The following is a 41,480-nucleotide window of genomic DNA, read 5'->3' as shown; positions in this document are numbered from 1 at the left end:
TTCGATCTTGGTCAGTTCCTGGTTGAGCAGCTCGCGATTGAGCATCTGCCCGGTGTCGGGATCCTTGAAATCCTGATCCTCGATCCAGGCGTCGGCATAATCGACGTAACGGTCGAACAGGTTCTGGCCGTAATCCGAATAGGATTCCAGATACGCCTTCTGGATTTCGTTGCCGATGAATTCGGCGTAGCGCGGCACCAGCTCGGCCTTGATGAACTCCAGATAGCGCTTCTCGGTTTCCTCAGGCAGTTGCTCGCGGCGGATCGACTGCTCCAGCACATACATCAGGTGCACCGGATCGGCGCCGACTTCGGCGGTATCGTGGTTGAACGTCGACGCCAGCACCTTGAAGGCGAAGCGCGTGGAGACGCCGTCCATGCCCTCGTCGACGCCGGCCGCGTCCTTGTATTCCTGGACACTGCGCGCCTTGGGATCGCTCTCCTTCAGGCTTTCGCCGTCATAGACGCGCATCTTGGCGAACGTCGTCGAATTCTCGTGTTTGCGAAGCCGTGACATCACCGAGAAGCGCGCCAGGGTTTCCAGCGTCGCGGGAGCGCAGGGGGCGGCTGCGAGTTCGGAGCCCGAAATCAGCTTCTCGTAGATCTTCTGCTCTTCGGTGACGCGCAGGCAGTACGGCACCTTGATGACGCAGATGCGGTCGATGAAGGCTTCGTTGTTCTTGTTGCCCTTGAAGCTCTGCCATTCCGCTTCGTTGGAGTGCGCGAGGATGACGCCGGTGAACGGGATCGCGCCGATATTTTCGGTGCCGATATAGTTGCCTTCCTGCGTCGCGGTGAGCAGCGGATGCAGCATCTTGATCGGCGCCTTGAACATCTCGACGAATTCGAGAATACCCTGGTTGGCGCGGTTCAGCCCGCCCGAGTAGCTATACGCATCGGGATCGTTCTGCGCATAGGTCTCGAGCTTGCGGATGTCGACCTTGCCGACCAGCGAGGAGATGTCCTGGTTGTTCTCGTCGCCCGGCTCGGTCTTGGCGACCGCGATCTGGCGCAGGCGCGAAGGCTGGATCTTGGCGACGCGGAAGCGGGAGATGTCGCCGCCGAAAGCTTCCAGCCGCTTGTAGCACCACGGGCTCATCAGCCCGTTGAGACGCCGCCGCGGAATGCCGTACTTCTCTTCGATCATCGGCCCAAGCTGCTCGGGATCGAACAGGCCGAGCGGGGATTCGAAGACGGGCGAGAGTTCGTCGCCGGCCTTGAGCACGTAGATCGGATGGACTTCCATCAAGGACTTCAGCCGTTCGGCGAGCGAGGACTTGCCGCCGCCCACCGGGCCGAGCAGGTAAAGGATCTGCTTGCGCTCTTCGAGACCCTGGGCTGCATGGCGGAAGAAACCAACGATGCGCTCGATCGTTTCTTCCATTCCGTGGAATCCGGCGAACGCCGGATAGACGCGCATGGTCCGGTTCAAAAAAATACGGCCAAGGCGTGGGTCCTTGGCCGTGTCTATCATCTGAGGCTCACCGATCGCCGCTAGTAGTCGTTCGGCCGCGTTTGCATATCGCATCGGGTCGCCTCGACACGATTCTAGGTATTCCGCCATCGACATGTCGGTCTCGCTTCGCGCCTCGAACGATCGGGCGAAAGCGTTGAACAGAGAGTCGTTATACATTGATCCCGCTCCTCATCTGGTTTTCTGCATCGCTGGAACGCGCGTCATAACCACGTCGTCTAACGCTGCTTGTACCGGCCCCTTCGAATCAGTCCCTGCACTATCCTCCATTGGACACGCGACTGACTTGATGGGGCAATGCAATACTTGTGCAAGATGATCCGCTCTCGCCGAAATTAAGTTTATTCTTGCATGATGTAGCTATCCCGCAACATCCGGGCCACTACTGTCGCAGTGTGAATGCCCATTAATCTTTTGTTAAGATATGCTTCCCTGGGCGGCTTTGAAGTGCGTAGAATAGCGTAGAGGCCGGCGTAAGCGGGGCACGAACTGGCGTCGGCGCGGCTTTGGCTTCACAAGCTCGGGATCGACGCGGCGGAGTGACGCGGCGATTGGAACCATCGCGTTAGACGAGAGTCTAAAGCGCGCGTTTGGGCAGTGTGCTTCGCTTCTCGATCATCGGGGCTCGGCATCGCGCGCGCCGCGTCGCCGTCTCCCTCGAACCGACGTCGACTCTCGCGCTCTCGTCCGCCACGCGGCCGACTTGCCGGCAGCGACCTGGCCGCACGGCGCCGGCACGGCCACCGCCGTCGCCTGGCTATTTCTTGGGCCGCCGCTGCGCGCTATTCGGTCAGCCTCGACAACGGCTTTTTCGCAAGCCGAAAGCGGCCCTCGCCGGCCTGCCGCCAGTCCGGCGAATTCGCCTATTCGACCAGTGGATGAGAAAGGCCGCCGCCGGCGGCCCGCCATTTCGGGGTATACTGGCCAAGGTGGAGTGGATTTGACCGACGCTACCCGGTAGTAACGGCCCCATACGGCCGCCCCGTGATTTCAAGGGGGCGGGCCGGCGAGAAGGCGATAACCGGCAAATCATTGCGCAAGGAACGGCCATGACTTCCAGTGCAGACATGTCGACGATTCTCAATCGCATTCTCGACACCGCGGCGGACAATTTGCGGGTCGCCAAGATCTTGATCCAGCTCGGGCTCGATCCCAACAACATCACCTATGACGCGATCTTCAACCGCCTGCTCGATCTGTTTCTTGCCAATATCACCCTTGCCAACCTGTTCGCGCTGATCGGCGCGATCTTCTTTGTCGCCACTCTTCTCACCCAGACCATGGTGCCCCTGCGCGTCGCCAACATGTTCGGCTGCGCCTTCTTTGCCGGCTTCGGCGCCTTGTCCGCCAACATCTCGACCTTCCTGCTCTACTTCCTGATGGTGCCGATCAACGCCTGGCGGCTGCGCCAGATGCTCAACCTCGTGAAGATGGCGCGCAGCGCCACCGAGGGCGACGCCTCGATGGAATGGCTGAAGCCGTTCATGACCGAGCGCAAGTACCGCAAGGGCGACGTGCTGTTCAAAAAGGACGATGCCGCCCACGAGATGTTTCTGACGATGACCGGAAAGTTCCTGGTCAAGGAAATCAACGTCGAGCTGCCGCCGGGACGGCTGATGGGCGAACTCGGCTTCCTGTCGCCCGACAACAAGCGCACCGCGACGGTGACCTGCCTCGAAGACGGCCATGTGCTCACCATCACGTATGAGAAGCTTCTGGAGATCTACTTCCAGAACCCGCAGTTCGGCTATTACTTCCTGGTGCTGACCAGCCAGCGCCTCCTGGAAAACATCGCACGTCTCGAAGGCATCATCGCCCAGAACAAGATCGCGGCCCAAACGGCGGCGAATTGAACGGCGCGCTGGCGCGAACCCTGGAGCAGTCGTGAAAAACCCAGCGATCGCATGGCTTGCCTCCAGCGCGGCATTTTCGGCTGCCTTCGTCGGCTTCATGGTGTTCTGGACGTGGCTCGACGACCGAACCTTGCGATCCGGAAGCGCTATTCTTCGTCTTGGCCTGCTGACAATCAGTGCAGCACTTGTCGTGCAACTCCTGTATGGCGGGCTTGTCTACCTGGTGCTCAGCGGAGCTGGTCTGTGGAAATTCTGGTTGGTTGTTCTCGCCTACCTATTCCCCCTCTTCGTGTTCGGCTGGTTCGCGATTGACACCAGGCGGGAAGCATTTGGCATGATTGCATGGGTCGTCTTCTCCTTTATTGTTGCGTGGGTGTCCTGGTTTTTTGCTCCAGTTCAGACGCGGCGTACGACGGCCTAGCGCAACACTTGCCAGAGCTACAATATAGTTGGGAGGCAACATGAAAGGATGGCGCGCACGGATCGGATTCCTGGTGCCGCCCGGAAATCCGACCGTAGAACCGGAAATGATGCAGCTCGCGCCCGAGGGCGTGTCGCTGCACTTCACACGGATGCAGGCGGAAGGCCCGGCCGGTACCCATAGCGGCCAGGAAGAGCGCAACCGGAGCCAGGTCGAGAGCGTGCCCGGATGCGTCAAATTGCTGGCGATGGTATCGCCGAAAGTCATCGTGATGGCGCACACGGCGACGAGCTACACGCTGGGGCAAAGCGGCGAGGCCGATCTTGTCGCGCGGATGGAAAGCTTGAGCGGCGCGCGCTTCGTCACCGCCTTCGGCAGCGTGCTCGCCGCCTTTTCCCATCTTGGCGTCCGGCGCATTGCCTATGGCACCCCCTATTCCGCCGAGATGACCGCGCGCGGCAGGCAGCATCTGGAGACCTGCGGTCTCACGGTGGTCTCCTCCGGTCATCTTGCCAATGTGCGCAACATCTATGAGGAGACCAGCGAGCGCGCTTATGCGATTGGCCGGCAAGTCGACCACGCCAGCGCTGACGTGATCTTTCTCTCCGGCGTCGGTATGCCGACGCTCGATGCGTTGCAGGCACTGGAAGACGATTGCGGCAAGCCGGTGATCTCGGCGGCTTCCGCCATGATGTGGCACGCCTTGCACGTGGCAGGCGTCCGCGCCGGCATCCAGGGCTATGGCACGCTGCTCGAAGGCAGCTAGTGTCCCGATTCCGAAGTTCGTATCATTTTACGCATCTACACCGCCAGCCGCCGCCTGAATGCGCGCGGATCGCCGGCGTTCGCCGCATCCGATTACCAAAACAGAGCGTTTTGATTCAGATCAAGGTCTTGGCCGCTTGCCGTCCAAGAATTATTAGATGCAATGGAATCCGATCAATTCCGCACCATTCGACCGGGATCTTGAGGTGGCCGTCATCGACCACGACGGCACCCATGCGCTGGTCTTTCCGTGTCGCCGTGTCCTGTACGGCTGGATCAAAGCCCAGACCAGCGAGCCGATCGAAAACCTGCGGCCGACGCACTGGAGAGAGTGGCGCAAAACGACGTAGGTGATCAGGCCGCCATTTGTCCGTCTCGTTCAGACAGCGCTGCCGCCAGTCGACCTTGTGTCGGCGAGTTTCTGAAAAGCGACCCGATCGACGATCTTCAGATGGCGGCGATCGCGGGCGGCGACGATTTTGCTGGATGTCAGTCTATGAAACGCCCGGCTCAGCGCCGCGGGCGTGAGACCCAGATAGGCGGCCATGCTTGAACGACCCATCGGCAGGTGAACCTCGGAAGCCGGCTCGCCTCTTGCGGTCTGAAGACGTTCGAGCATTTCGATAAACATCGCCAGCCTTGTCGTGGCTCGCTTGCGGGCAAGCAGCAGTGCATGGCGTTGGGACTGGCGAAGTTCTTCACAGAGCTTGATGATGAGGTCGACGTCCAGATCGGCATGTTGATCGAGAATCCGGCGTAATGCCGACAAAGGAATTTTGTAGGCCACGACGGCCGTCGCAGCCTTTGCCGAGTTCGTGTAACGGCCCTCCTCTGAAAGGCCGAAAAGATCACCCTGAAAGACAAATGCCGTGACGATCTCCCCGTCGCCGAAAGTCCGGTAGGCCGTTACGACGCCGCCTACAATATTGAACGCCGCCTCGGCAGGATCGCCTTCGCCATAGATCACATCACCCTTCTTGAAGCGTACGATGGACGAAATTTTTGCCAGCAGCGCGCGTTCGTCGTCATTCAATAGCTGGTGACGGGCACTTGGATTGCCGCGGACCCAGGGGTCGACGGCGTAGATCGCTGGTCCGGCAGACATAGCGGGCATGGGTCATGATCCACTTCTCTCGACAGATTTCATATCGGATTGGTCCACCCGAAACTTGATCGTGATCAAATTTCGGTATCCCGGCGCTGTGGTGACGATCCGGCCCAGGCACCATACTGTCGGCACTCAACCAGGATGGCAGTCGATGGCAGATCGACATTCGACCCCGCGCGAAATCGCCGAATTGAACATCGAGCACTACAGCAGGCTTCTGCAGACAACGCCCGAAGGCCCGGCGCGAGCATCAGTCGAAAAGCTTCTTGCCGAGGAAAAGGCCAAGCTGGCGGCGCTCTCCCCGGATCGGCTAAGAAAGTAAGAGGTCGGGGCGCCAAGAAGGTTCAGGCCCCCAGGCCCTCACGTACAGCGGAGAAAGCATGCGGCACCGAGCGGCCGCATGTGACAGAAAATTTGCCGCGTTTCGGGCCTGTGAGTATTTCGGACAGGCGCGCGGCCCAGCTTGCCGCAATATCAAAAATTATCTCTAGTTTATTCTCTGATTCGAAACGGCCTCGCAGCAGGGTTGAACCTGCGGTCAAGCCGGCGCGGCCGCCAGAGCTTCGATTCCGAAGTTCGGAATCGCGATTGACGCAACCGACCTTTGATCCCTCACGGAGGGTAGGATGTATTTTGTAGCTGGAGCGCTCGCTGTGCTGTCCGCGCTGTTCTACGCGGCCGGCAAACACGAAATCGGCGATCTCGGTACCACCATGTGCCAATATGGCAGCACGTTCTGCGAAAGCCCGCATTACGTGCTGGTCGGGGCCATCCTCGCCGGCGTCTGGGCCAAGTTCGTCAGCATACGCTAGCGGCCGGATTTCACGCCGCTGGATTCACCTAGGATAATGCGGGAACCCTTTCGCCACGCGATAGTAGACGTGGGCCTGTAGGCTGAAACGGCCGTCAGTCTCGATCTCCTTTCGACCCCCAAAGCGGCCTCGGTATCGTCGGATACCGGGGCCGCTTCCCTTTCGGGCCTTGGCCCGCAGCGGTATCGCGTCTTGGGCGCTTTTGCCGCCGCTCCTTCGGACCACTGTGGCCATCTTCGCATAAATCGGCATCCACCTAACATTCGTTGGGTTCTCGTTCGCGCCCGCTTGCTAACCTTCCGGCAGGAGCGTTGAGCCAATGCAGGATATGAGAGCACATCTCGAGAAGCTGCGAACGGACGCAGCCGACTGTGCGCTGATCCGGGACCTCGCGACCGACCCGGTGAAGCGCGAACTATTCTCGCGGCTGGCCGCCCACCTCGGCGCCCTCGCCGGCGACATCGAGGCGGTGATGGCGAGCAAAGCCGGCGCCGGAAACGTCGATCGGCCAGGACCTGCGGACGCGCGACCGATGCGGTCCTGACATTTGTTTGGAACGCGCCCGGCCTGCCCTGGTTCTTAATCGCGTGGCGCTGCGGGGCGCCCGACGGTTGAGAGGTCAAAACCGGAGCTTGAGGTGTCCAGCGACGCTATCCGCGCAGCGTTGATCAGGCGGCTGCAGACGTCTTCCGGCATAACGGACGATGACGTCAGCGAAATCCTGGCTTTGCCGGTGACGGTGCGGCAGATCCCGGCGGAAAGCCCGGTGGTGCGCGATGGACAGAAATGCAAAGAATGCTGCCTGGTCGCCGAAGGTTTTTGCGTCCGCTCCAAGACCATCGCGGATGGCAGACGGCAGATTCTCTCGATTCATATCCCCGGGGAAATTCCCGATCTGATGAGCCTGTTCCTGCACGTGATGGATCACGACCTCACGACGCTGACGGCGTGCACGCTCGGCTTTATCAGTCACGAGGCGCTGCGACGGCTGCACCACCGCAAGCCAAATGTCGCCGAAGTCTTCTGGCGCGATACCTTGATCGACGCTGCGATGTTTCGCGAATGGATCGTCAATGTCGGCCAACGCCCCGCGCCGGCGCGCCTCGCCCATGTGCTGGCCGAACTGCGCGCGCGGCTGAATCTGATCGGACGCGTCGACGGCAACACGTTCGACATGCCGCTTACCCAGGAACAGGTCGGCGAAGCGCTGGGCATTACCGCGGTGCACGCCAACCGCGTGATCAGGCAGTTGCGGGACGAGGACGTGGTCGACTTCCACCGCGGGCGTGTCACCGTCCTCAACGAGATGAAATTCGAGGAACTTGCGGACTTCGACGGTCGTTACCTGCATCAGTCGCCAGAAACATGATCGCGTGCCGTGCCGCATTATCATTTTCATATCCAGGAAGACGGTTGCCTCATCCATGATGAGGAAGGGCAAGACTTCGCCGACGCCGCTTCCGCGCGCCGGGAAGCGGTCGCCACCGGCGCCGCGATCGCGCGCGATGCCTTCACGACCGGCAGCGCGGATCACGTCATCATCGACGTTCGCGAGGACGACACACCAGTGGTGAAAGTCTCGATCACGCTGGATGTGGAACAGAAGGTGAGGTAGCGCTGGCGCCTGATCCAGGGTGCATCGCGGCTTCGCAACAGGTATTGCGCACTGACCGAAACAACTTGGGACTGCCTTTCGCAAGGCTAAGCGCCAAGGCGCGATGAGATTTGGCTGGATCGTCATTGCGAGGAGCAAAGCGACGAGGCAATCCAGTGCCTTCCGGATGCGAGGCAAAGCTGAATTGCTTCGCTTCGCTCGCAATGACGGTGAAGCCGGGCCAGATCTCAAATCATCATGCGCTAGTGCACCAGGCCCGGCTCGGGATTGGGCGGTTCGGCCTGTTTCGGCATCTGCGGATCGGGCTCGATCGCGCTCTTTGGCGCGGTCGGCACCAGACGGGCACCTGCCGCGCGCACGGCCTCACCCGTTGTCTTGAAGTAGGCGATATGGGCCGGCTGCGGATGCGGGCGGGCCCAGGGGCCGTGATCGACGATCAACATCGCCAGGATACCGAAAATCGCTATGGCAAGCGCGACGTGAACCGGCTGCACGCGGTGCCACTTCGCCTGATCAAAGACCATTCGAAACACCTCGATTGACGTTTCCCTTGGAATGTCAATTCGTCCGCCGCGGCAAAAGTTCCGGCATCGGTGTTCCCTCAGATCGCGTTGGTCGGGGTCGGGCGATCGGTGATCTGCTGCCCGAACAGGCTTCCGATCAGTTCCACGACGCTGCGCGCGGTGCGCCCGCGCTCGTCGAGGAACGGATTGAGTTCGACGATATCGATCGAATGCACGATGCCGGAATCGTGCAATAGCTCCATGATCAGATGCGCCTCGCGATAGGTAGCGCCGCCCGGCACCGTGGTGCCGACGCCCGGCGCGACGTCGGGATCGAGGAAGTCGACGTCGAAACTCAGATGCAACGCACCGTCCACGGCCTTCACCTTGTCGATGACGCGGCGGATCAGGACGCCGACACCGAACTCGTCGATCTTGCGCATGTCCGCGATGCTGATGCGGCGAAGCTTCACCAGCTCCTTTTCGAGCTTGTCGATCGAGCGGGTGCCGAACAGCTCGAGCCGGCTTGGATCGATCGGCGCGCGCGGCTCGCTGCCGAGCAGGCCCTCGAGCCCCTCCTCGCCGCATAGGAAAGCCGCCGACATGCCATGCATGTTGCCGGTGATGGTGGTTGCCGGCGTGTTGTAATCGGCGTGCGCGTCGAGCCACATCACGAACAGCTCGCGTCCGCTTTCGCGGCAATGGCGCGCCACCCCGTTCACCGAACCCATCGACAGCGAATGGTCGCCGCCAAGAAAGATCGGGAGGGCGCCGGTTCGCGCCAGTTCATAGGCGCGCGCGCTGATGGCGCCGATCCAGCGCTGAATTTCCCGGTAGTGCCTGGCATTGCCCGGCGGAACGTCGCTGAGGGCGGCAACATCCTTTGCCGAAAGATTGCCGTGATCTTCGACCGCAAAGCCGAGGCTGTCGAGCAGCGTGAGAAGGCCGGCGGTACGAAGCGCATCCGGCCCCATCAGCGTTCCCATCTGCGAGGCCCCGATCTCGATCGGTGCACCCAGGATGGCGATTTTCTTCGCTGGCGTGGTACTGGTCATGTGCCGGTCACTCTCTGGTAGTGAATCTGACATTCGCATCCCTCGCAGCTGGCAACATTGCGGAATGGTTTTTGAGCTTAGCCCCGCGCCTTTGATTCTGATATTCCGGTAAATGTACGGAACGGACGGAGCCACCGGTTGCGCCGCTATCTGGCGTGCAAGGCGGCATTCAACAAGCCGCACGACAAATGATCTTTTCGGCTTGATATTTTGGAAGCGAACGCAGAAAAGTACCGGCGGGTGACAATCGTGGGTTGGAAGTCCAACCTCTTGAGGTCCGGGGAATGAGCGAGGAACACCGGGTAGCCGCGCGCCATCGCGTGCTCAAGGGCGCCAAGATCGAGTTTGGCGGCGGTGCCATCGATTGCACGATCAGAAATCTTTCCGACACCGGCGCGGCGCTTGACGTCACAAGCCCGGTCGGCATCCCGACCGAATTCACCCTGGTGGCCGAGGGCTTTCACAAACCGTGCCGGGTGGTCTGGCGCAAGGAAAAACGGATCGGCGTCACGTTCGACAATTCCTGATCGATCGATGGGACGATGCTGGACGGCCCGATAAAGCGCGCGCTGCTGACGATGCGAATCAGCCCATAATGCCGAAAATCGAATTCTAATCGCGCCCGCGCCACCGATGACCGCCAGCCCAAACGATGCCTCTCGCCGAGCCTGGGCGCCGCGCCTTGCGCAGGAAGCGCAGCTTGCGGCGCTGGAGCGCCAACTGGCTTCGTCTGACGAAGGCGAGCGGCGGATCCAGGCCGAGATCGAGCGCGCGGCGCTGCTCGCCGCGCTCGACCGGCGGGCGGAAGCACAGGCCGCCTTCATCGACATCCTGCGCCGGCATCCCACTCACTTCAGTGCGCTCAACGAATTCGGAACGCTGCTCGCGGCGCAAGGCGCGATCGACGCCGCATGCCGCGTCTATGCGGAAGCGATCCTGCATCATCCCGCCAATCCGATGGCGCACGTCAACCTCGGCAATCTCCTGCTCCGCGCCAACCGCCACGCGGAAGCCCGCGCGCATTACGAGGCGGCGCTGACGGCCGACCCCGATCACGCCGCAGCCCATCAGGGCATGGGCGCGGTGCTCTCGGACGAAGGGGACCGCGATGGCGCGCGCCAACATTTCAAAAAGGGTTTCCGCGGCCACGCCGTCTCGACACTGCCCTATCGCGGCGAAGGCCCGCCGATTGCGCTGCTGCAACTTGTCTCCTCGGGAGGCGGCAATATTCCGACCGCACCCTTTCTCGACGACTGCGTGTTCCTGACCACGGTCGTGGTCGCCGATCACCTCGATCCCGCCACGCCGCTGCCGCCACACCGGCTGATCTTCAATGCCATCGGCGATGCCGACCTGTGCCGGCCGGCGCTCGAGGCCGCGATCGGCCTGACCGCACGATCCGGCGCGCCTGTCGTCAACGATCCCCGTGCCGTGATGAAGACCGGACGCATCGACAATGCGGCCCTGCTTGCCGGCCTTCCCGGCGTGAGAACTGCAAGGACGCTTGCCGTCAGCCGGGCGGATCTGGTGCGCGACCAGGCGGCCGGCCTCGCCGTGCATGGCTTCACCTTTCCGCTGCTGTTGCGCTCGCCCGGCTATCATACCGGGCGCAATTTCGTGCTGGTGGAGACGGCGGCGAATCTCTCGGAGGCGATCGCCGGCCTGCCGGGCGAAGAACTTCTCGCCATCGAATATCTCGACGCGCGCGGCGTGGACGGCAATGTGCGCAAATATCGCGTGATGATGATCGGCGGCAAATTGTTTCCGCTGCACCTGGCGATCTCGAAAAACTGGAAGGTGCACTATTTCACGTCCGATATGGCTGATCAGGCCGGCCATCGCAGCGAGGAAATGGCCTTCCTTGAAGACATGGCCGGCGTCCTCGGCGAGAAGGCGTTTGCCGCGCTGCACACCATCGCCGAGGTGCTCGCGCTCGATTATGGCGGGATCGATTTCGGCCTGAACGCGGACGGCGATCTCCTGCTGTTCGAGGCCAACGCCACGATGGTGATTGCGGCGCCCGCCGATAACGATCCGCGCTGGGCCTATCGCCGCAGCGCCATCGCTGCCGCCCTCGAGGCGGTGGTGGCAATGATCAAGGAAAAAGCCGCCCTCGCCGGCCACAGCGCCGGCTAGCCTGTCCCACGCTCCGGATGCTGCAAAGCAAAAATCTGTTGCGCAGCAATAACTTTCGCAAAATTAATTCTCCTGAGGCTTCGGCTGAACTCGCTGTTTGCGCGTTCAATGACCACTTTCCAGTTCAGCGGAGGGATGAGGAAGATGAAACGGGCCTTGATCGTTTTGGCCTGCATCATTGCCGCGACGGGCGGCCTCTATGTCGCCGGCAGCAAATGGGCCATACGACACCAGACACTCGAACTGTTCGACGCGAGGCGGCAGCGACCGGTATCGGTCGATCTTGCGGTGCGGCGCGACGCCGAACGGCGTGCCGATGAAGGCCTGCGCAAATTGCCGGTTGCGATCATCAGCAACGGCAACACGGTCAAGAACACAGAATATTCGTTCCTCGAAAACGTGCTGGCCGCGCGCGGCTATCTCGTCGCCAGCATCCAGCAGGATCTGCCGAGCGATCCGCCGCTGATGACCATTGCCGGCCAGCCTTATGTCGGCCGCCTGGAGGTTTACAAGCGCAGCGAAGCCAACATTCTCTTCGTGCTTGGCGAACTGAAGAAGATGCAGCCCAATGCCGATTACGACCACCTGACGCTGGTCGGCCATTCCAACGGCGGCGATGTCGCGATGTTCTGCGCCAAGGAGCACCCCGAGCTGGTATCCAAGGTGATCACGCTCGATAACCTGCGCGTGCCCTTCGTCCTCAACGACAAGATGAAGATCCTGTCGTTCCGCTCGAGCGACCCGCACTTCAAGACCGATCCCGGCGTATTGCCGACGCCCGAACAGGCCAAGGCGGAAGGCATCGACATCGTCAGGACACCGTTCCAGCACACCTGGATGAGCGACCGCGGCCCGGACGAGGCGCGCGAGAAGATCCAGTCGACGCTTGATCAGTTCCTCGGCGCCGCGGCGGCGAGCGACTTGTCGCCGGTTCCGACCGACAGCCCGGTGATCGCGAAGGTCGGGCCCGGCCCCTATCCGTAGAGACAACGCGGCCGATCGCAGAGCTGCATCACCTCTCCCCAAGACGGGGGAGAGGCGATGATAAATCGGCCAGCAAGTATCGGTTGCCTCACGTCTTATTGGACTGCCAGCGTCCGGAATATTTGAACTCCGGCGCGGCCTTCAATTGATCGGCGGTCGCGTTCATCGAGGCATGCCATTTCTTGTCCTGATCGTTGTAGGTGATCTTCACCGCCTGTGGGCTCACCGCGACGTAGTGTTCGCCGATCCCGAGGAATCCGCCGACTGACACGATATAGGCCTGCGAACGGCCGTTCTGGTTGAGCGCAATATCCTTGATCTGGCCGATGTCCTTGTTGTCGTTGTTATAGATGTCGAGGCCGACCAGCTTTGAACTCAGTTCGTCGCTCTGCGGAATCGAAACGAAGGTGCCGGAACCCGCCGGCGCATTGTCGCTTGCCGTCCCGGTCGTCGCGTTTGCGTTCCTGCCGTTCGCGTTGCCGCCGCTCTTCGCGCCGGTGCTGTCGGTGTAGATGTCGGCGATCTCGCTGAAGGAGTCCGGGCTGATGGCCATCACCACCGGATTGCCGTCGCTGTCGCGCGCGTGCACCATGAAGGAAGTCGGCGCCACGCGAATGTCCTTGTAGCCGGCCTTTTCCAGCACGTTCTTCAGGTTCGCCCGCAGGTGCTGCTGACTGGCGCTGGCATTCGGGTTGTCGCTCTGGGTGACATTGGACTGCGGCTGGTTCGGCTGAGCCGAATTCGGATTCTGGGCCATGGTGGCCTGCGACAGCACCATCAGTGCAGCGCCGGTGAGAAGAAACGTGCGCATGTTGATCTCCTTCTTGGGTTTTTGAAGTTGAACTCCCCGCCGTCGGACCAACCCGGAAGGGACTGCAGCGTTTCATAAATTTTGGATCATCGTTCGCCGGCGGCAGCGGGCGGCACTATGGCGCCACCTTCGACGACAGGTCGAGGGGCAGCGCCGTCGCGCCGGCAGATGAGGACATGATTGCCGTCATGGAACTAGAATCTGCAGCAACGACCGTTTGCTCAAAAATCAGGCCGCCGCACTTTCAATTTACGGGCGAGTTCCAGGCTGTTGTCGCATTTCAAGTGTGTCAGGAATCGTACATACTGATGTCGGTTTTTGAGTCGGGCGTATGCCGTTGAGGAGATCAAGGAAACGAGGAAGCGAACAGAGGGTGCGATGCTGGGCATTCCAAAACCGACACCGACGTGCACGAGCTTTCGGACCACCACCGAAATGAGCTGCATCAAATGCAACGCGCGGATGAAGCTCATCCTGATCGAACCAAAGGACGAACGCTTCAATTTCGTGACCTACCGTTGCAACGGATGCTCGGCGGATGAGAGCTTTCTGAAAACGGTCTGATCGCTTTTCGAGCGCGAGTGAGACAAGCCAGTTAAACGGCTTGCAGCCTTCGAGAACTTAAGGGATCTCTTGCGCTAAAATTTCGGCTTCATCGTATCCTTGGCAGCCGACATCACCTCGCCCGTGATTTGCCGCATATGCTCGCCGGCATTGGTGAACTGACTGCGCAAGAACTCCGACTGGATATGCAGGGCTTCCTGGAGGTCGGTGGCATGCACGAGCTTGCGTGCATGTTCGAATGCGGCCCTCATATTCTGCTCGGTAAACGACAGCGCCTGCTTGGATATTTCCGTTCCCGGGTTTGGGATCGCCGCGACCGACTTGTTGGCAGCCTCGAAAAACATGCCGAACGCCCGCTCGGCCTGATCGATGGTTTTTTCGGCCAGATCACGCAGCTCGGCCGGCACTTCCAGTTTCGGTTCGGACATCGGCAGCATCCTTTGTCTAGATAGGCCTTAGCGGCTGGGCTTAGCACAAGTGGCCCGCCGAAGCGACCGGCGGATTCTTGCCCCCTTCTTCGGGTTGGTGGCATCGGTCGCAGCGCACAAAGCGCCATCGAAGCGGAGAGCATCGGCTGCCATCAACTCTGCGAAAAGCCCGCCATCCTGATCGGGCAAACGCCGTGCCCGCGCCGCTGGTTCGAAGGCTAAACCTCTGCGCGAAGAGGCCGCTGCAACGCGGCCTGTCCTCACAAAATCCAATTACGTGAAATTCAGCAGGAGCCTTGGAGCAACTCTCGAGGAGCGAGTGGTGCGAGGCGTGCGGCGAAACGCGACATGGCCGCTCGTCAACGCGGCGTGAAGCGCCCGTTGATGCCACCCGGAAGCGGCGCGGGGTCGGTCGCGAGTTGTTCGACCAATGCAAGCACCTCTGAACGCTGCGACGGCGAAAGCTTGATAAAAGCCTTCCAGAGCCGCAAACCCTGCACGGTCTCGCTTGAAGGAAAGCCGAGCGTGGCACTGACTTCCGAAGCAGATGTGCGATTTTTCATCCCGTGCCTTCTCGCAAGCATTCGATGCGCGCAACAAAACGAACCGAAGCGCGTCGTGAAAAGTATGCCAAGGAAGATCAGCGCGAGCAAGTTATGTCGTCAATCGCGCGCAAAGGAACTTTCGCAGAGGTAGAATTTACCGCCTGATACGCGCTCGTTCTCTTCGGATGAACGCGATGTGTAAGGATCGGAAAATTGTATCCGTCGATCAAATGACCTGGACCCAAAATAGACTCTCGAACTGGACCTACTGATAGCCAACTGTTGCGCGTCCGAAACAGGATTCGACCGCAAGTTGTTTCCGGTTGTGTCGCTTTGTTGTCACTACTTTCGCTCGGTTCACAAAAATGCCGGCCATCGCAGCGGCGCCGCGCGGCAATGTGCAGCGCCTGATTGACGCGCCTTGCGACCGATCGCGACGAAAAAACTCACTTTTAAGTGACCCTGTCGAGGCGGTCCGCAGCAAAGCTCGGCCGAAATAAACCTCCTCAGCCGCTGTTCCCACCTCATGGTCGAAAGTCCGCGTGGCCTCCTCCTGCGAGAAGCCATGATGCCGACTTCTAAACCGCCACACTGGTCCGGAAACGATACGGAAATTCCTGATGCACAAACCCGCTTTGCTCTCGCTCGCGACCGCGATCCCGCCGCATTGTTTCAAGCAGAAGGACGTGCTCGACGCGGCCTGGGACGTCTTCGGCAGCCGCTTTCCCGACTATGACCGCTTCGCCAGCATTTTCGCCAATACCGGAATCGTCAAACGCTATGGCGTCAAGCCGTTCGATTGGTATCTGGCGCAACGCGGCTGGCCCGAACGCACGGCCGCCTATCTTGAAGGCGCGGAAAGCCTGTTCGTCGAGGCTGCGAGCAAGGCCTTGCGCGATGCCGCGCTTGCCGCGGCCGACATCGACACCATCGTCACGGTGTCCTCGACCGGCATCGCAACCCCGAGCCTGGAGGCGCGCGTTGCACGGCGCCTCGGCTTCCGCTCCGATGTCTCGCGCGTGCCGGTGTTCGGGCTCGGTTGCGCCGGCGGCGTCTCGGGCCTGTCGATCGCATCGCGCCTCGCGCAGGCGCGGCCCGGCAGCAACGTGCTGATGGTCGCGGTCGAACTCTGCTCGCTGGCGCTGCGGCTGGACGAACTGACCAAGGCCAACATCGTTGCCACCAGCCTGTTCGCCGACGGCGCCGCCGCGCTCGTGGTGCGCGCAGGCGATGGCGGCCAGACACAGATCGAGGCAACCGGCGAACATTTGTGGCCGAACACGCTCGACGTGATGGGATGGAGCGTCGACCCGCTCGGCTTTGGCGTGATTCTTCGCCGCACCGTGCCCGAATTCGTCGCCACCGAGCTCAAGCCGGCTCTCACTCAAATACTTGCGCGCATGGATCTCGGGGTTGCCGATATCGACAAGTTCATCTGCCACCCCGGTGGCGCCAAGGTGATCGAGGCGATCGAAGGCGCCATGTCGCTCGATCAGGGCACGCTGGAGCACGAACGTGGCGTGATCGCCGACTACGGCAACATGTCCGCGCCGACCGTGCTCTTTATCCTTGAGCGCACCATGGCGCGAGGATTGCCGCAGCGCTCGCTCGTCACCGCGCTTGGTCCCGGCTTCACCGCCAGTTGCGTCTCGCTGCGGCACGCGGCGTGACGGCGGCGGAGATCATCCTTGCGCTCGTGACGCTCCAGCGTGGTCTCGAGCTGGTGCTGGCCCGGCGCAACACAAGAGCGCTGCTCGCCCGCGGCGCGGTCGAGATCGCACCCGCTCATTATCCGCTGCTCGTGGTGCTGCACGCCGCCTGGCTGATCGCGCTCTGGACCTTTGGGCACGACCAGCCTGTCGAGACAATCGCGCTTGCCTTATATCTTGTGCTTCAGGCGCTGCGCGTCTGGGTGATGGCCACCCTGGGCCGGCGCTGGACCACGCGCATCATCGTGGTGCCGAATGCGCCGCTCGTCACCTCGGGCCCCTACCGCTATCTTCGCCATCCCAATTACGCCGTCGTCGCCGGTGAGATCGCCCTGCTACCATTGACGCTGCACCTGCCAGGAATCGCCGTGCTGTTCTCGGTCCTCAACGCAGCCGTTCTGTTGATTCGCATTCGCGCCGAAGATCGCGGCCTTGCGCCATCGCGCGGCGCGCGCGAGCAAGGCGCGCCATGAGCCTCGCCCTCGACGCGTCGGCAAAACCGCAGGCAAGCCTGGCGACCTGGGCGGGCTTCCTCCTGATGTGCCTTGGCATGTTCATGGCAATCCTCGACATCCAGGTGGTCGCAACCTCGCTGCCGGCGATCCAGGCGGCGCTCGACATCTCGCGCGATGCGATGAGCTGGGTGCAGACGGCCTATCTGATCGCCGAGATCACCGCGATCCCGTTGACCGGCTGGCTGACCCGCACGCTGTCGCTGCGCTGGATGTTCGTCGCGGCGATCGCGCTGTTTACGCTGGCCTCGATCGGCTGCGCGGCGAGCGGGAGTTTCGCGACCCTGATCGTTTGCCGCATCTGCCAGGGTTTTGCCGGCGGCGCCCTGATCCCCGCGGTGTTCTCCGCCGTGTTCCTGTTGTTTCCGCTTCGCCAGCACCCGGCGGCCACCACGCTCGGTGGGATCGTCGCGGTGCTGGCTCCCACCGTCGGGCCGATCGTCGGCGGCTGGATCACCGAAACCTGGTCGTGGCATTGGCTGTTCCTGATCAATGTTCTGCCGGGCGTACTCGCCGCCACCCTCACGCCGCTATTGTTGCCGCAGGACGAGCCGGATTTCGGCGAGCTCAAGCGCCTCGATATCATCTCGCTTGTCCTGATGGCAGCGGCGCTTGCCGCGCTCGAACTCGCCCTCAAGCAGGCGCCGCTCGACGGCTGGCTCGCGCCGCGGCCGATGCTGCTGTTTGCCTGCGCGCTCGCCGGCGGCGTGATCTTTGCCAAACGAACCGTCAACGCCGCGCATCCCGTCGTCGAGCTGACCACGCTCGCGGCGCGCCCCTTCGCGGTCGGCTGTGCGCTGAGCTTCTGCCTCGGCGCCGGTCTGTTCGGCTCGGTCTATCTGATGCCGGTCTTTCTCGCCTATGTCCGCCGCCACGATGCGTTCGAGATCGGCAGCATCATGCTGGTGACCGGCATAGCGCAACTCGTCAGCGCGCCGATTGCCGGCTATCTCGAAAGCCGGATCGATCCGCGCAAATTGTCCGCCTTCGGCTTTGCGCTGTTTGCGATCGGCCTCGGCTTGAGCGCGTTCCAGAGCCGGCTTGCCGATTTCGACGAAATGTTATGGCCGCAAGCCGTGCGCGGCATCGCCATCATGTTCTGCCTGTTGCCGCCGACACAGCTCGCGCTCGGCGCGCTCACCCCGCCGCAGGTGCCGGATGCGAGCGGACTGTTCAACCTGACGCGCAATCTCGGCGGCGCCATCGGGATCGCGGCGATCGACACCCTGCTTTACGGCCGCACTGTCGGCCATGGCGAGGCCTTGCGCGATCGCCTGCTCGCCGGAGATGTCAGCGCGGCACAGGCCATCGGCCTCGACGTGCAGCTTTTCCTGCATCCGCCGGCCGACGCGACGCAGGCGACGGTCGAGGCCTATGTGCGCCCGATGGTGGAACGCGCGGCCTTCGCGATGTCGGTGAATGAGGCCTGGGCGCTACTCGCCGCGGTCGCGGTCGCCGGGCTCGCGCTGGTGTGGTTTGTGGGTAAACCTGCCACGGTGCGCCGTCCCGAGACCGGGCCGGCGCCTTCTCGTCTCAATCTTTGAAATTGCCTACTTCGCGAACGCCGGAAACTCCGGCAGCTTTCCGATATCGCGCGCATCGTGCTGGATGATGATCGTGCCTTTGAGATTGGCCAAAATCTTCTTCATGCGTTCGATCGAGGCGACGGTCTGGGCGCGATCGTAGTTGAAGGCCGGCACGCCGTCTGAATCGTAATTCTCGCGAAAGTGCACCGCATCGCCACTGAGAATGACCGGCCCCATCTGCTCGAGCTTGACCAGGAGGCTGGAATGGCCCGGCGTATGGCCGGGCGTGCGCAGCACGATCACGCTGCCGTCGCCGAACACGTCCTTGTCGAGCCCGAGCGGCAGCGGCTCGACCTTGCTGTCGCCCTTGATCCAGCTCTCGAACGGCTTGTAGTTGACGCCTTCGGCGGGCTTCGGGGCCGAGATCGCATCCCATTCGCGCGTGCCGATCAGAAGTGTCGCCTTCGGAAACGAGGAAATCTGCCCGGTGTGATCGGCGTGGTAATGGCTGATGCCGACATACTTGATCTGCTGCGGCGTGACATTGATCTTGGCGAGCTGATCGACCAGGCTCACCTTCGGCGCGACGTTGGGCATGGTCATGGCGTGGCCGGTATCCCACAGCATGTACTCGTCGCCATGCTTGATCACGTAGCAACTATAGACGAACTGAAGCTTGAGACCCGGGAAGGCGTAGGTATCCGAGAAGCGCTGATTGACGTCGATCGGCGCCTGCGGCGTGCCGCAGTCGGGAATGCGCGCCAGCGAGACGTCGGCCGCAAGCGTCGGCGCCGCAAAACCGGCAACGAGACCGGCGAGAACGATCGCGCCTGTCGCCAGATGGGTCAGTATTCTCATCTTTGTTCCTCCCGTTGATCGCCTCCAGATGCCGCGCAGGATACATGCAAGTGAAGGGCCGGGAAATCTCCGCCCCCTCACCCTTGGCAAAGGTTGCCTTTCGCCTCCGGTCCTCTGTTCAACATTGCGCCTATGGAATTATTCCGCCGCTTGGAGCGGATAGAGCCGACATACGCGACCGGCACCGTGGGTATTGCGGGCGTAACTGAAACGCCGCCGATAGCGGTGTGAAGCGAAACGGCAAAGAGGCTGATCGAACTCCCTTTCGCTCGATGTGCGACAGTAATGTGAACCCTCGTTGATCGACGATCGTGGCACTTCGCCGCTACATATTCCTGTTCGTCGATGGGCCGCTTCATCATCACGTCACCGATCTGTTGAAGACGGGTGTTAGCTGCCGAGACCGTCGCGGAATTCTCCGCGAGCAAGCCCAAGGTCGATTTCCATGAAGATAAATTTTGGCGCGGTCAGCACGCTCGCGCTGCTGCTCGCTGCGACTTCCGCGCAGGCGGACCCAGCGATCAGCTATGTCCCCAACAGCCTGAAGCAGTCCATTATCGATCGCGGACCGTGGACGCTCCATGAGTCCGGTGACAATTTCAGCCATGATGCGTCCGGGATCGTGCCATCGAAGGGCGCCACGCCGCCCTTCACCGCCTTTGGCACGCCCTACAAGAATTATTGCAACGCAACGGGAGAGATTCAGGTCAACCACACCAGGAGCCTGATGCAGCCCTTCTACTTCCCCCTGGTGCGGCAGCGCGGTGACGTTTTGGAGGGTTTCTTCGACTATCGCCCGCGCAATGAGGAGGAAGCGACCGTTTCGGCGTTTTCGACCGACTGGGGCGTGCACTGGACTTTCACCGGCAAAGCGCTCGCGCTGAACCCGTTCTGCCCGGCCGACCCGACCGATCCGGACAACAACAACGTGATCGTCAATGGCAAGGTGACGGCCTACGGCTCGGACGCCAACAGCGCCACAGACAACGGCCTTGGCCACTCCTTCATCCTCAGCGCGAAGGGCAAGAAGTTCATCTATCACCTCAACCGCGCCAACAACCACATCGATTCCGACCAGCTCGTGGTGCACCGGCTTGCCCGCGACTCCGACGAACCGCTGTTCGGGCTTCCCGAGTTCGGCTTCGTCAGCCCGCTTTCGGGCGGCGGATACCCGACCCTGGAGCCGACCGCGATGGCGACCAAGGGTCTGATCGATCCGGACGCAATTCTCGGCGCGGTGCATACACATGAGGACAAGACCGCCATCGTCTATGTCTCCAAGAGCCTGAGCTCGGCGCCCCCGGCCACGAGCTGCCCAAGCACGCCGGCCTTTGCGCTGACCAATCTCGTCAATGGCAAGCCGCGCAAGCCCAACACTGACGTCATCACCATCCGCGTCGCCACCACCATCGACGGCATCAACTTCACCGACGTGGGTTCGGCGGCCGGCTTGCAGGATCCGACGACGGTTGCGCTCAACGGCATCCGCTGGCTCGGCAGCGGCAGCATCCTGCGCCTTTCCGACGGCCGCTACGGCTTGTTCTTCGGCGCCGGAAGCTGCCTCGACAACGACTCCGACGGCTTCCACTTCATCGGCTATGCCGAAACCACCGCGCCGGTCCGAAACCCGAGCGACCTTCTTAGCTGGCACGTGGTGAAGGGATTCGACAATCCGATCCTCGCCACTGACACGGTGGTCGATCCCAACTCGCATCAATCCTATCCGGCGAACCCGCCGCTGGTGAACGTCCACGGCGCGGATGCTCTGAGCAGCACGCAGGTGGCTCCGTTCGTGCCGCCAGCGCCACCCGCGCCTTTCGTCATCCCTGCGGGCGGTTACAACTCCAACTTCTTCAGTGGCCGATCTTACGATCCGCAGGCCGTCTACACCGACGAGCGAACCGTGACGATCGTGTTTGCGGGTTACAACACGCCGCAGCCGAGCAACAATCTCGGCGACTATCGCACGATCGGCCGCTTCCAGCTCCACTTCCCGGCCGGCTACTTCTCGCCGCCCGGTTTTGATTTCGATCTGCCCGGTTTCGATCGGGATGACGATCGGCAATAAAATGAGTGGCTAATACTCGTGAAGACAGACCCGGCGAGAAACACTTCGCGCCGGGTCTGATGCAGTTCGTTCGGGGGATCGCCTTACTTCCCGGCGGCGTCCTGCTTGAGGATCGCCAGCGCCTCCTGCACGGTGGTCATGAACTGCGCCGGGAAGATGATAGTCGAGTTCTTCTCGATGGAGATTTCCGCCATGGTCTGCAGCGTGCGCAATTGAAGTGCGACCGGATGCTGCGTGATGATGTCGGCCGCTTCCCCCAGCCGCACCGCGGCCTGGTACTCACCTTCGGCCGCGACGATCTTGGCGCGGCGCTCGCGCTCGGCTTCGGCCTCGCGCGCCATCGCCCTCTGCATGTTGTCGGGCAGCATGATGTCCTTGATCTCGACCGCCGTCACCTGCGCGCCCCACGGTTCGGTGTGGGTATCGATCACGTTCTTGATCTGCTCGTTGATGGACGCCGTGTCGGACAGGAGCTGATCGAGGCTGAAGCGGCCGACCACGTTGCGCACCGTGGTCTGGCTGATCTGGTTGATGGCGTTGTAGACGTTCTCGATCGCGATCACGGCCTTTTCCGGATCGGTGATGTGATAGTAGGCAACGGCTGCGATATCGATCGAGACGTTGTCCTTGGTGATGATCTTTTGCGAGGGGATCTGCATCGTCACCGTGCGCAACGACACCCGTGTCATGGTCTGAAACGGCACGAAGATCAGCGTCAGGCCGGGACCGCGCACGCCTTCGAACTTGCCGAGAAAGAACACCACGCCGCGCTCGTACTGCTTGATCACGCGGATCGAGACGAAGGCGTAGAAAATCGCCAGAATGATCAGGACGGAAAAAGGACCCATGGCGTGCTCCCAAGGCTCAATCGTTTCAGCCGACGATACTCTATTTGAGGTCGATGAACCCAGCGCTACAAGGCTACCGCCGCCTCAAACCGCCTTGCCAAGCCGCCTTCCCCCGGGTCATTCTTGATCACCGGCTCCACGACCGGAAAACTTTTTGGGGAGGTCACCATGTCCAAGCTCTCACGCAGGGATTTTGCGGCTGTCGCATCCTGCGCGCTCTGTTCGCTCACCGGCTTCATCGCCTCAGACGCTTCCGCCCAGACGCCGCCCACTCCGGGCGCGACACCGGGCGTGACGCGAAAAATCCTGTCGCAGACCGACGGCCCGACGGCAGGTTATGTCACGCTGGTCGTCGATATCGAGATCGAGCCCGGCGTCATGATCGGCCGCCACACCCATCCCGGCATCGAGAGCGCCTATATGCTCGACGGCGGCTTCGACCTGCCGATCGAGGGACAGGGCGTGGTCTCGTTCAAGCCCGGCATGGGCGTCGTGGTCCCGGCGAATACGCCGCATGCCGGCGGCAAGAACGGCGACAAGAAGACCCACATCGTCTCGACCTATATCGTCGAAAAGGGCAAGCCGCTGGCCTCCCCGGCGTAGGGGTGCTGTCATTCCGGGGCGCGAGTGAAACGAGCGAGCCCGGAATCCATGGTTCGGATCGAATGCTCGCTGAAATGGATTCCGGGTTCGCGCTAACGCGCGCCCCGGAATGACAGCATGATTACTGCTGGTTCTTTTCCCAGAACGAGAGCAGGCCCTGCCCGGCCGAGCCGCCGATCACGCAGGGGATGCCGACCGCAACCGCCCCCAGCGCTGCCGCCGAAACGCAGCCGAGCGCCACCGCGCCGACGCCGACCTGGCCCCAGAAATCGAGATTGCGGCGGGAGTCCGAGCCCTTCGCCTTCAATTCCTCGACCGCGGCGAGCGCATCCTTGCGCACCGCGCCCAGCTGCACGGTATCGGCGGCCTCGACGACTTCGGTCAGCGGCACCTTCACGGGCTCAGGCTGCACCTTGAGCTCGCTACGCAGATATTCGCGCAAGGTGGTATCGCGCACGGCGTAGCTGGCGAGCGTATAGCGCGCCATGCTGCCGACGGTGAGCTTGTCGACGGTGTCGCGGCTCTTGCTCCACGGCAGCATCGCGATGATGCGCAGCACCGGACGGAACGAGCCGGTGGCGAAATAATAGCCCCACAGCGTATCGAGCAGATCCTGGTTGCCCGCGAAGGTCTGCTGCAGCTTGATCTTCTTGGCGTCCTTGTCCTTGGAGAACGGATTGGTCGTGAGCGTGTTCTTGATCTTTTCCATCGCGCCGGGCTGCTTCTCTTCCAGCGGAATCTCCGTCAGCGTCGGCAGTGATCCGGCCAGATAGGCGTCGATCATCACCTGCCGGCCCGGCATCTTCGGCGCGACCCTTCGCAGCAGATTGCGCCAGTCCGGCAGGCCGGAAAACGCAATCGCGCGCACGATCACCCATTCGTCTTCCGCCGGCACCGGGAAGAAGCTGTTGACGAGCGCTTCGGCCTTGGCCGGGTTCGATGCCAGCGCACCGGCGATAAAGCCGAGATAGATGCCGGCGTTCTCCGGCTCCTTGAAGCTCTGGGCATGAAACAGCACGCGCACCGCGGCCGGAATATGCGCGTAATCCGGCTTGGCGCGATAGTTGTAGATCCATTGCTGCACCACGCCGAGCGAGGCGCGCGGATCGATCTCCTGCGCGGGGGCCGCGGCCAGTACCGGCTCTGTGAAGAGAAGGATGGCAAGAACGAACGCTACGCAACGCATCTGATGCTCCGGGCCAAAGCCCATTCTTTAGAAGATCGGGCGCACCGCATCTCGCGATGCCGGAAGCGCCATTTGGGCAACACCCTAAAAATCATTTTGAGCGGCATAAGGACATTTTCTGGATGACCGAGCTCCGCTCGCGTCGAAATTGTGGCAAGCCTTAACATTTAAGGCATCATCTCTCCCCGCCCCCGACATCGTTTCGCCTACGCGGGCGACTTTGGTGAGGGCGGGCAAGGGCGCGGGATATCGGGCCGGGTTTGATACCGAGAGTGACGAGCGTAACCAGAGTAGCGATGGCGCTGGGCCTGGCCGCGGGCCTTTGGTCTGGCGCGACGATTTCCGCGATCGCCGGCGATGAAAAGAGCGGCGATTACGAGGAACGCGGCCGCGCGAGCGTCGACGTCGAGGGCAACAAGCGCGTCGACGTCGCAACCGTCCGCTCCTATTTTCATGCCTCGCCCGACGGCCGTTTCGACGAGGCGGCGCGCGATGCGGCGCTCAAGGCGCTGCTCGCGACCCATCTGTTCGATCAGGTCACGATCGAGCGCAAGGGCGAGCGGCTGCTCGTCCATCTGCGTGAGGCGCCGGTGCTCGACAAGGTCGTGTTCGAGGGCAACAAACGCATCAAGGACACCGAACTGTCGCCGGTCGTCGAATCCAAGCCGCGCGGCAGCCTGCAACGCGCAACCGTGCAGGCCGACGTCGGCCACATCATCGAGGCCTATCGCCATCTCGGACGCGACGACGTCAGCGTCAAGCCGGTCGTCATCGACCGCGGCAACGACCGCGTCGATCTGGTGTTCGAAGTCACCGAAGGCGGCAAGACGCCGGTGCGACAGATCAATTTCGTCGGCAATACAGCCTTCGGCAAGCGGCAACTCGCCGCGGTCATCAAGACCTCCGCCAGCAACATGCTGAGCTTTCTGATCGGCGGCGACATCTACGATCCCGACATCATCAATAGCGATCGCGAGGCGATCCGCACCTACTACCGCAGCAAAGGCTATGCAGACGCCAATGTGCGCTCCGTCAACGCCGAATACGACCCCGCGACAAAAGGTTTTGCGATCACCTTCACCATCGACGAAGGCCCGCTCTATCGCTTCGGCGACGTCGCGATCGATTCCCACGTCGATGGCGTCGAGGGCGAAAAGCTGCGCCGCCTGCTGCTGGTGAAGGACGGCGCGCAGTTCGACGGCTCGGCACTCGACAGGAGCAACGACAAGCTTTCGGCTGAACTCGCCAAGCTCGGTTATCCCTTTGCCCGGGCGCTGCCGCGCAGCGTGCGCGACGAGACCGGCCGCCGGATCAACGTCACTTTTGCGATCGAACAGGGACCGCGGGCCTATATCGAACGCATCGACATCCACGGCAACACGCGCACACGCGGCTACGTGATCCGCCGCGAATTCGACATTGGGGAAGGCGATGCCTTCAACAAGGGCCTGATCGAGCGCGCCGAACGGCGACTGAAGGCGCTCGACTATTTCAAGACCGTCAAGATCTCGACCAGGCAGGGCTCCTCGCCTGACCGCGTCATCCTCGATGTCGAGCTGCAGGAAAAGGACACCGGCAATTTCAACATCTCGGGCGGCTACTCGACCACTGATGGCTGGCTCGCCGAAGTCAGGCTCGGCGACCGCAGCTTTGCCGGCACCGGGGTCGCGCTCAATTCGACCTTCACCTACGGCCAGTTTGCGCGCGGCTTCGAGGTCGGGGCCACGGATCCCGGCTTTTTCGGCAACCGCGCCTCGGCCGGCATCGATCTCTCTGCCAAAGAGACGGTCGCCAGCAACTACGTGTCCTACGGCACATTGAACTACGGCGCGACCATGCTGATCGGCACGCCGATCTCCGACGAGCTTGGCGTGCAGTGGCGCTACTCGATCGCGCGGCAGGAGATCACGCTGGACCCGGCCTCGCTCGCCGCCCCGCCGTCGATCGTGGTGCAATCGGCGGCGGCCAGCGGTCCGCAATGGGTTTCGGCGGTCGGCGACACCGCGACCTATTCGACGGTCGATAATCCGAAAGCACCGACATCGGGCTTCACATCGCAGCTCCGCCAGGATCTCGCCGGCCTAGGCGGCGACGTGCGCTTCCTGCGCACTACCGAAGATTTCAAGTACTATCACCAGATCAACGACGACGTCGTCTCTCTCGCCCGCGCGCAAGGCGGCTACATCACCGGCTTCGGTGGCAGCCAGGTGCCGTTGATCGACAACTTCTTCGGCGGCCCGTCGATGGTGCGCGGCTTTGCGCCCTATGGCTTCGGCCCGCGCGATCTGACGCCCGGCACCACCATGGATAATGTCGGCGGCAGCCTTTACTGGGCGACGACGGCCGAACTGCAGAGCAACATTCCCGGCGTGCCGGCGGAATATGGCCTGAAGGCGGTCGCGTTCGTCGATGCCGGCAGCGTCTTCCGTTACAACGGCCCGACCACTTTTCCGGGCTCGACGCAGTCGCTGCAACTGGCGAATTCCAACGTGGTGCGCTCCTCGGTGGGCGCCGGCCTCTCGTGGGCCTCGCCGTTCGGCGCGCTCACCGTCACCTATGCCGCGCCGCTGACCAAAGCCTCCTATGACGTGGTGCAGCCGCTCGGGTTTACGGCCTCTCCGTTCTAGGCCGTGCCTCTTCCAGCTCGCCTTCCCGAGTTCGTGATAACCAACGCCTCTTGAAGCCTCGCCAGGACACCTCAACTGGAGGTCCGAAATACAGGCATCCGTCAGCGATTTTGCGCGGCGGAAGAGATCATCGAGGCAATCATGAAAGCATTTCTTTTGGCGGCGGCGCTTGCGTCCGCATTGACGGCAGGCGCGATCGCGCAAACCTACGACCCGAGCATCCCGCCACGGGATCCTGCTTTCGGCAAGGGCAACGCCGACAATGACACGTTTCACCAGCCGAGCGAGACCAGCATCCGAAGCTGGGGCAACGCCTATAACAGGATGAACTATGGCGAGACCTCGCAAGGCGCGCGGCGATCGGACCGCCGTTGACACGCTGAAATAAGGCGCAACAGCCAAACAGGACGGTGCGCCGAACACCAGCGTCAGAACCCGACGCGGACGCCGCCCTTGCCGACGACGGTGTAGCTGTCATCGCCCATCAGCATGCCCTCGCCGCTGACATAGAGGCTGACATTGCTCCTCGGACGCCACGCGAGCATGGCGCTGGCGGCGCCGAGGACGGGGCCTTGCTGTTCCCGAATCCAACTGAATGCTTTTTCAGCCGTTTCCACCCGCAACCATCGGCGCCTCCTGGCATTAACACAGGTTAGTCACGGAGAAGACCAGCAGCAAAAAAGCCCGGTAATTGGAATGGAGGATCGGACGATGGGACAAACACGGCCTTTTCGCCCGACCGCTTTGGTGGTCGAGGATGACCCGATTCAACGCGAAATGATCGCGCTGCTATTGGAGGAAACACATTTCGACGTCATTCAGTGTGAGGATGCGCAGACCGCCGAACTTGCCCTGAAGAACCGGCACCCCGCGCTGCTTGTGACCGACGTCACGCTGGTCGGTGAAATGACCGGGATCGAACTGGTCGAGCGCGCGCGGCAGGTCAATCCCACCTTGCGCGTGATCGTGATGTCCGGACGACCGCCGGCGCGGGCGCTGCCCGATGGCGTGACTTTCTTCGCCAAGCCGTTCTACCCGATCGAACTGATCCGCGAGGTCAGCGGCGGACGGCATTGAGAGATAAGGACACCTCTCCGCCTCTCCTCGCAAAGCGGGGCGAGGTGAAGCAGAAATCTCAATTCTTGGTCCGGGACGAAGCAAAGGCGTCCTTGACCGCCGTCGACAGCTTGGAGAGCGTGCAGGACAGCGTTTCCTCGGCGCAGCGCCGCGACTTCTCGCGCTGCTCGGCAACCCGCCGCGGCACCGGCAGCGGGACGTTGGACGGGACAAGCGACAGCGGCGCGCCCGGCGGCTGCCGCGCCGTTTCGATATCGGCCCGCAGCTTGTCATTCTGCTGCTTGGCGAGCGCCTCGGAAATCGCCTCGCGCCGCTGCCCTTCCAGATAAGTGATGTATTCGCGGTCGATCGCCTTGCGCTCTTCGGCGGTCGGGTTCGGGCCTGCGATGTCGAACTTCCGGTCCTGCATGAAATCGTAATAGCTGTAGCCGCCGCCCTCCTTGCGCCGGCCCGCAAACCGCGCGCCGCACCCGGCAAGGCCGCTGTTCAATTCCTCGTCGGACAGATGCAGCGCCTGCATCCGCTCGACACAGTCCTCATAATCGCGCGCCAAATCGGGCGAGGAATTGCCGAACAGAAGCCACACCACGGCAAGCGCAACGACGGCCGCGGCGGCGACCGCCGCAGCCAGAACCCGCGCGCCATAATCCAATTGAACCATTCTCGGTCCCCCGCCATGCCGCGACCGGTCTGAAGCCTCCACCCTGCCCCGCATCGCCCCATGCGGTTAGCCGAAGAAGCTCAGATCGACAACGGCACGAGACCCACCAATTCCCACGCCCAAATTACTGCTGCCGGCCCTTTCGCAAATCACACAACGCGGCAACGCCGGGACGAAATTGCGAACTTCCAAAAACCAAACACCAGTCCTGATTCGCCTAATAGGCCGTTCGATTACGGGTTTTTGCGGGCAGGATGGGGATGATGTTGCAGCACTACCACATGGGGCGGATATTTCGGCCGAGCATTTTCTCGCCATCATTGCGCTGACATCGCAGGACACAGTGCATCCGTTGCTTCCAATGCAGGTGCGTCATGCCGGTCACAAGGATGATTACAACTTTCGCTTCCGTCGCCGTCGGCGCCTGCGGTTTGTTCGCATTCAGCTGGGTTGGCCTCGCGCTGCTTGGTTTTTAGGCCACACCTGTAAGATCAGCGCTGGCTGCGACGTGGCATGACGGCCACAGACGCCGGCCAAATGCAAAATGATCGGTGTTGCGCCAAAGCGACACATCCGGGCCAGAACAAACCCAAGGCAAACCCAAGGCCGCGACCGCCCAGCTTCGGAACCGGCCCAAGGCTTGGGATCCAAGCCCCAAGATCCAAGCCGAGGCTTAGGATCCAAGGCTTAAGACTCCAAGTCAGGCCGGGCCAAGCAAGCTAGAACAATTCACACGAACTTCTTGAACGCGCTGTTGAGGTCGGAAAACGCGGCCGTGATCTCCTCGCGAATCGATTCGAGCTGCGCGAACAGCCGGTGAACCTCCGCGATCCGCTGTTCGGCGGCGCGCTTGTTCTCGGCAAAGCCTGAAACGCGCGCGCCCAGCGTCTGGTTGCCGCTGGTCTCCATCTCATCGAGCGTGGCCGTGAGTTCGGCCTGCCGCCTGTCCAATTCCTCGATCACGGCATGAACGCCCTCGCCCGGCGCGCGCAGCGGCGACAGCTCGTTCTGCGAATGGATGAGGTCTTTCCGATAGCGGTTGAGCGTCGTCAGGATTTCCTGCAGGGCGCGCAGGCGGCCTCGCGTCTGGCTCGAGAATTGGTCCAGCTCCTCAAGGCGCGCATTGAGGCTCTTGCCGTCGGGATCGGTTTCGACCTCGGCAAAGGCCGAGGCGAGATCCTGCTGCCGCTTCTTGAATTCGGCCATGTCGCGCCGGATCGCATCCAATACGGCAAAGGACTGCTCAAGCCGCGCGATCCGCTGCTCGGCGTCTTTCTTTGCCGAATCCAGCGCGCTCACGCGCGCGGCGAGCGCCTCGCCGTCGGCGGTCATCTCCAACGCCTCGATCGCCCTGACCAGATGGTCGCGCGCGCTCTCGACTTCGCCGAGCAGCGCCTTGACGCCGGACGCCGGCGCCTGCAACCGCACCAATTCGGTCTGCGAGGTCGCAATGCCCTCCTTCAGGCGGGTCAGCAGCGCAAACGCATCCTGCAAGGCCTGATGCCGCGCCTGTATCGGCCCGGTCTTGATGTCGAACTCCTTCAGAAGTTCGATGAAGTTGTTGTTGTTGTCGTCGGTCTCGATCTTGTCGAGCGAACGAGCCAACTGGCGCTGGCGATCTTTCAATTCCTCGAACACCGGCTCGATCGCCCGGCGCTTTTCGGCGACCTCGCCGATCTGTTCGCGCAAGGCTTGCTGCCGGCGGCGCACCTCCTCCAGCCGCTCCTTCATGTCGGTGGCTTCGTTGCGCCCGCGCTGCAGGGCGAGCCGCGCCTCGGCCTCGGAAAGCTGCTTGTGGACCTGTGACAGCGCGTCTTCGGGATCGCTGCCGGCGAGGTGCGAAAGGGCGGCGTCGAAATCCTTTTGCGCGGTGCCGGCGGCGGCGAGCGCGCCCTTCGCACTCGCCACGCCTTCACGCGCCGCGCGGGCGTCCCTGGCCTGGCGCGCGACGCGAAAGGCTTGTGAGAGCGTCGAGGCGATCAAAGCGAGTGCGACCAGCGCGATCAGGATCGCGGCGACCTGCTGGCTCGGCGACAAGGCTTGGAAGGCGGCAGGGATCTGGGCCGGGTCGAAATGAAACGCCACGCTTGCGAGCACGACGGTTGCGGCCAGCAGCGCCAGCCACGCCAGAAGACCCCACATCACAAATCCCCAAAATCAAATTTCGATACCGCCTCAGGCGAGGGCCGGCCGCTCAAAGCATGCCGGCCAATGCGCCCGGCTGAGATCATTAATGGGGTATCAATATCGGGGCGAAGCGGGCCCCGCAATGCTTCCAAAGGCGTTTCGCAAAGCTGTCACAGGACGCCTCGGCCTGCCCACTCCAAGGCCGGCCTAGAACGCGACGCCGATCCGGATGCCACGGCGCCAGGCGACGCGGCATTTTTTCCTGACCGCGCCATGCAGCAATTCGAAGCGGTCGGGCAGCGGCACCATCGGGAAGATCTCGATACAGGCCCCGCCCGGCGAATAATCGACCAGGCGGCACGGCACCACCGGCTGCTTCGGGCCAACAATGATCTGCGCCTTCGCCGCCTCGCCGCTGGCGGGCCGAACACGCTGATAAAGTCGTTGCGGTTTGCTTTCCAGCGGCATGATGGGTCCCATGTTCCACCATACCCCGTTACGGCATTATTAAGCGCCGAACGGCGCGCGGCCCGTCGGCCAGGAAACCTTAGCGGCGGCAATTTGAATCAAAACCGGAAGTCCAAAGCCAGCTGAGCGCGGCGAGCACTCCCCTATCCGGCCGGCATAAGGGTCGCAGGGGCCGAACAGCCGAACCAGCCCTCGTTCAAGTTTTAGCAAAGACCCCAAGGCGCCCTTAAAGCCTGCACTGGCAGACTGCGGTCCTTAAATCCATGCCGGGAGGGGCATTCATGATCGACGAAAAGATCAAAATCAAATGCACGAAGTGCTCGCAGATCTTTCGCGAGCGCGCGCAAAAGGTCCGCCCCGGCTTTCAGACCAACTGCCCTCACTGCAACCGCCTGATCACCTTTGATGCAACGGTGGAAGACCGCAATATCCGCAAGGCGCTGCTGAACGCCAAGGAACTGCGGCAGGTGATCGAGAGCGCGCGCCGCGCCGCCGCGATCGCTCTGGAGGGCGCGCCGGTGCCGGTGATGGATCGCAGCCAATATTAGCTTGAGGGCGCCTCGGAGCGTGAAGGTGCACAGCAGCAATTGCCGCCGCAATGCCGGCGCCGCATGGCCAGCGTGGTAAACGCCCGATTTATGCGCCCGGCCGGTTTGATCGCCCTTAACCACGCCTCGCGGAAACGACCCCGCGTAACCACGGTTTAAGCCGCCAGGAGCGATAACACGCCTTCGTTTGTGGCCTTTCTCTGGCTGGGGCATCAAAAAAATGATCGCGCGCGGCAAATGGCTGCTCTGGATGCGGGCTTTCCTGCATTCGGCCGCTATTGCCGGCTTCATTCTGATCGTCGCAAGCTGGTTCGTTGCCGCCTATATTTCTTCGGTCGAGCGCGAGAAGGCGATCGAGGAAGCGAAGAAGCAGTCCGACAGCCTGGTGCGGCTGTTCGAGCACGACACCATCGAAACGATGGGCCGCTTCGACCGCACGCTGCTCCTGCTGCGCAAGATCTATGAAGACGATCCCGACCATTTCAACCTGCAGAAATGGGCCCAGCAGAGTGCGCTTGTCAGCGGCGATGCGATCCTGCTGACCTTGGTCGGCACCGACGGTTATACGAAGGCCAGTTCGTACTCCGTCGACGGCCCTCCACGCTACCTTGGCGATCGCCCGCACGTTATCAGGGCGTTGCAAGCCGGCAACGACGAACTGCAGATCAGCGATCCCGTGGTGGGAAGAACCACTAACCGCGTTTCAATCGTGCTGCTGCGCCGGCTGCGCCATCCGGACGGCTCGACGGCTGGCGCCATCTCGCTCTCGATCGATCCGAATTTCATCGCACCGTTCTATCTCAGCGCGAACCTCGGTGCGCACGGCAGCATCTCGATGCGCAACCGCAACAACGTCATTCTGGCGGCGCAAGGATACTCCGAACCGGTGATCGGCCACACGATTGCCCGCGGCATATCGATGGATGGAGACCCGCTTGCCGCCTCGGGCCATTATTGGGGGGCCGGCGGCGTTGACAAGGTGAAGCGCCTGATCGCTTATCGGGTCTCGGAGCAGTACGGCCTCTATTTCATGGTCGGGCTGTCCGAGGAATCGATCCTCAGCGAATTCCGCCAGCACCAGACCGCCTATCGCATCGTAGCCTCCATCGTCACGCTTGTGGTGCTGATCGGTATCGGCCTTGCCGTCCGCTACCAGATCCGGCTCGACCGCAGCCAGCAGAAGCTGAGGCAACTCAACGAGGAAATCTCGCACCAGAACGTCCGCTTCGACGCCGCGCTCACCAACATGTCCTGCGGGCTTGCGATGTTCGATGCCGATGGCCGGCTGACGGTCTGGAACGAGCGCTATGAACAGATCTACCAGATGCCCCCCGAACTCGTCCGGCAGGGCGTGAGCATCTATGACATTGTGAACTTCTCGGCCGAAAACGGCAAACGCCCGCTGAAGGACGTCAGGGCGTTCGTCGACCGCTTCCGCAACGAGCTGAAGGAAACCGGCAAGAGCCTTGCGACCAACTACCTTTCCGATGGCCGCATCATCTCCATCGTCAAGACCGCGATCGCGGACGGCGGCTGGGTCGGCATCCACGAGGACGTCACCGCCCAACGCGCGCAGGCCAAGCTGATCGAGGAGAAGGCCACCGAACTCGAACTGACCAATGCGCGCTTCACCGCCGCGCTCCGCCACATGTCGCACGGGCTTTGCCTGTTCGGCCCGGATCAGCGCGTGGTGGTCGCCAACGCCCGTTATGCCGAACTCTACCACCTGAGCGAGGATCAGGTGAAACCCGGCACCGCGCTGAGGGACATCTTGCAGGCGCGCGAGGACAACAGCACGGGCTTTGCTACCGACATGGACGCCTACGTCCAGGTCAACGTCAAACAAGCGGCCGAGGTCCAGAAGCTCAAGGACGGCCGTTTCATCTCGATCAAGCGTCAGCCGATGGCCAATGGCGGCTGGCTGACCACCCACGAGGACGTCACTGCCGAAAAGCAGAACGAAAAGGTGATCGCGGAAAAGGCGGCCGAACTCGAGGTAATCAACACGCGTTTCTCGACCGCGCTTTCCAACATGGCGCAGGGCTTGTGCATGTTCGACGGCAACCAGCGGCTGACCGTCTGGAACGACCGCTATGTCGAGATGTTGAAGATGCCCGCGCATCTGGCGGAGATCGGCACGCCGCTGCGCGACATTCTGTCCTACCGCGTTTCGACCGGCATGAGAAAACCGATCGACGATCCTGCAGTCCAGACCCGCGTCGCCGAGTTGCTGGCGCTGCCGCCCGACGCATCCCGCGTCGACGAGCTGACGGACGGCAAATTCGTGATGCTGTCGCGCCAGCCGATGGCAGGCGGCGGCTGGGTCACGCTGATCGAGGACATCACCGAGCGGCGCCGCGCCGAAGCCGAGATCGTGCATCTGGCGCGGCACGACGTCCTGACCGGGCTTGCCAACCGCGCCGAGTTCAACGCCCGTCTTGAGGAAGCAACCCGCCGGCTGAAGCGCAACGGCGGCAGCATCTCGGTGATGATGATCGATCTCGACCGCTTCAAGGCGGTCAACGACACGCTCGGCCACCTGGCCGGCGACCAGCTCCTCTCCGAAGTGGCGCTTCGCCTGCAATCCACCGTGCGCGAAACCGACGTGCTGGCGCGGCTCGGCGGCGACGAATTCGCCATCATTCAGGAAGGCCTCGCCGATCAGCGCGAAGGCGCGGTGGCGCTCGCGCTGCGCATCATCGATGCGATTTCGCGGCCCTTCGATCTCAACGGGCAGGAAATGGCGGTCGGCACCTCGATCGGCATTGCGATGGCGCCCGAGGACGGCCTCGAGCCGGGCGAACTGCTCAAGCGCGCCGACCTCGCGCTCTATAACGTCAAGTCATCCGGTCGCAACGACTACCGCCTGTTCCGCAACGAGATGCTGGAGAACGTCCAGATCCAGCAGTCGGCGGAACGGGAATTGCGCGATGCGATCGCGCAGCGCCAATTCGAACTGCACTATCAACCGGTGGTCGATATCAAGACGCGCGAACTTGTCGGCGTCGAAACGCTGGTGCGCTGGCGCCATCCTGCCAAGGGCATGATCCCGCCGGATCACTTCATTCCGCTCGCCGAATCCAGCGGACTGATCGGACCGCTCGGCGAATGGATTCTCAATCAGGCCTGCGCCGAGGCCGCCAACTGGCCGGCGCAGATCAAGGTCGCGGTCAACATCTCGGCGATCCAGTTCAAGAAAGGCAATCTGTTCGAAGTCATCCTCGGCACGCTGGTGAAGACCGGCCTGCAGCCCGAGCGGCTCGAACTCGAGATCACGGAGACCTCGCTGCTGGAAAACCAGGAAGCGCATCTGACGACCATCCGCCAGTTGAAGAATCTCGGCCTGTCGATCGCGCTCGACGATTTCGGCACCGGATTCTCGTCGATGAACTACCTGACCATCTTCCCGTTCGACAAGATCAAGATCGACAAGTCTTTCACCCGGGGCGTGCTCAGCCGCACCGATTGCCAGGCGGTGGTTGCCTCCTCGCTCGCCCTTGCCAAGGGGCTCGGCATCATCACTACCGTCGAAGGCGTCGAGACCGAAGAGCAGTTTGAATATATGCGCGCAGCGGGCGTCGAGCTGGCGCAGGGCTATCTGTTCGGCAAGCCGGTACCGGCTTCTGAATTCGGCCGCGCCAGCGCGCCGATGCTGACCGCGCTGGTTGCCTGAGACAGGCGCGACAAGGCCGAACGCCGCATCTCAAGGCACCGGTCGGCTTGTTTGCTCAATTTCTGGCCGCAGCTATTCCCGGGTCCTGGCCACCGCTCGCCAAACCGCCTTTCCGACGTCCGGTTTTCGTTTGCCGCAGCGCACCCGCGCCCATTCGTTGAAATCCCTGCGCAAATTATCGGTTCCGCGGTGCCACTGCCCGATATTTCGGCACGAACCTTGCACTCCCTAGGATGCGAAGTATGCTTCGTATTCTGCAACGAGCGCTTGCCGGCCGACTGCGCGCACCAGGTTTGAAACCAACAACGTAAAAACGGGGAGCCACCATGGTATCGACAATCAGACATCTTTCGACGGCTGCACTGGCAATTGCCCTCCTGAGCAGCACGGCACATGCACAAACCATCAAGATCGGCGTCAACGAGCCGCTGACCGGCGCCTTTGCCGCCTCCGGCACCTATGTCGTCAACGGCGCCAAGATCGCCGCCGACGAGATCAATGCGAAGGGCGGCGTGCTCGGCAAGCAGATCGAACTCGTGATCGAGGACAACAAGAGCAATCCGACCGAAGCGGCGGCGGTCGCCGAAAAACTGATCACCCGCGACAAGGTGCCGGTGATCATGGGCGCCTGGGGCTCGAGCCTCACGCTCGCGGTAATGCCGAAGCTGATGGAATACGAAACGCCGATGGTGGTCGAGACCTCCTCGTCGAGCAAGATCACGACCAGCGGCAATCCCTATATCTTCCGCATCTCGCCGCCATCGCCGGTCGAAGCCGCCGCATTCAGGCAGATCGTCGACAAGCTCGGACTGAAGAAAGCCGACTTCCTCGTCATCAACAACGACTGGGGCCGCGGCACCGCCGAGGACTTCAGCAAGATGTTCAAGGAAAAGGGCATCAATGTCGGCCTGGTCGAGACCATGGATCAGGGCGCGCAGGACATGAGCGCACAGCTTTCCAAGATCAAGGGCTCGGATTCCGAGACGCTGATCGTGACCACCGCGGTCGATCAGCTCACGCTGATCTTCAAACAGGCGGCAGCCCTCGGCCTGAAGAAGAAGATCATCACCACCGGCGGTTCGCAGAACCCGGATCAGATCATCGCGCAGGCGGGTGCTGCCGCCAACGGCACCATGCATCTGACGACGTTCCTGCCCTGGTTCCCGGACAAGACGCCGAATCCGAAAGCGACCGAGTACTTCATCGCAGAGTGGAAGAAGCGCGGCTTCGATTTCGCCGGATGCACCGAAAGCTTCCGCGGCTATGACGGCATCCGCACCGCGGCGGCGGCGATCGAAAAGGCCGGCAAGGCCGATCCGGCGGCGATCAAGACCGCGATGTGGAGCATCGACGTCAAGGGCCTCAACGGCGATATCGTGTTCAAGAAGTCCGGCCCCGAGGGCAAGGAAAGCGGCCAAAGCCAGCCGAACGTCTATCTGATCGAGATCAGCGACGGCAAAATCGGCATGAAGACGCTGTAATATTCGATATATACAGGGCGAGGCGCGGTCCCGGGGCCCGATTCAGAAGTTCGCAAGCGTTGCGGACTTCTGAACCGCCGCACCGGTTCGCCCTCGCCCTTCTGTTTCGGCGATCGGATCTGCCTTGAGCGAATTTCTCCAACATCTGGTCAATATGCTGGTCCTCGGCGGCACCTATGCGCTGCTCGGGATCGGGCTCACCCTGATCTTCGGCATCATGAACGTGGTGAACTTCACCCACGGCGTGCTCTATACGTTCGGCGCCTACATGATGTTCATCGTCGTGCATCAGTTGGGGCTGAATTTCTTCCTCGCGCTGCCGGTCGCCGTGATCGCCGGCTGGCTGCTCGGCGCGCTGATCGAGCTGACCTTGCTACGACCTTTGCGCGGCTCCGACATCGACACCACGATGCTGGTGATGATCGGGGCCTGGATTGCCATGCAATCCGGCGCGCTCTGGATCTGGGGCGGCGTCGCGAAATCCGTCGCCACGCCGTTTCCGGAAGCGCCGCTGGTGATCGGCCCGGTCTCGGTATCGTGGCTGCGCCTGTTCGTGCTCGCCGCCGCCGCGCTGCTGATCCTCGGCACTTATTTGCTGATCAACCGCACCAAGCTCGGCTGCGCGATGCGCGCGACATTCCAGGATCACGACACGGCCTCGCTGATGGGCGTCAATGTCGACCTGATCTACACCTCGACCTTTGCGATCGGATCGAGCCTGGCGGCGGCGGCCGGCGCGCTGCTCGGCCCGGTCTACGTGATCTTTCCGCAAATGGGGGACCTCGCCGCCGTCAAGGCCTTTGCCATCGTGATCCTCGGCGGGCTCGGCAACATCACCGGCGCCGTCATCGGCGGATTCATTCTGGCGCTCGCCGAAGAACTCGGCGCCGGCTACGTATCCTCGGGCTACCGCGACGCCATGGGCTTTCTGATCATCATCGCGGTGTTGATTGCGCGGCCCACCGGACTGTTCGCGCGCTCGGAGCGCGTCGGATGAAGCTGATTGCAACGCTCCTTGCGATCGCGGCGTTCGCCTCGGTGCCGCTCTGGCTCCGCGATCCCTATCTGATGAACGCGCTGATCACGACCGGAATCTTCATCATCGGCGCAATGAGCCTCAACCTACTGCTCGGCTTCACCGGACAGTTGAGCCTCGGCCATGTCGCCTTCTTCGGCATCGGCGCCTATACAAGCGCCCTGACCTCGCTCGGCTTCGACGTCCCACTGGTCGGCGACTTTCATGTCGTCCACGAGCCTTGGCCGCCCATTGCCGGTTTTTTTCTCGCCATCGTCATCGCCGGCTTCTGCGGCTATCTGGTCGGGCGGCTGTCGTTTCGCGTTCGCGGAGCCTACTTCGTCATCGTCACGATCTCATTTGCCGAAGTCGTACGCCTCGTCGCGCTCAACTGGGTCGAGCTGACGCAAGGACCGCTGGCCCTGAACAACATTCCCTCGATCGCGTTTTCGGCGCCCGGCCTCGGCGAACTGGTGATGCGGACCAAGTTCCACAACTACTATCTGGTGCTCGTGGTCGCGGTGATCGCCTATGTCCTGATCGCCCGCCTGGTGCGCTCGCATTTCGGTCGCGCCATGCGCGGGCTGATGGAAAACGAAACGCTCGCCGTCTCGGTCGGCATCGATGTGACACGGACGCTGACGCTCGCCGCCGTGATCTCTGCCAGCATCGCGGGCGCCGCCGGCAGTCTCTATGCGCATTACATCCGCATCATCGACCCCGACATCTTCGCCTTCATCAATACGGTGACCATGGTGATCATGGTGATCTCCGGCGGCAAGGGATCGCTCGCCGGCCCCGTGGTCGGCGGCCTGATCTTCGGCCTGATGCCGGTTTTCCTGAGGCCGATCATGGCGCCCGAAGCGCAATGGATCGCCTATGGCGGCGTTCTGATCGTCATTCTGTTCTTGTTGCCGCGCGGCATCGTGCCGTCGCTCAAGCAATGGTACGCGAAACGACGGGGTCCAATGGCGGTGCCGTCGGTCGCCTTCAAGCCCGACGCAAAGGAGCCGGCGTGATGACGGCGCAGGCCGCCTTGAAGGTCGAACATGTCGGCATCCGCTTCGGCGGCCTGGTCGCGCTGTCGGACCTCAACTTCGTCGTCAACGAAAGCGAGATCGTCAGCCTGATCGGGCCGAATGGCGCCGGCAAGACCACCGCCTTCAATATCGTCACCGGCTTTTTGACGCCGACCCATGGCAGCGTCAGCTACCGCGGAACGGCGCTGAAGGGATTGAAGCCGCACCAGATCGCCGACATCGGCCTGGTGCGAACGTTCCAGCGCACTAGCGTATTCCCGAACGACACCGTCTACGACAATCTGTTGATCGGTCTGCACCGGCAGAGCCGCGTTCATCTGTCCGAAGCCATCCTCGGCCTGCCGCGCGCGCGCCATGTCGAACGCAGCGTGCGCGAACGCGCCCATGAACTCGCCGAACGGGTCGGGCTTGGCCGTCGCGTTCACGATCTTGCCGGCTCGCTGTCCTATGGCGAGCAGCGTCTCGTCGGCGTGGCGCTGGCGCTTGCGGCGGGTCCCTCGATGTTGCTGCTCGACGAGCCGGTCTCCGGCATGAACGCCTCGGAGACCCACACCTTCGTCGAGCTGATCCGCAACATCCGCGACAGCGGCGTCACCATCCTGCTGGTCGAGCACGACATGCCGATGGTGATGAGCGTCTCCGACCGCATCGTCGTCCTGAACTACGGACGCATCATCGCCGAAGGCCCGCCGGATGTGATCCGGAGCGATCCTGCTGTCATCGAAGCCTATCTCGGGCGGGCGGCGGTCCATGCTTGAGATCCGCGACATGGTCTGCGCTTATGGCAGCGTCGCCGCGCTCAAAGGCATTTCGCTTGACGTGAAGGCCGGCCAACTGGTGGCCTTGATCGGCGCCAACGGCGCCGGAAAGAGCACGACACTGCGCGCGATCTCGGGCCTGGTGCCGCCGAGCGCCGGCTCGCTCACGTTCGAGGGCCAGGACATCACCGGCGCGAGGCCGCCGCGCGTTCTCGCCTCCGGCATCGCGCACTGCCCGGAAGGACGGCGCGTCTTCCCGCATATGAGCGTGGAAGAAAATCTCAACATGGGCGCCTATCTGCGCCGCGACGCCTCCGAAGTGGCCGGCGACCGCGAGCGGATCTATGCGGATTTCCCGCGTCTTGCGGAGCGGCGGCAGCAGGCGGCGGGCACGCTGTCCGGCGGCGAGCAGCAGATGCTCGCGATCGGGCGCGCGATGATGTCGCGGCCGCGCCTGATCATGTTCGACGAGCCATCGCTGGGCTTAGCCCCCAACATCGTCGAGCAGACCTTTGCCATCATCCGCCGCATCCGCGCCGCCGGCACCACCGTGTTGCTGGTCGAGCAGAACGCGTTCGCCGCGCTCGGCATGTGCGACCACGCCTACCTTCTCGAAGGCGGGCGGATCGTTCTGTCCGGTCCCGGCACCGAGCTGATCGCGAACCAACACGTGCGCAAGGCCTATCTCGGTGGCTGAGGCGGACGAAATGCCATCGGACCGTTCGGGTTGGACGCGGGCCTGCGATCTCGAACGCCTGATCGACCAGAATATCGTCTGCGCGCGCGCCGGTGATGTCGACCTCATCGTGATCTGGAGCAAGGGACGCGCGGTCGCCTGCGAGCGCGCCTGTCCGCACGAACAAGCCGACCTCAGCCATGGCCATGTGTCCGAAGGCCGGCTGGTCTGCCCGCATCACGCCGCGTCCTTCGATCTCCTCGACGGGCATATCTCACGGGGCTGGGCGAGCCGTCCCTTGCGCATCTATCCCGTTCGCATCGAAAGCGGCGAGGTGTGGGTCAGGATCAAGGACTGACAACGAAGCGCTCTGCGCCCGCTCAGGAGCAGATCCAGATAATCACAATCGTCATGGGGACGGCGGCGCCCAGCGCGCCACCGATGATCATCGCAAACGCCGACAGAAAATTCGCATCGGCTCGTTGCTCAGTTCCCGTCATGCCGTTGCTCCCTCGAGCCCCAGCCCCGGGCCGCAACGTGGTCGCGTATGGTTAATAAAGCGTTAACGGCCGCGGCTGGAACTGAAGGAAAAGCAAAGAGCTTCGCCGGCCGGACTGAATCCGGCGGGGGAAACCCTCACGCATTCGCCCCGCCGTCCACGGTCAGGGTCGACCCGGTGACATACTTGGCTTTCGCACTCGCCAGATAGGTGACGGCGCTCGCGATATCGTCGACTGCGCCGTAGCGTCCCAGCGCCATGAACTGCCGCAGCATGTCCGCGACCGGACCGTGCGCCGGATTCATGTCGGTGTCGATGGAACCCGGCTGCACGAGGTTGACCGTGATATCCTTTGGGCCGAGTTCGCGCGCCAGCGCCTTGGTGAAGGCGAGCAGCGCCGATTTCGTAGCCGCGTAGATGCCGAGCAGCGGCGAAGGCACGCGATCG

The 41,480-nt window shown here is 62.4% G+C and carries 43 protein-coding genes; 29 read left to right on the top strand and 14 right to left on the bottom strand.

What is annotated here, in order from left to right:
• On the bottom strand, nt 1-1,632 hold a 1,632-nt coding region (locus VFL62_RS03545), incomplete at its 3' end, for a PrkA family serine protein kinase (RefSeq protein WP_325170999.1).
• Nucleotides 1,633-2,522: 890 nt separating this feature from the next.
• On the opposite strand from VFL62_RS03545, the gene VFL62_RS03540 reads away from it, so the two are divergent.
• The 4 genes from VFL62_RS03540 to VFL62_RS03525 all read left to right on the top strand — a co-directional run bounded on the left by VFL62_RS03540 (nt 2,523) and on the right by VFL62_RS03525 (nt 4,862).
• Nucleotides 2,523-3,326, top strand: a complete 804-nt coding sequence (locus VFL62_RS03540; protein ID WP_325170998.1) for a cyclic nucleotide-binding domain-containing protein — start codon at nt 2,523-2,525, stop codon at nt 3,324-3,326.
• A 31-nt stretch (nt 3,327-3,357) separates the two neighbouring features.
• Nucleotides 3,358-3,747, top strand: a complete 390-nt coding sequence (locus tag VFL62_RS03535) for a hypothetical protein (RefSeq protein WP_325170997.1) — start codon at nt 3,358-3,360, stop codon at nt 3,745-3,747.
• 40 nt (nt 3,748-3,787) lie between these two features.
• Nucleotides 3,788-4,513: a hypothetical protein gene (locus VFL62_RS03530; protein WP_325170996.1), complete on the top strand. Its 726-nt coding sequence runs from the start codon at nt 3,788-3,790 to the stop codon at nt 4,511-4,513.
• 157 nt (nt 4,514-4,670) lie between these two features.
• A complete protein-coding gene (locus VFL62_RS03525; RefSeq protein ID WP_325170995.1) occupies nt 4,671-4,862 on the top strand; it encodes a hypothetical protein in 192 nt (63 codons plus the stop codon).
• Nucleotides 4,863-4,891: 29 nt separating this feature from the next.
• On the opposite strand, the gene VFL62_RS03520 is transcribed toward VFL62_RS03525, so the two are convergent.
• The gene (locus VFL62_RS03520) at nt 4,892-5,545 is read right to left on the bottom strand and encodes a Crp/Fnr family transcriptional regulator (protein ID WP_325170994.1); all 654 of its coding nucleotides are present in this window, start codon (nt 5,543-5,545) and stop codon (nt 4,892-4,894) included.
• A 226-nt stretch (nt 5,546-5,771) separates the two neighbouring features.
• Between VFL62_RS03520 and VFL62_RS03515 the strand changes: the two genes are divergently transcribed.
• The 5 genes from VFL62_RS03515 to VFL62_RS03495 all read left to right on the top strand — a co-directional run bounded on the left by VFL62_RS03515 (nt 5,772) and on the right by VFL62_RS03495 (nt 8,047).
• Nucleotides 5,772-5,942 carry a hypothetical protein gene (locus VFL62_RS03515; protein WP_325170993.1) on the top strand — a complete coding sequence of 57 codons (171 nt, stop codon included), beginning with the start codon at nt 5,772-5,774 and terminating at the stop codon, nt 5,940-5,942.
• A gap of 304 nt (nt 5,943-6,246) precedes the next feature.
• Nucleotides 6,247-6,432 carry a hypothetical protein gene (locus tag VFL62_RS03510; RefSeq protein ID WP_325170992.1) on the top strand — a complete coding sequence of 62 codons (186 nt, stop codon included), beginning with the start codon at nt 6,247-6,249 and terminating at the stop codon, nt 6,430-6,432.
• A gap of 319 nt (nt 6,433-6,751) precedes the next feature.
• Nucleotides 6,752-6,976 (top strand): hypothetical protein, encoded by a 225-nt coding sequence (locus VFL62_RS03505; RefSeq protein ID WP_325170991.1) that lies wholly within the window; start codon nt 6,752-6,754, stop codon nt 6,974-6,976.
• A gap of 93 nt (nt 6,977-7,069) precedes the next feature.
• Nucleotides 7,070-7,801 (top strand): Crp/Fnr family transcriptional regulator, encoded by a 732-nt coding sequence (locus VFL62_RS03500; RefSeq protein WP_325170990.1) that lies wholly within the window; start codon nt 7,070-7,072, stop codon nt 7,799-7,801.
• A gap of 9 nt (nt 7,802-7,810) precedes the next feature.
• Nucleotides 7,811-8,047: a DUF6894 family protein gene (locus VFL62_RS03495; RefSeq protein ID WP_325170989.1), complete on the top strand. Its 237-nt coding sequence runs from the start codon at nt 7,811-7,813 to the stop codon at nt 8,045-8,047.
• Nucleotides 8,048-8,289: 242 nt separating this feature from the next.
• On the opposite strand, the gene VFL62_RS03490 is transcribed toward VFL62_RS03495, so the two are convergent.
• On the bottom strand, nt 8,290-8,571 hold the full coding sequence (locus VFL62_RS03490; protein ID WP_325170988.1) for a hypothetical protein: 282 nt from the start codon (nt 8,569-8,571) through the stop codon (nt 8,290-8,292).
• 77 nt (nt 8,572-8,648) lie between these two features.
• A complete protein-coding gene (rocF, locus tag VFL62_RS03485; protein WP_325170987.1) occupies nt 8,649-9,605 on the bottom strand; it encodes an arginase in 957 nt (318 codons plus the stop codon).
• Nucleotides 9,606-9,889: 284 nt separating this feature from the next.
• Between rocF and VFL62_RS03480 the strand changes: the two genes are divergently transcribed.
• The 3 genes from VFL62_RS03480 (at nt 9,890) to VFL62_RS03470 (ending at nt 12,725) form a co-directional block, all read left to right on the top strand.
• Nucleotides 9,890-10,132, top strand: coding sequence for a PilZ domain-containing protein (locus tag VFL62_RS03480; protein WP_325170986.1), 243 nt, complete (start codon nt 9,890-9,892; stop codon nt 10,130-10,132).
• Between the two features lie 106 nt (nt 10,133-10,238).
• Complete coding sequence (locus VFL62_RS03475) at nt 10,239-11,741, top strand: tetratricopeptide repeat protein (RefSeq protein WP_325170985.1); 1,503 nt, start codon at nt 10,239-10,241, stop codon at nt 11,739-11,741.
• Nucleotides 11,742-11,885: 144 nt separating this feature from the next.
• The gene (locus VFL62_RS03470; protein WP_325170984.1) at nt 11,886-12,725 is read left to right on the top strand and encodes an alpha/beta hydrolase; all 840 of its coding nucleotides are present in this window, start codon (nt 11,886-11,888) and stop codon (nt 12,723-12,725) included.
• Nucleotides 12,726-12,813: 88 nt separating this feature from the next.
• Here the strand turns inward: VFL62_RS03470 and VFL62_RS03465 are convergent, their stop codons facing one another.
• Nucleotides 12,814-13,536: a PRC-barrel domain-containing protein gene (locus tag VFL62_RS03465; protein WP_325170983.1), complete on the bottom strand. Its 723-nt coding sequence runs from the start codon at nt 13,534-13,536 to the stop codon at nt 12,814-12,816.
• A 435-nt stretch (nt 13,537-13,971) separates the two neighbouring features.
• Between VFL62_RS03465 and VFL62_RS03460 the strand changes: the two genes are divergently transcribed.
• A complete protein-coding gene (locus VFL62_RS03460; RefSeq protein ID WP_325170982.1) occupies nt 13,972-14,100 on the top strand; it encodes a hypothetical protein in 129 nt (42 codons plus the stop codon).
• 74 nt (nt 14,101-14,174) lie between these two features.
• Here VFL62_RS03460 and VFL62_RS03455 read toward each other — a convergent pair whose 3' ends face one another.
• Nucleotides 14,175-14,528: a phasin gene (locus VFL62_RS03455; protein ID WP_325170981.1), complete on the bottom strand. Its 354-nt coding sequence runs from the start codon at nt 14,526-14,528 to the stop codon at nt 14,175-14,177.
• A 359-nt stretch (nt 14,529-14,887) separates the two neighbouring features.
• The gene (locus tag VFL62_RS03450; protein WP_325170980.1) at nt 14,888-15,181 is read right to left on the bottom strand and encodes a hypothetical protein; all 294 of its coding nucleotides are present in this window, start codon (nt 15,179-15,181) and stop codon (nt 14,888-14,890) included.
• A 512-nt stretch (nt 15,182-15,693) separates the two neighbouring features.
• Here VFL62_RS03450 and VFL62_RS03445 point away from each other — a divergent pair.
• Genes VFL62_RS03445 through VFL62_RS03435 form a run of 3 tightly spaced genes read left to right on the top strand, consistent with a single transcriptional unit; the run spans nt 15,694 to nt 18,838 of the window.
• Nucleotides 15,694-16,743 carry a type III polyketide synthase gene (locus VFL62_RS03445; RefSeq protein WP_325170979.1) on the top strand — a complete coding sequence of 350 codons (1,050 nt, stop codon included), beginning with the start codon at nt 15,694-15,696 and terminating at the stop codon, nt 16,741-16,743.
• Nucleotides 16,740-17,255 carry an isoprenylcysteine carboxyl methyltransferase family protein gene (locus VFL62_RS03440; RefSeq protein WP_325170978.1) on the top strand — a complete coding sequence of 172 codons (516 nt, stop codon included), beginning with the start codon at nt 16,740-16,742 and terminating at the stop codon, nt 17,253-17,255. The genes VFL62_RS03445 and VFL62_RS03440 overlap by 4 nt, the downstream gene beginning before the upstream one ends.
• On the top strand, nt 17,252-18,838 hold the full coding sequence (locus tag VFL62_RS03435) for a DHA2 family efflux MFS transporter permease subunit (protein WP_325170977.1): 1,587 nt from the start codon (nt 17,252-17,254) through the stop codon (nt 18,836-18,838). Before VFL62_RS03440 ends, VFL62_RS03435 begins: the two co-directional genes overlap by 4 nt.
• Before the next feature lie 6 nt (nt 18,839-18,844).
• Here the strand turns inward: VFL62_RS03435 and VFL62_RS03430 are convergent, their stop codons facing one another.
• On the bottom strand, nt 18,845-19,678 hold the full coding sequence (locus VFL62_RS03430; RefSeq protein WP_325170976.1) for an N-acyl homoserine lactonase family protein: 834 nt from the start codon (nt 19,676-19,678) through the stop codon (nt 18,845-18,847).
• A 445-nt stretch (nt 19,679-20,123) separates the two neighbouring features.
• Between VFL62_RS03430 and VFL62_RS03425 the strand changes: the two genes are divergently transcribed.
• Nucleotides 20,124-21,746: a hypothetical protein gene (locus tag VFL62_RS03425; RefSeq protein ID WP_325170975.1), complete on the top strand. Its 1,623-nt coding sequence runs from the start codon at nt 20,124-20,126 to the stop codon at nt 21,744-21,746.
• Between the two features lie 83 nt (nt 21,747-21,829).
• Here VFL62_RS03425 and VFL62_RS03420 read toward each other — a convergent pair whose 3' ends face one another.
• Nucleotides 21,830-22,594 (bottom strand): SPFH domain-containing protein, encoded by a 765-nt coding sequence (locus tag VFL62_RS03420; RefSeq protein ID WP_325170974.1) that lies wholly within the window; start codon nt 22,592-22,594, stop codon nt 21,830-21,832.
• A gap of 168 nt (nt 22,595-22,762) precedes the next feature.
• Here VFL62_RS03420 and VFL62_RS03415 point away from each other — a divergent pair, with 168 nt between their 5' ends.
• Entirely contained in the window at nt 22,763-23,197 is a 435-nt protein-coding gene (locus VFL62_RS03415) for a cupin domain-containing protein (protein ID WP_325170973.1), read from the top strand.
• Between the two features lie 121 nt (nt 23,198-23,318).
• On the opposite strand, the gene VFL62_RS03410 is transcribed toward VFL62_RS03415, so the two are convergent.
• The gene (locus VFL62_RS03410) at nt 23,319-24,383 is read right to left on the bottom strand and encodes a hypothetical protein (RefSeq protein WP_325170972.1); all 1,065 of its coding nucleotides are present in this window, start codon (nt 24,381-24,383) and stop codon (nt 23,319-23,321) included.
• Between the two features lie 296 nt (nt 24,384-24,679).
• Here VFL62_RS03410 and bamA point away from each other — a divergent pair, with 296 nt between their 5' ends.
• From bamA to VFL62_RS03395, 3 genes are all read left to right on the top strand, one after another.
• Nucleotides 24,680-27,010 carry an outer membrane protein assembly factor BamA gene (gene bamA, locus VFL62_RS03405; protein ID WP_325170971.1) on the top strand — a complete coding sequence of 777 codons (2,331 nt, stop codon included), beginning with the start codon at nt 24,680-24,682 and terminating at the stop codon, nt 27,008-27,010.
• Between the two features lie 141 nt (nt 27,011-27,151).
• Complete coding sequence (locus VFL62_RS03400; RefSeq protein WP_325170970.1) at nt 27,152-27,385, top strand: hypothetical protein; 234 nt, start codon at nt 27,152-27,154, stop codon at nt 27,383-27,385.
• 336 nt (nt 27,386-27,721) lie between these two features.
• Nucleotides 27,722-28,087 carry a response regulator gene (locus VFL62_RS03395; protein ID WP_325170969.1) on the top strand — a complete coding sequence of 122 codons (366 nt, stop codon included), beginning with the start codon at nt 27,722-27,724 and terminating at the stop codon, nt 28,085-28,087.
• A gap of 58 nt (nt 28,088-28,145) precedes the next feature.
• Here the strand turns inward: VFL62_RS03395 and VFL62_RS03390 are convergent, their stop codons facing one another.
• The 3 genes from VFL62_RS03390 to VFL62_RS03380 all read right to left on the bottom strand — a co-directional run bounded on the left by VFL62_RS03390 (nt 28,146) and on the right by VFL62_RS03380 (nt 31,343).
• Entirely contained in the window at nt 28,146-28,748 is a 603-nt protein-coding gene (locus tag VFL62_RS03390) for a hypothetical protein (protein WP_325170968.1), read from the bottom strand.
• Nucleotides 28,749-29,477: 729 nt separating this feature from the next.
• Nucleotides 29,478-30,890, bottom strand: coding sequence for a hypothetical protein (locus tag VFL62_RS03385; protein ID WP_325170967.1), 1,413 nt, complete (start codon nt 30,888-30,890; stop codon nt 29,478-29,480).
• A 192-nt stretch (nt 30,891-31,082) separates the two neighbouring features.
• A complete protein-coding gene (locus tag VFL62_RS03380; protein ID WP_325170966.1) occupies nt 31,083-31,343 on the bottom strand; it encodes a PilZ domain-containing protein in 261 nt (86 codons plus the stop codon).
• A 281-nt stretch (nt 31,344-31,624) separates the two neighbouring features.
• Between VFL62_RS03380 and VFL62_RS03375 the strand changes: the two genes are divergently transcribed.
• The 8 genes from VFL62_RS03375 (at nt 31,625) to VFL62_RS03340 (ending at nt 40,892) form a co-directional block, all read left to right on the top strand.
• A complete protein-coding gene (locus tag VFL62_RS03375) occupies nt 31,625-31,891 on the top strand; it encodes a hypothetical protein (RefSeq protein WP_325170965.1) in 267 nt (88 codons plus the stop codon).
• Between the two features lie 220 nt (nt 31,892-32,111).
• Nucleotides 32,112-35,564: a bifunctional diguanylate cyclase/phosphodiesterase gene (locus VFL62_RS03370; protein ID WP_325170964.1), complete on the top strand. Its 3,453-nt coding sequence runs from the start codon at nt 32,112-32,114 to the stop codon at nt 35,562-35,564.
• Between the two features lie 326 nt (nt 35,565-35,890).
• On the top strand, nt 35,891-37,045 hold the full coding sequence (locus VFL62_RS03365; protein WP_325170963.1) for an ABC transporter substrate-binding protein: 1,155 nt from the start codon (nt 35,891-35,893) through the stop codon (nt 37,043-37,045).
• Nucleotides 37,046-37,169: 124 nt separating this feature from the next.
• Nucleotides 37,170-38,042, top strand: coding sequence for a branched-chain amino acid ABC transporter permease (locus VFL62_RS03360; protein ID WP_325170962.1), 873 nt, complete (start codon nt 37,170-37,172; stop codon nt 38,040-38,042).
• Nucleotides 38,039-39,079 (top strand): branched-chain amino acid ABC transporter permease, encoded by a 1,041-nt coding sequence (locus VFL62_RS03355; protein ID WP_325170961.1) that lies wholly within the window; start codon nt 38,039-38,041, stop codon nt 39,077-39,079. The genes VFL62_RS03360 and VFL62_RS03355 overlap by 4 nt, the downstream gene beginning before the upstream one ends.
• Nucleotides 39,079-39,858, top strand: a complete 780-nt coding sequence (locus VFL62_RS03350; RefSeq protein ID WP_325170960.1) for an ABC transporter ATP-binding protein — start codon at nt 39,079-39,081, stop codon at nt 39,856-39,858. The genes VFL62_RS03355 and VFL62_RS03350 overlap by 1 nt, the downstream gene beginning before the upstream one ends.
• A complete protein-coding gene (locus VFL62_RS03345; RefSeq protein ID WP_325170959.1) occupies nt 39,851-40,555 on the top strand; it encodes an ABC transporter ATP-binding protein in 705 nt (234 codons plus the stop codon). Before VFL62_RS03350 ends, VFL62_RS03345 begins: the two co-directional genes overlap by 8 nt.
• A gap of 10 nt (nt 40,556-40,565) precedes the next feature.
• Nucleotides 40,566-40,892: a Rieske (2Fe-2S) protein gene (locus VFL62_RS03340; protein WP_325170958.1), complete on the top strand. Its 327-nt coding sequence runs from the start codon at nt 40,566-40,568 to the stop codon at nt 40,890-40,892.
• Nucleotides 40,893-41,170: 278 nt separating this feature from the next.
• Here VFL62_RS03340 and VFL62_RS03335 read toward each other — a convergent pair.
• On the bottom strand, nt 41,171-41,480 hold a 310-nt coding region (locus VFL62_RS03335; protein ID WP_325170957.1), incomplete at its 5' end, for an SDR family oxidoreductase.

Origin of the sequence: Bradyrhizobium sp. (assembly GCF_035701725.1) — a bacterium.
GTDB lineage: Bacteria > Pseudomonadota > Alphaproteobacteria > Rhizobiales > Xanthobacteraceae > Bradyrhizobium.
The sequence above is the reverse complement of the archived record's forward strand: the minus strand, read 5'-3'. Positions and strand labels throughout refer to the sequence as shown.

Bases quoted from the DNA above. Each gene is read 5' to 3' on its own strand.
- VFL62_RS03540 (WP_325170998.1), top strand. From the start codon at position 2,523: ATGACTTCCAGTGCAGACATGTCGACGATTCTCAATCGCATTCTCGAC.
- VFL62_RS03530 (WP_325170996.1), top strand. From the start codon at position 3,788: ATGAAAGGATGGCGCGCACGGATCGGATTCCTGGTGCCGCCCGGAAAT.
- VFL62_RS03525 (WP_325170995.1), top strand. From the start codon at position 4,671: ATGCAATGGAATCCGATCAATTCCGCACCATTCGACCGGGATCTTGAG.
- VFL62_RS03515 (WP_325170993.1), top strand. From the start codon at position 5,772: ATGGCAGATCGACATTCGACCCCGCGCGAAATCGCCGAATTGAACATC.
- VFL62_RS03510 (WP_325170992.1), top strand. From the start codon at position 6,247: ATGTATTTTGTAGCTGGAGCGCTCGCTGTGCTGTCCGCGCTGTTCTAC.
- VFL62_RS03505 (WP_325170991.1), top strand. From the start codon at position 6,752: ATGCAGGATATGAGAGCACATCTCGAGAAGCTGCGAACGGACGCAGCC.
- VFL62_RS03490 (WP_325170988.1), bottom strand. From the start codon at position 8,571: ATGGTCTTTGATCAGGCGAAGTGGCACCGCGTGCAGCCGGTTCACGTC.
- rocF (WP_325170987.1), bottom strand. From the start codon at position 9,605: ATGACCAGTACCACGCCAGCGAAGAAAATCGCCATCCTGGGTGCACCG.
- VFL62_RS03480 (WP_325170986.1), top strand. From the start codon at position 9,890: ATGAGCGAGGAACACCGGGTAGCCGCGCGCCATCGCGTGCTCAAGGGC.
- VFL62_RS03475 (WP_325170985.1), top strand. From the start codon at position 10,239: ATGACCGCCAGCCCAAACGATGCCTCTCGCCGAGCCTGGGCGCCGCGC.
- VFL62_RS03470 (WP_325170984.1), top strand. From the start codon at position 11,886: ATGAAACGGGCCTTGATCGTTTTGGCCTGCATCATTGCCGCGACGGGC.
- VFL62_RS03465 (WP_325170983.1), bottom strand. From the start codon at position 13,536: ATGCGCACGTTTCTTCTCACCGGCGCTGCACTGATGGTGCTGTCGCAG.
- VFL62_RS03460 (WP_325170982.1), top strand. From the start codon at position 13,972: ATGAGCTGCATCAAATGCAACGCGCGGATGAAGCTCATCCTGATCGAA.
- VFL62_RS03455 (WP_325170981.1), bottom strand. From the start codon at position 14,528: ATGTCCGAACCGAAACTGGAAGTGCCGGCCGAGCTGCGTGATCTGGCC.
- VFL62_RS03445 (WP_325170979.1), top strand. From the start codon at position 15,694: ATGCACAAACCCGCTTTGCTCTCGCTCGCGACCGCGATCCCGCCGCAT.
- VFL62_RS03435 (WP_325170977.1), top strand. From the start codon at position 17,252: ATGAGCCTCGCCCTCGACGCGTCGGCAAAACCGCAGGCAAGCCTGGCG.
- VFL62_RS03430 (WP_325170976.1), bottom strand. From the start codon at position 19,678: ATGAGAATACTGACCCATCTGGCGACAGGCGCGATCGTTCTCGCCGGT.
- VFL62_RS03425 (WP_325170975.1), top strand. From the start codon at position 20,124: ATGAAGATAAATTTTGGCGCGGTCAGCACGCTCGCGCTGCTGCTCGCT.
- VFL62_RS03420 (WP_325170974.1), bottom strand. From the start codon at position 22,594: ATGGGTCCTTTTTCCGTCCTGATCATTCTGGCGATTTTCTACGCCTTC.
- VFL62_RS03415 (WP_325170973.1), top strand. From the start codon at position 22,763: ATGTCCAAGCTCTCACGCAGGGATTTTGCGGCTGTCGCATCCTGCGCG.
- VFL62_RS03410 (WP_325170972.1), bottom strand. From the start codon at position 24,383: ATGCGTTGCGTAGCGTTCGTTCTTGCCATCCTTCTCTTCACAGAGCCG.
- bamA (WP_325170971.1), top strand. From the start codon at position 24,680: ATGGCGCTGGGCCTGGCCGCGGGCCTTTGGTCTGGCGCGACGATTTCC.
- VFL62_RS03400 (WP_325170970.1), top strand. From the start codon at position 27,152: ATGAAAGCATTTCTTTTGGCGGCGGCGCTTGCGTCCGCATTGACGGCA.
- VFL62_RS03395 (WP_325170969.1), top strand. From the start codon at position 27,722: ATGGGACAAACACGGCCTTTTCGCCCGACCGCTTTGGTGGTCGAGGAT.
- VFL62_RS03390 (WP_325170968.1), bottom strand. From the start codon at position 28,748: ATGGTTCAATTGGATTATGGCGCGCGGGTTCTGGCTGCGGCGGTCGCC.
- VFL62_RS03385 (WP_325170967.1), bottom strand. From the start codon at position 30,890: ATGTGGGGTCTTCTGGCGTGGCTGGCGCTGCTGGCCGCAACCGTCGTG.
- VFL62_RS03380 (WP_325170966.1), bottom strand. From the start codon at position 31,343: ATGCCGCTGGAAAGCAAACCGCAACGACTTTATCAGCGTGTTCGGCCC.
- VFL62_RS03375 (WP_325170965.1), top strand. From the start codon at position 31,625: ATGATCGACGAAAAGATCAAAATCAAATGCACGAAGTGCTCGCAGATC.
- VFL62_RS03370 (WP_325170964.1), top strand. From the start codon at position 32,112: ATGATCGCGCGCGGCAAATGGCTGCTCTGGATGCGGGCTTTCCTGCAT.
- VFL62_RS03365 (WP_325170963.1), top strand. From the start codon at position 35,891: ATGGTATCGACAATCAGACATCTTTCGACGGCTGCACTGGCAATTGCC.
- VFL62_RS03355 (WP_325170961.1), top strand. From the start codon at position 38,039: ATGAAGCTGATTGCAACGCTCCTTGCGATCGCGGCGTTCGCCTCGGTG.
- VFL62_RS03350 (WP_325170960.1), top strand. From the start codon at position 39,079: ATGACGGCGCAGGCCGCCTTGAAGGTCGAACATGTCGGCATCCGCTTC.
- VFL62_RS03345 (WP_325170959.1), top strand. From the start codon at position 39,851: ATGCTTGAGATCCGCGACATGGTCTGCGCTTATGGCAGCGTCGCCGCG.
- VFL62_RS03340 (WP_325170958.1), top strand. From the start codon at position 40,566: ATGCCATCGGACCGTTCGGGTTGGACGCGGGCCTGCGATCTCGAACGC.